The following is a 45,794-nucleotide window of genomic DNA, read 5'->3' as shown; positions in this document are numbered from 1 at the left end:
GGATAGGTGCGCCCGCAGCCCGGCCGCCCGGGCCGAAACCGCCGCCGAAACCCCAAACAAGGGGGCGGAGCTCACAAAGACGAGCGAAATCCCTGCGATCCCGCCCCATCCAAACATCCCCGGTTACTGCGCAACAGGCCCACAAGGGGAGAAGGAAGGACGGTGCCGTTACCGCCCTTCGCGGTACCACATAGAGCCCATCGCCAAAAGCAGCAGGCCGAGTCCGAGGAAGCCACCGAACAGCGGCACGCGCGAGACGGCCTTGAGCACGCTGTCGTCGGTGGTGCGCAGGCCGATCCAGTCATTGCCGGAAGCCGCTCCCGAGGAGCGGACTGGAACGATCGAGGGCAGCGTGACCATGCTGGTGAGATTGCCAAGTGCCGAGGCCGGCGCCAGCCGGCGAACGCTGCCGCCGGTTGCCTCAGCCGGTGGTTTCAGCCGGTTCTCGGTGGAGACCACATCGGTGAATTCCGGGGCGTTGACCGGCCCGACATGGGCCAATGCCGTCAGGTCGCCATTGCCGACCTGGTAGAGACCGATTTCGCTGGTCTCGACGCTGCCGAGGAAGACACCTGGTTCGGATTTCTCGAGCCTGACGATCAGTGCCTTGCCGGATGGCGTGATGACTTGCGCCGGGCCGGGGTCGTCGCTCATCGTCTGGCGGCGGATTTCCAGCACCATGCCGCGGCCGTCGGCGGTCAGCCGCTCTTCCTCGAGTTCGGGCTCCTTCATCAGCCAGTGGGCGATGCGCCGGTAGAGCTGGACGTGGGGGCCACCGCCCTCGAAGCCGCGCGCCCACAGCCAGCCCTGGTCGGACAGAAGCATGCCGACGCGGCCTTCGCCCTTGCGATCGAGCAGCAGCAGCGGCCGGTTGTCGGCGCCCTTCATCACCACCTCGCCCTCGGGGTTCTCGACCCCGATGGTGCGGAACCAGCGGCTCCAGTGCGGCGGCTCGGTCGCGGAGCCGTCGAGCCCGCGCGTTACCGGATGACGCTGGCCGGTATCGGTGAGGCGCGGATAGAAGGCCTTGTCGATGACCTCGCCGGTCGGCATTGCCGGCAGCGCCGATATCAGCGGCGTGCGGGCGATCGAGCTTTCGCCGGCATATTCGGGGCCTGCCGCGATCAGCAGCGCGCCGCCCTTTTCGACATATTCGGAGATATAGTCGTAATAGAGGATCGGCAGTACGTCGCGGTGCTGATAGCGGTCGAAGATGATCAGGTCGAAATCCTTGATCTTCTCAACAAACAGCTCGCGCGTCGGGAAGGCGATCAGCGACAATTCGTTGATCGGCGTGCCGTCCTGCTTTTCCGGCGGGCGCAGGATGGTGAAGTGCACGAGGTCCACCGAAGCGTCGGATTTCAGCAAATTGCGCCAGGTGCGCTCGCCCGCATGCGGTTCACCGGAAACGAGCAGTACCCGCAGATTTTCGCGAATACCGTCGATCAGCGCGATGGCGCGGTTGTTGGTGTCGGTGAGTTCGCCCGGCTCGTGGTTGATGGCGAGTTCGACAATGTTGCGCCCGGCGCTGGGAATGGTCACCTGCAGCGGCATCGCCTGGCCGATGTTGGCGTGCTCGACCGATACCTGCTCGCCATTGACCGATACGCGGACATCGACCGGGCCGGTGTCGTTGTTGGTGGCGATGACGCGATAGGTCATGTCGAGCGGCTTGCCGACGAGGCCGAAGCGCGGCGCATTCTCGAAGCGAATGCGACGGTCCTTTTCATGCTCGTTGCCGGTAATCAGCGCATGCAGCGGGGCATTGAAGTCGGGTGTGCCGGACGGCGCGTCATGCACCTCGCCATCGGTGATCATGATGGCGCCGCCGATGCGCGATGGCGGCACGTCGCGGAAAGCATTTTCGAGCGAGGAAAACAACCGCGTCTCGGTGCGCTCGTCGGCGGCTTCGGACTTGCCGGCTTCGACGACACGGACGTCGAACTGCTTGAAGCGGCCGAGACGCTGCTGAAGCCCGGCTAACGCCGCGTCGGTCTGCTTGGTGCGGTCGCCGATATCCTGGCTCTGGCTGCGGTCGACGACGACGGCGACGATGCTTTTCAGCGGCTCGCGCTCTTCGTCGAGGAACACCGGATTGAGCAGCGCCGCAGCCAGGGCAATCAGGGCTGCCAGGCGGAAAATCGCACCGCGCTGGCGAAACCAAAGGCCGGCCAGCGCCAGCAGCAGCAGCGGCACCAGGACCACTGCGAGCAGCGGCCAGGTGATGAGCGGTTCGAAGGAGAGCGACCAGTTCATAGTCTACTGCCCCAGCCGTTCGAGCAGCACCGGGACGTGCACCTGATCGGACTTGTAGTTGCCGGTCAGCATGTACATCATGATGTTGACGCCGGCGCGCAGCGCATAGATGCGCTGCATCGGATCCGAAGGCACCGTCGGCAATAGCGGGTCGCCATTCTCGTCGACCGCCCAGGCGCCGGCGAAATCATTCGCGGTGATCATGATTGGCGAAACGCCGTCGCCGGTGCGCACCGGGCGGTTCTCGGTGTTGCTGGCTTCGAGCGATGCCTCGACCCAAAGCGGGCTGCCGGCAAAACGGCCAGGAAACTCCGGAAGAATGTAGAAGGATTTGGTCAGCACGTGGTCCGACGGCACCGGTTCCAGCGGTGGCACGTTGAGGTTGCCGAGGATGTCGCGCAGCCGCTCCGTAGCCGGGCTGGTCGAATCCGCACCAATGCCATTGGCGAACTGGTCACGGGTGTCGAACAAGACCGTTCCGCCCTGCTGCATATAGGCGTCGATGCGGGCGATGGCGGCCTCGCTCGGCATCGGGGCCGAGGGATCGATCGGCCAGTAGATCAGCGGGTAGAAGGACAGTTCGTCCTTCGAGATGTCGACGCCGGCGGGTGCTCCGGGTTCGAGCGCGGTTTTTTCGATAAGAAAGCGGGTCAGCCCTTCGAGCCCGGCGCGGCTGATCGAATCGACACCCGGTTCGCCGGTCAGCACGTAGGCGATCCGGGTCTTTGAAATGTCCCCGATCGCCTCTGTATCTCCCGGTTTGGCGTCGTCGGCACGCGCGACGTCCGCGTGGCCAATCAAGGCGCAGAGCGCAATCAGCAGGACGGCTGCCGTCGCCGCAGCGCCGGCACGGCGCGGCCGGCGCGACAACAGGCCGCCCATCCAGAATACGGCAAGCGTGTCGAGCACCATCAGCACCAGGGCGGCCGTGACAAGCGGACCTTTGAGGTTGCGCTGCTCGTCGAAGGCATACTGGATGGTGGTGATCGGCACCGTGATTTCAGGCCGGGCAAGCGGCGTGAATGCGCTGTCGCCGCCGAGCAGATTGTGAGCGAACACTCCTGTCTCGGAGCCGTAGAGGCCGGGCGGGTTTTCCAGCGTCACCGGCAGCGGGCCGGCGCCTGGCACCAACGGCCTGGCATCCGGCGTCGGCGGCACCAGCGTGCCGTCGGCGGCGATCATGCGATAGGGTGCCAGCGACGTGGCGGCTGCCTCGGCGTTGGCGACCGCCGAGCCCTGGTTGCGCGACAATTGCACGATGCGCCGCAGCATCTCGACGAAGCTGCCGGAGATCGGCAGGTTGGACCACGTCGCCTCGGGGGTGACGTGGAACAGTACGAGGGTGCCCTTGTCCTTCTTCATCCCGGTCACCAGCGGCGTGCCGTCGGCAAGCGTGGCCCAGGTGCGCTCGACAATGTCGGGCGTCGGCTCGGCCAGCACCTGCCTAGTAACGGTGACCTCGGTTGGCGGCGCGAGGTCGGCGAAGGGACCGGTTTTCGGGAATTCGGTGACCGGCTGCGGCGCCGTCCATGACAGCGCGCCGCCAAGCGATCGCTCGCCGGTGCGCAGCCGGACCGGCAGCAGATCGTCGTCATTGCCGGCAGCGGCCAGCCGCGAACCGGCAAAACGCACCAGTGTGCCGCCCTTGTCGACCCAGTCGACCAGCCTCTGCCGCGCCTGTTCCGGAATGGTGCCGACATCCGCCATGACGATCATCGCCGGTTTCTGGTCGAGCAGTTGCGGAATGGCGTCGGCGAGATCGACGCTCGACGGCTCGACGAGATCGGCGAAGGGCTGCAGGGCGCGGCGGATGTAGTAGAGCGGCGACAGCAGCGGTTGCGCCTGATCGGCCTCGGACTGCGACAGCAGCCCGACGCGGCGGCGCTTTGAGCTCTCATCGAGCACGCGGACGGCACCGGCCTGGCGCTCGCCATCGAGCGCGATGTAGGCGAAGTCGTTGCGCAGTTCGAACGGCACCGCCATCGTGCCGGTCACGGTGGTTCCGCCCGGGGCAAAGGTAAGCGTCGCGTCGGCAATGCGGCGGCCCTTGTCGTCGAACGCGCCGGCCGTCACCTGTGCAGGTGCCGGGTCGCCCGGTGCGCGGATGGCGGTCAGGGCGAAGCCGTCGACCTGGTTGTCGGCGCCGGTCAGGCCGGTCAGCGACAGCCGGTCGGAGACGGCCCAGACAATACGTGCCGCGTTCTTTGACAACAACGTGTTGAAGGCGGTTTCGTCGCCTTGCGCCGCCAAGCCATCGGCGAGCACTGCGACGCTGGCGCCCGGCAGCGACTCCAGGGCTGACGCGACGCGGGCGTAGACGGCGGGGCGGTCGGTCGGGATCGGCCGCGGCTTTGCCGCGCGCAGCCGGTCGAGCGCGGCAGCGGCATCGAAGGGACCGATCTCGGCATTCGGCTTCTCGGCGGTGAAAGCGATGAGCACCGGCACGCCATTCGAATTGGCATCGGCGATCAGCCGCTCGGCGGTGGCGACCCGCTTGCCCCAGTCGGGGGCACTTGCCCAGTCATTGTCGATCACCAGCGCCAGGGCGGCGCCCTCGGCGGGCAGCTTTTCGCGCGGGTTGAAGACGGGTTCGGCAAGTGCCGCCACGACAAGCGCGGCCATCAGCAGCCTGAGCAGCGTCAGCCACCAAGGGCTCTGCCGCGGCGTTTCTTCGCGCCTCAACACGCGGGCGAGAATCCTGAGCGGCGGAAACACCTCGGTTTGCGGCCTGGGCGGAGTCAGCCGCAGAAGCCACCAGATCACCGGCAGCACCAGCAGGCCCCACAGCACCATCGGCGCCCCGAAGGAGAGCGGCAGCCAACTCATGCGCGGGCCCTCCCGGCAAAGCTGCCCTCGGCGGTCATCGCCATATGGATGCGCACCAGCGCCTCGGAGGCAAGGCGATCGGTATGATTGACGGTAAAGCTCCAGCCAAGCCGTTTGCACCAGGCGGCCAGTTCCTGGCGGCGGGCGGCATAAAGCAGGCGATAGTCCTCGCCCAGCATTTCGGCACGGCCGGCGGTCAGCTTGTCGCCGGTCTCAGGATCGGTGAATTCGGTGCGCCCGGCATAGGGGAAGCTTTCCTCGGCCGGATCGGCGACCTCGATCAGGTGTGCGCGCACGCCGTGGCGGGCGAGCACGTCCAGCCAGGCCATGGTGTCCTCGACCGGGTCGAGGAAATCGCTGACGAGGACGATGTCGCAGAAGCGGCGAATGCCGGACAGGTCGGGCTTTGCCGGCAGGCCGCCGGCGTGCATCAGTTGCGCCGCGATGCGCTCGGCGCCATTGCGGGCGGTGAACGGGTCGGTCAGGCCGGGCCAGGCAATGCGCTCGCCGCTGCGCGACAAAAGCTCGGCCATGGCCAGCGTCAGCACAAGGGCGCGCGATTCCTTGGAAACGCTGGCTCCGGTCGATTTGTAGAGCATGGAAGGCGAGGGGTCGGCCCACAGCCACACCGTGTGGGCGGCCTCCCATTCACGGTCGCGGACATAGGTGTGGTCGTCGCGGGCGGAACGGCGCCAGTCAATGCGCGAGGAATCGCCTTCGACATAGGGCCGGAACTGCCAGAAGTTCTCGCCGATGCCGCGCTTGCGGCGGCCATGCCAGCCGGCAATTACCGTGTTGACGATGCGGCGCGCCTCGACCAGCAGGTCCGGCACCAACGAAGCCCGCAACCGGCCTCTGGCGAGCGCATCGCGCGTCGCTGCCGGTGCCTGCGCTTCACCGATGCGCGCCATCAAATCCCTTTCGCGAGCTTCGCCACGACGTCGCGAACCGTGGTGCCCTCGGCGCGGGCGGCGAAGGTCAGCGCCATGCGGTGCTGCAGCACCGGCTCGGCCAGTGCGCGGACGTCGTCGACCGACGGCGCCAGCCGGCCGTCATAGAGGGCGCGGGCGCGGGTGCACAGCGTCAGCGCCTGACTGGCGCGCGGGCCTGGGCCCCAGGCGACGTGCTTGTCGGTATCGGCGTTGCCCTGGCCGGGACGCGCAGAGCGCACCAGCTTGAGGATCGCCTCGACGACGCTTTCCGGCACCGGCATGCGGCGGATGAGCGTCTGGATGTCCTTCAGCCGCGCCGGCTGCAGCACGTTTTCAGCCTTGGCATCCTCGATACCGGTGGTTTCCAGCAGGATGCGGCGCTCCGCCTCGATCTCGGGGTAGAGGATGTCGACCTGCATCAGGAAGCGGTCGAGCTGTGCCTCGGGCAGCGGATAGGTGCCTTCCTGCTCCAGCGGATTCTGTGTCGCCAGAACATGGAACGGTGACGGCAAATCGTGGCGCACGCCGGCAATGGTGACGTGGTATTCCTGCATCGACTGCAGCAGCGCCGACTGGGTTCGCGGTGAGGCGCGGTTGATCTCGTCGGCCATCAGCAGTTGCGCGAAGATCGGCCCGGAAATGAAGCGGAACGAACGCTTGCCGAATTCATCCTGCTCCATCACCTCTGAGCCGAGAATGTCGGACGGCATCAGGTCGGGCGTGAACTGGATGCGGCGCGAATCGAGGCCGAGCACGATGCCCAGCGTTTCGACCAGCTTGGTCTTGGCTAGGCCGGGCACGCCGACCAGCAGTGCATGGCCGCCGGCCAGCAATGCGACGAGCGTGCGCTCGACGACGCTTTCCTGGCCGAAGATGACCCGGCCGACGCCGTTGCGAACCCTTGAAATGTCGGCCAGCGCTTTCTCGGCCTGCGCCACCATGTCCTTTTCGCTGATCGGGCTTTCCTTGATCATCACGCTCATGCAGCATCGATCCTTCTGGTTGGAAATACCGCTTGGCACAGTGGGTGCCGCAGAATGCCGCGATTCGGCCTCGCAGGGCGCCTGTCTTTGAATTTAAATCACAGACTTAGGCTGACAAGCGGAACAACAGTGACTATTTCGTGACCATGACGGAAGCCGCAGACAATCGTGAAGAGAGCCTGACGGCCGCGACCGAGGCGCGCGGGCTGCAAGCGCTGGTCTCGCGCGCGACACGCGCCGGCAAGGGGCCGGCGCCGGTGGAACGCTGGAATCCGGCGTTTTGCGGCGATCTCGATATGGAAATCAAGCAGGACGGCACCTGGTTCTATCTGGGAACGCCGATCGGCCGGATGCCGCTGGTGCAGCTTTTTTCCTCGGTGCTGCGTAAGGACGAGGACGGCAGGACCTACCTGGTGACGCCGGTGGAAAAGGTTGGCATCCGCGTCGCCGACGCGCCCTTCATTGCCGTCGAGATGGACGTGTCTGGCGCGGGCGACGGGCAAATCATCACCTTTCGCACCAATGTCGGCGACGTGGTCGAGGCTGGGGCGGGACACCCGCTGCGCTTCGTCGATGAGGACGAGACAGGTGGCCTGAAGCCCTATGTGCTGGTGCGCGGGCGGCTGGAGGCGCTGGTGACACGGCCGGTGATGTACGAGCTGGTCGAGCACGGCGAAGAGATCGACATCGGTGGCAAGACGATGTTTGCCGTCCGTTCCAAAGGCGAGGTCTATCCAATCATGCCGGCTGAGAAACTGAGACGGCTGAGCGCATGATGGACCGCCTATGATGGATCAGGTGACGCCGTTGGCGTTTTCCGCTGCCGAGTTTCGCCAGCGCGTCGCGGCGCAGCCGCTGGCGCATGCCGGCGACGATTTTGGCGACCACCGCTTCAATCCGGGCCATCCCAGGCTGAAGCTGGCCAACGCGCTGCGCGATGCCGCCGTTCTGATCCCGGTGGTCGATCATGGCCATGAAGCCACGGTCCTTTTGACCAGGCGGGCGGAAAAGCTGCGCAACCATTCGGGGCAGGTTGCTTTCCCCGGTGGCACCGTCGATCCAACCGATGCGAGCCCGGAAGCGGCGGCGTTGCGCGAGACATTCGAGGAGATCGGTCTCGATAGGGATTACATCGAGATCATCGGCCGTCTGCCGGACTATGTTTCCGGCAGCGGCTATCGCATCGCCCCGGTGCTCGGGATTGTGCGGCCCGGTTTCAGCCTGACGCTGAATTCCGACGAAGTCGATGCTGTCTTCGAGGTGCCGCTGGGTTTTCTGATGGACCCCGCCAACCACACCAGAGACAGTCGCATGTGGAACGACCTCGAATGGTTCTTTTACGAGATGCCCTATGGCGGCCAGCGCATCTGGGGCGTCACTGCGGGCATCATCCGAACGCTCTATGAAAGGCTCTATTCGTGAGCAATCCGGTGTCGATTGCCGGCAAGGCCGGCTGGCTCGGCGAAAGCCACTTGCAGCGCCTGCTCGCCGCGCTCACCGACGGCGGCGAGGAGGCGCGTGTCGCCGGCGGTGCGGTGCGCAACGCGCTCATCGGCCAGCCGGTCGCCGACATCGACATCGCCACCACGACAGTGCCCGAGGAAACCATCCGGCGTGCCGAGGCGGCGGGCTTCAAGACGGTGCCGACCGGCATCAAGCATGGCACCGTCACCGCGGTCGCCCAGGGCAAGGCCTACGAGGTCACCACGCTGCGTGCCGATATCGAAACCGACGGCCGGCGCGCCAAAGTGTCGTTCGGCCGCGACTGGAAAGCCGACGCTGAGCGGCGCGATTTCACCATCAATGCACTCTATGCCGAAGCCGATGGAACGGTCGTCGATCTGGTCGGCGGTATCGCCGATATCGAGGTGCGGCGGCTGCGCTTCATCGGCGATCCGGAAGCGCGTATCCGCGAGGATTATCTGCGCATCCTGCGTTTCTTCCGTTTCTTCGCCTGGTATGGCGACGGCAGGCCGGATGCCGAAGGGTTAAAGGCTTGCGCCCGGCTGAAGCAGGGGCTCGACCAGCTCTCGGTCGAGCGCGTCTGGTGGGAATTGAAGAAATTGCTGTCGGCGCCGGATCCGTCGCGGGCGCTGCTGTGGATGCGCCAAGCCGGCGTTCTGACCGCCGTTTTGCCGGAAAGCGAGAAATGGGGCATCGATGCCATCCACGGGCTGACCAAGACCGAGAAGGACCTGGCCTGGGCGCCGGACCCGCTGCTCAGGCTGGAAGCCGTCGTGCCGCCGGATGCCGCGCGCATGAAGACGCTTGCCGAGAGATTGAGGCTTTCCGTGAGCGAGGCAAGCCGTCTGCGGAATTGGGCGATCACGGCTGCCGTCGATCCGAAAACGACCGAAGGAGAGTTGGCGAAAAGGCTTTATTTTGGCGACCGCCAAGGCTTTGTCGATCGGTTGCGGCTGTTGCTTGCTTCCGCTCGAGCCCGCGCGGTCGAAGACAATGACGCACTACTCGAAGCCGGTGGCTTCTCGCGCCTGCTTGCCTTCGCCGAAAAATGGCAAAACCCTGTTTTTCCGCTCAAGGGCGCCGATCTGACGACACTTGGCGCGTCACCGGGGCCAAAGCTTGGTGCAACGTTGAAGAACCTCGAAAAGGAATGGGTCGAGTCCGGTTTTGCGCTCGATCGCGGCGCGCTGCTCAAGCGCGCCGCAGAGGCACTCGAATCCTGACCGTCACGCTGCGTCGCGGACCTTTTCGATGCGCGAGCGGATCGCCTCGATCATCGTCTCGCGAATCACCGTCTCGCCATGCGTCTCGCGCAGATGATCGACGGCACGGCGCATGACCTCAGCCTCCTCCTCGGCGCGTGTGTGCCACTCGCAGCCGGGTACGAGCGACCCGCAATGGAATTCCTTCATCGGCTTCTCCTCATCTCCTCCTTGGAGCACCGCGCACTGACACGGAAGCTCCAGACCTTTGATTGCGCGATCCGGAAACCGCGTCCGGTATCCGGGCTACACGCTGGCCAGGTTAGCATAACACGATCGAATGGTTTTGGTTGCCTTAGAGTGCCGTGCGTCCAAGCCGACACGCGGTGATCGGGTTGCGAAAAGGCGGAGCATCGCTGCTCCGCCCTCTTACGCTACCCAGGAGTAAGACCTCGTCTTGCTCCAGCGGGCAGGACATCACTTCACGATCTTGACTGCCTCGGCAATTTTATCCTTGCCGTTCATATCCCACGTGACGCGGACCTTTTCGCCGACCTTCAGGCCAGGATCCTTGAAGGTCTGGGGCAACGTAAAGGTGGCTCCGTTATCCAGAACCAGGCTCATCGCCGTTCCATCAAAGCTTTTGATCGTGCCGGTGGTGTGCTTGACCGCAGCGAATGCGGCAGTACCAGAGGCGAGAACGGCAGCGGCGGCTGCAGTCATAATAAGCTTGCGCATGGCATGCTCTCCTGGAAAATGCGGGCACCGCTTGGGAAAGGTGCCCCATTCAATCATGGGCCGTCCGGTCACGTCGGGTCGCGGCTCTCGGGAGTACAGAACCGCCGGCGTTTCCCGGCCCCACGCGACAAATAGCCCAATCTTTACAACGGTATATTAGACGAAAAAGATATTTTTTGGCACGCCTTGCGCCACATTCGCCGTCAAATTTCGGGGATTTGGACCCGATTGCGGCTCACCTCGTGCTCACCGAGATTTTACGGCCATTTCGCTTCTGGCGGCAGACTGGACAGGATCGAGGCGACATTGCCGCCGGTCTTCAGCCCGAATATGGTGCCGCGATCGTGAAGCAAGTTGAATTCGACATAACGGCCGCGGCGGATGAGCTGCTCGTCACGGTCGCCATCGGTCCAGTTGTCATTGAAGTTGGCGCGCACCAGATGCCCGTAGACGACGAGAAAAGATCGCCCGACGTCCTGGACGAAGTTGAAATCGGCGTCCCAGCCGCCTTTGTCCTCCCCCGAATGCAGCCAGTCGAAGAAGATACCGCCGGTACCGCGTGGCTCGTCGCGGTGCGGCAGGTAGAAGTACTCGTCGCACCAGGCTTTGAATTTCACGTAGTCGGCGATCACCGCGTTCTTCTCGCAGGCAAATTGCATCGCTCTGTGGAACGCGATCGTGTCGGGGTCGTCCTGGCTGCGGCGGCGGTCGAGCACCGGTGTCAGGTCGGCGCCGCCGCCGAACCACTGGCGTGAGGTGACGACCATGCGCGTGTTCATATGCACGGCCGGCACGTTGGGGTTCCACGGATGGGCGATCAGCGAAATGCCGCTCGCCCAGAAGGACGGGTCCTCTTCGGCGCCCGGCATCTGCGTCCTGAATTCGGGGGAGAACTCGCCATGAACGGTCGAGGTGTGGACGCCGACCTTCTCGAAGACGCGGCCATGCATCATCGACATGATGCCGCCGCCGCCCTTGCCGGCATCGCGTTGCCACGGCGTCTTTTCGAAGCGACCGGGCGACCAGCTGGCCTGCGGCCCCCGCAGGTCCTGCTCGATCTGCTCGAAGCTGGCGCAGATGCGCTCGCGCAACGTCTCGAACCACAGCCGTGCCTTCGTCTTCTTCTGTTCGATGTCGGCTGGCAGCCCAGCCGGTATCTCGGGTCGTTGCAAATCCTGTCTCCGGTTGCGGGGCGTACCCCGACAAATGACTCGTCTTTTCCGGCCGCGATCCCTAATCTCTTAGGTGCAAGGGTCAAGTGTGAATTGAGTTCTTTCGTGCGCACCCCGGCAAGACCGCCGCTGGATGGCCTGAAGAAGAGGCTCGACCGTTCGCGCGCCGAGAACGCGCGCATGCCGCGCGACGGCTTCCTGCGCGAGACCTTCGTGCTGCCGCGCTCCGACGCTCGTCTCAAGGCGAAGGAATGGTTCGAGCGCTTTCCTAAGCAGGCCTATTGGACCGAGATCGAGAGCTGGTTCGAGCGGCCGGGCGACGTCATCGAATTCACAATCAGGCGGCTGCCGGCGGCGGATTAACGCTCGATCAGCAAGCGTCTCGCGCCCGGCCCTCGGATGCTCAGCCGGTCGCCCTTATTCCGCAGCGGACATTTGTCGATCGACATGCAGCCGCAGCCGATACAGTCGGTCAACCCGTCGCGCAGCTTCTTGAGCTGACTAATCTTCTGATCGAGCTCGTCGCGCCAAGCCGTCGAAAGCAGGTTCCAATCCTCGCGGGTCGGCGTTCGTCCTTCGGGCAGCGATCGAAGGGCTGTACCGATCTCGGCCAGCGAAATGCCGACCTCCTGCGCTACCTTGATGATCGCCACACGTCGCAGCACGTCGCGGCCGTAACGCCGTTGGTTGCCTGATGTGCGGTGGCTGCGGATCAGCCCGCGCGCTTCGTAGAAATGCAGCGCCGACACCGCCACGCCACTGCGCGTCGCCACTTGGCCGACCGTCAATTCCGTTGCCGCAGCCATCTCCGATTTTCCGCTTGACCTCAAGTTAAGTTGAGCTTGTAGCGAAGAAGCCTCGAAGATGCAAACGGCAGGGGATGGCGATGGGCGTCTGGATTAGAATGACCGGAGAGGACGCAGTGTTGCGTGAGGACGATGCCTTGGTCGCTGCGGCCGGCGATCGCGTACACGTCCTAGCGAAGCTGCCGGATCGCCTCGCCCGCCACCATCGCAACGGAAAGCGCGACGTTGATGCTGCGCGCTCCGGGCTGCATCGGGATGGTCAGGCACGCATCCACCGCCTCGTGGACGGCATCCGGCACGCCTGCGGATTCGCGGCCGAACAGGAGAATGTCGTCGCCGGTAAAGGCGAAATCCGTGTAGGCGGCAGCTGCTTTGGTCGACAGCAGCACGAGCCGCCGCTTGGCAAGCTTGCGCCAGTCCTCGAAGGCGTGCCAGTCGACATGCCGGGTGAGCGCCGCCATTTCGAGGTAGTCCATGCCGGCCCGTTTCAGCGCCCGGTCACCGAGCGGGAAGCCCGCCGGTTCGATGATGTCGACGCCGAGACCGAGGCAAGCGGCGAAGCGCAGGATTGTCCCGGTGTTGCCGGCGATATCAGGCTGGTAGAGCGCGATGCGGAGACGGTCGTTCATTTCCGCGTCTTTCTAATAAGTGGCAGATCAGCCACAGAGCTCTCGCGGTTTTGGAAATTCCTGGACTGGCGGGTGGTCATTTTCTGCGAAGTCGGTTATACGGCCAGCATTGTCAACCCGAACCGATGGAGGGGTAATTCATGATGGCCATGCACATCCACCACCTCTCTCGTGGGCTTACCAGCCCGACGGCGGTTTCGGTACGACGATTCTCCTGACCTTCTAGACTTCTGATCGCACCGATTCCCGCCGAAACCTTTTCGGCCTTTGAAGGAATCCTGCGATGTTTTTCAAGCTGTGCAAGGGGCTGAACGCCCCGCCTGAACACAATTCGACCGATGTCACCTTTGCCGCACCGCGCATGCCCGCGGCCTGGGTCGACTCACCCTTCTATCTGCATCTTCAAGTGGAGGACGGACCGATGTTCGATCCCTGTAGAATACCCGGCTCAAGAAGCCTGCACGAGCGCAAGATTGCGACCTGGGCACTTTTGATCGGCGAGACCCACTCGTCGGCGGTTCACGCCGAGACCCGCCGGCGTCCGCATCGCGGCATGCTGCCGGACATCGATTTCTCGCGCGCCGTTCCGGACTATAGCCGGCCGTCGTTGGTGCGCCGGATCATCAGGCTGATCCGGCCTGGTGCAAAAACCGGCGCGAAAATCCGGATTGTCAAAACGTCGTCAGCATTGTCAAGCGAGACTGTCGGCGAAAGGCCCGCGACAACCTATATAGCGCGAAGCAGGGCCGGCGAGGCGGACGATACCGTATCGCCGGTTCTTGACGCCATGCGGTCTGGGCACCTCGTCCGTTCGCGTGCCGCGTGAGCGGGAAATTGTGAGCATCACTATGTTTAGCTGGTTTGAAAAAAGGCTCGATCCGTTCCCTGCCAAGGAGCCGGTCGAGCCGCCGCGGACACTGATCGCCTTCTGCGTGCATTACACGCGCGGCGCATGGCCCTACATCGCTCTCGATGCGGTACTGGTGACGGCCATCGCCCTTGCCGAGGTGTGGATGTTCGGCTTCATGGGCCGGATCGTCGACTGGCTGTCCGGACAGAATCGCGAGACGTTCCTGCAGACCGAAGGCTTGAAGCTGGCCGGCATGGCCTTCATCGTGGTTTTCGCGCTGCCGGCAACCGTCTGGTTCCATTCGCTGCTCAACCAGCAGACGCTGATGGGTAATTATCCGATGCGTATCCGCTGGCAGGTGCATCGGTACCTGCTCAAGCAGTCGATGAGCTTCTATCAGGACGAGTTTGCCGGGCGCATCGCGACCAAGCTGATGCAGACAGCGCTCGCCGTGCGCGAGTGCGTCATCAAGCTCATCGATGTGCTCAATTATATCGTCGTCTATTTTCTCGGCATGCTGTTCATTGTTGGCTCGGCAGACTGGCGGCTGGCTGCGCCGCTTGCCGTCTGGCTTGCCGGCTATGTCCTGCTGTTGCGCTATTTCATCCCGCGGCTGGGCAAGGTCGGCGAGGAGCAGGCCAATGCGCGCTCGACCATGACTGGCCGTGTCGTCGACAGCTATTCCAATATTCAGACGGTCAAGCTGTTCTCGCATGCGCGGCGCGAGGCATCCTTCGCCAAGGACGGTATGGCCGGCTTTCTCGACACCGTTTACCGATCGATGCGGTTGGTGACGCAACTCTACGGCCTGCTCTATGTCCTGAATTCGCTGCTGTTGTTTTCGGTCGCCTCAATCTCGCTATGGCTGTGGCTCGGCCAAGCCGTGACGATCGGCGCTGTCGCCCTGGTCATCGGCCTCGTGCTGCGGCTCTGGGGCATGTCGCAATGGATCATGTGGGAGATGTCCACGCTGTTCGAGAATATCGGCACGGTGCAGGACGGCATCGCCTCGATCTCGCTGCCGCGCCTCGTCGAAGACCGGCCTGGCGCCAAGGATATTGCCGTGACCAAGGGCGAGATCCGTTTTGAGGACATCCGCTTCCACTACGGCAAGCAGAAGGGTGTGATCGAAAGCTTGTCGCTGACGGTGAAGCCGGGCGAGAAGGTCGGCATCGTCGGTCGATCGGGTGCCGGCAAGTCGACGCTGGTCAATCTTCTGTTGCGCTTCTACGACCTCGAAAGCGGCAAGGTCCTGATCGACGGCCAGGACATTGCGGCAGTGACGCAGGACTCGCTGCGGGCCCTGATCGGCATGGTCACGCAGGACACCTCGCTGCTGCATCGCTCGGTACGCGAGAACATCCTCTATGGCCGGCCGGAGGCCAGCAACGAGATGCTGCTCGAGGCGGCGCGGCGCGCCGAGGCGCTGGATTTCATTGCCGGCTTGTCGGATTCGAACGGCCGCAAGGGTTTCGACGCGCATGTCGGCGATCGCGGCGTCAAATTGTCCGGCGGCCAGCGGCAACGCATCGCCATAGCCCGTGTCATGCTGAAGGACGCGCCGATCCTCATTCTCGACGAGGCGACCTCCGCCCTCGATTCCGAGGCCGAGGCGGCCATCCAGGAGAATCTCTACAAACTGATGCAAGGCAAGACCGTCATCGCCATTGCGCACCGGCTGTCGACGATCGCGGCCATGGACCGGCTCGTGGTCATGGACAAGGGCCGAGTCATCGAGGAAGGTTCGCATGAGGAACTCGTTGCCAAAGGCGGGCTCTACGCCCAGCTCTGGCAACGTCAGTCGGGCGGATTCCTGCTCGACGACGCGCCTTCTGCCAACGATGCGGCCGCCAACGATGCAATCGCCAAGGGTGAAGCCGCCGAATGATGACTGCCATCTACCGCTGGTTCGAGAACTGGGTCTATCCATTCCGGGAGCCAGCGGACCTTCGGCCACCTGCTGGCGTCAGGGGTTTCCTCTGGCATTATGTCGGGCAGGCGAAGATCGCCTTCTTCGCCATGCTGGTGATCGGCGGCATCGCGCCGCTGGTCGAAGCCGGACTGTTCTATTTCGTCGGGCGGCTGGTCGACATCCTCGACCAGCTTCCCGGCGAACGCAGCTGGCACGCGCTGTGGACTGCCGCCGGCCCGGAGCTTGTCTTCATGATCGCGGTGGTGCTGGTCATCCGCACCATTGTCGTCGGTCTGTCGGCGCTGGTCGACGAGCAGACGATCACGCCGGGTTTCTATAATCTGGTGCGCTGGCAGGCGCATCGCCAGGTATCGCGCCAATCCTACGCTTTCTTTCAGAACGACTTTGCCGGGCGTATCGCGACCAAGGTCTGGCAGGCGGGACAGGCGACCGGCGATCTGATGGAAAGCTTCATCGAGGTCGTCTGGTTCATGGTCGTCTATACGGTGACGACGCTGGCGCTGGTCGCCGGGCTCGATCTCCGGCTGGCGGTGCTGGTGGTGATCTGGATTACCGCCTTCGGCTTGCTGGCCAGGCGCTATTTGCCGGCAATCCGCAAACATGCCGAAGCGACCGCCGAAGCCGGCTCGATGATCACCGGCCGCCTTGTCGATTCCTATTCGAACGTGCAGACGCTGAAACTGTTCTCGGCCGATGGCGACGACCACTACATCAGGAACGGCTTCGACATCTATCTCGACGCGCTGCGCCCGTTCACCCGCCGGCTGACAGGCGTGCGCATGGCGCTGACGATGCTGTCGGGCATCATGATAACGGCGATCGCCTGCTTTGCCGTTTACCTCTGGGTCGAGGGTTCGATCACAGTCGGCGCCGTGGCTTTCACGCTGTCTTTGGTGCTGCGGCTGAACATGCTGCTCGGCCGGCTGATGATGCAGCTCAACGGCATCTTGCGGAATCTCGGCGTGCTGGAAAATTCCAAGGCGCTGATCTCGCAGCCGCTCGGCCTGACCGATGCGCCGGACGCGAAAGAGCTTGTCGTCGGCGGCGGGCGCATCGACGTCAGCAATGTCGAGTTCCACTACGGCAAGGGGTCCGGCGTGCTCAACGGCATCGACGTCGTCGTGCGGCCGGGCGAAAAGGTCGGCCTGGTCGGCCCGTCCGGCGCCGGCAAGACGACCTTGGTCAATCTGATCCTGCGCCTCTACGACCTCGAGAGCGGCAAGATCACCATTGACGGGCAGGACGTCTCCAGGGTCACGCAGAATTCGCTGCGCGCCAATATCGGCGTCGTCAGCCAGGATACGGCACTTTTCCACCGCTCGCTGCGCGACAACATCAAGCTCGGCATGCCGGAAGCGACCGACGCCGAGGTGGTCGCGGCAGCGAAGAAGGCCGAGGCGCACGAGTTCATCCTCGGTCTGCGCGACAATCGCGATCGTATCGGCTACGAGGCCTATGTCGGCGAGCGCGGCGTCAAGCTCTCCGGCGGCCAGCGCCAGCGCGTGGCGATCGCCCGCGTCTTCCTCAAGGATGCACCGATCCTGGTGCTCGATGAAGCGACCTCGGCGCTCGATTCCGACATCGAGGCGGCGATCCAGGAAAATCTGGCAAGGCTGATGGAAGGCAAGACGGTCATCGCCATCGCGCATCGGCTGTCGACCATTGCGGCACTCGACCGGCTTGTGGTGCTCGACGAGGGCCGCATCGTCGAGCAAGGCACGCATGACGAGCTGGTCGGGCTCGACGGGCTCTATGCCAGGCTGTGGAAGCGGCAGTCCGGCGGCTTCCTGTTCAACGAGGAGAGCGCGCTGGCCGAGACCCGGCCGGCGGAGTAGTTTCTAAAAACCGGAGTAGACCATGGCGGTGAGAATGCCATCGAATTTCGGACGGTCCGGCGCGCAGGAGAGCGCGTTGGACCTGCTTGGCCATGAAATCCTCGGCGAGAAGGCGGCCGCGCTCGGCCGCGCCGGCCGGCGCGTCGAGGAAACATTGACGAGGCTGCGCGAGAATTGCGACAGTGTCGACCGTGCCCGGCTGCTCAGGGATGCAGCCGAAGCGGTGCACGGGTATTTCATCCAGCGCGAACTTTGCGGCCTGCGCAAGCACGACACGGTGATCCGGGAATACAACATTCCCAAGGCCGTTCTGGCCAGGCTCGGCGCCAGCGGATGATCCGAACCGGAACTGGTTCGGGAAGCGTTATTCCAGCCACTCGGTGATGAAGCCGCCGTTCTCGTGTATGTCGGTGGTTTCCAGCGGGCCTGGCCCGAGATTGGTGAATTTGTGCGGCGTGTTCGGCGGTACGATCAGGATCTGGCCGGCTGTGGCCTCGATCTGCCGGTCGCCGACGGTGAACAGACCGGTCCCGGTTCGGATGATGAAAATCTCGCAATAGGGATGGCTGTGCAGCCTCGGGCCGCCGCCGGTCTCCGGCAGGTAGTTAAAGATCAGGCAACTGCTGGAACCGTAAGGCCCGCATTGCAACTCGCCTTGCCAGTGGTCGGGCAACTGGTCGGGCGCTTTGGCCCATTTGTCGCGGTCGATGACATGCGCCATGGGGCGAGGATAAACCGGGCGAGCGTCCGCTGTCGAGGTGAACGCAGCCGTTTGGTTTTGCTGCTGTTTTCCAATCGTTCCGCTGGGCAAATTACGCCCCCGCGACAATCTGCCCTTGTGCCTTCGCCCGTCTGGACAAAAACAGGCTTCACGCATAAACCCAAGTCCCAAATGCCGGAGGAATTCGCTAGCCTGTTCGCCATGCGCTGTCGGGCCGGCGCGATTGAGCGGGGAACAAGCTCGGCCGCCGGCACGGAAGAGGCGAAAGGATCAGGCACCCGTGAGCGCAACCGACACCCAGGATCCCAACCGTCGTGATTTTCTCTACGTCGCCACCGGCATGGCCGCAGTGGTCGGCGCGGGCGCCGTTGCTTGGCCGTTCATCGACCAGATGCGTCCGGATGCCTCGACGCTGGCGCTTGCCTCGGTCGAGGTCGACGTTTCGTCGCTGACGCCAGGAATGTCGCTCGTCGTGAAGTGGCGCGGCAAGCCGGTGGTCGTGCGCAACCGCACCGAAAAAGAGATGAAGGACGCCGAGGCGGTCAATCTCGCCGAGCTCAAGGATCCAATCGCCCGCAATGCCAACCTGCCGGCCGACGCGCCGGCGACCGACGCCAATCGAACCACGCCGGGCAAGGAAGCCTGGATGGTGATGGTCCAGGTCTGCACTCATCTCGGCTGCATCCCGCTCGGCCAGGAAGGCGATTTCGGCGGCTGGTTCTGCCCATGCCACGGTTCGCAATACGACACCGCCGGCCGCATCCGGAAGGGGCCGGCGCCGGAGAACATGGCGGTACCGGTGTTCCAATTCGTTTCCGACACCAAGATCCGTATCGGCTGAGGCAGGGGATATTTCCATGAGCGAGGGACACTCGACCTATACGCCCAAGACCGGTATCGGACGCTGGTTCGATTCGCGCATGCCGCTGCCGCGGCTGGTCTATGACAGCTTCATCGCCTATCCGGTGCCGCGCAACCTGAACTATGCCTGGACCTTCGGCGGCATCCTTGCGCTTATGCTGGCGGCGCAGATCCTGACCGGTATTGTGCTGGCCATGCACTATGCAGCCGACAGCACTCTCGCCTTCGATTCGGTCGAGAAGATCATGCGCGACGTGAATTCGGGCTGGCTGCTGCGCTATCTTCATTCCAACGGCGCGTCGTTCTTCTTCGTCGCCGTCTACATCCATATCTTCCGTGGCCTCTACTACGGCTCCTACAAGGCGCCGCGTGAGCTGCTGTGGATCCTCGGCTGCATCATCTACCTGCTGATGATGGCGACCGGGTTCATGGGCTATGTGCTGCCCTGGGGCCAGATGAGCTTCTGGGGCGCCACCGTCATCACCGGCTTCTTCACCGCCATTCCGCTGGTCGGCGACTGGATCCAGCAGCTTTTGCTCGGCGGCTTCGCGGTCGACAATCCGACGCTGAACCGCTTCTTTGCGCTGCACTACCTTTTGCCGTTCATGATTGCCGGCGTCGTCGTGCTGCACATCTGGGCGCTTCACGTCGTCGGCCAGAACAATCCGACCGGCATCGAGGTCAAATCGAAGACCGACACGCTCGCCTTCACGCCTTACGCGACCATAAAGGACGGGTTCGGCATGATCGTGTTCCTGTTCGTCTTCGCCTATTTCGTGTTCTACCTGCCGAATTATCTCGGCCATCCCGACAATTACACCGTGGCCAACCCGCTGAAGACGCCGGCCCACATCGTGCCGGAATGGTATTTCCTGCCGTTCTACGCGATCCTGCGCGCCATTACCTTCAATATCGGGCCCATCAACTCCAAGCTCGGGGGCGTGCTCTGCATGTTCGGCGCGATTGTCATGCTGTTCCTGGTGCCGTGGCTCGACACCTCGAAGGTGCGCTCGGCAGTCTACCGACCCTGGTACAAGCTGTTCTTCTGGCTGTTCGTGGCCGACGCCATCCTGCTCGGCTGGCTGGGCTCGCAGCCGGCCGAGGGCAGCTATGTATTCATGGCGCAGATGGCGACGCTGTTCTACTTCGCCTTCTTCCTGGTAGCTCTGCCGGTGCTCGGGCTGATCGAAAAGCCGCGACGGCTGCCGAATTCGATCACCGAGGCGGTGCTCGAGAAGAACAAGGGCGGCGGCGGACATCCTGCTGGCGCCATGACCGCCCCGGAAACCAAGGGCTGAGCATGATCCCGAAAAGTGGAAACCGGTACTCGGACAAGGTCATGCTCGAGACGATGACAGCGCGTCAGAGAATCTCAAGGGGAATTGGCATGAAAAAGATTCTCTCCTCGCTGGCGCTGCTTGGCCTTGTGGCCGCGGGCATGGGTGCCGCAAGCACTGGAGCCAGCGCCCAGGAAGAGGCGCACAATGAGGCGGCGCCGACGCATTTCCCGATACACGAACCGAAGGAAATGGACTGGAGCTTCGCCGGGCCATTCGGCACCTACGACAAGGCCCAGCTGCAGCGCGGACTGAAGGTCTACAAGGAAGTCTGCTCGGCCTGCCATTCGATGAATTTGGTGGCGTTCCGTACGCTGGAAGGCCTTGGCTATTCGGATGCGCAGATCAAGACGCTGGCGGCCGAATATACGATCCATGACGGCCCGAACGATGCCGGCGACATGTTCGACCGCCCCGGCAAGCCGTCCGACCATTTCCCGGCGCCATTCCCCAATGTCGAAGCGGCAGCGGCGGCAAATGGCGGCGCAGCACCGCCCGACATGTCGCTGCTGGCCAAGGCGCGCGGGGTCGAGCGCGGCTTCCCGCGCTTCGTGTTCGACATCTTTACGCAATATGCGCAAGGCGGCCCCGACTACATCCACTCACTGCTGACCGGCTACGACCAGCAGCCGCCGGCGGGCATGGTCATACCGGAAGGCACGCACTACAATCCGTACTTCCTGTCCGGCGTGTCGCTGAAGATGCCGAAGCCGCTCTCCGACGGCCAGGTTACCTATGATGACGGCGCGCCGCAGACGGTCGACCAGTACTCGCGCGACGTGTCGGCGTTCCTGATGTGGGCGGCCGAGCCGCACCTCGAGGACCGCAAGAAGACCGGCTTTCGCGTGCTGGTCTTCCTGCTGCTGTTCGGTGCGCTGGTCTACCTGACCAAGCGCAAGGTGTGGGCCGGCGTGGCGCACTGAGCCCTGCGATATACGAGAATGCGAGGGCGTCGAAAGGCGCCCTTTTCATTGCAGGCATGTCGATTCATCGCAGCCGACGCTGAGCAAGGCCCTTTGCCGGACAATTTTCCGTCAGGCATCACATGGCGGTAGCCGGACTTGGCGGCGCCGGGTTACGATTGGCCCATTCCTTTCACGCCTTCAGCCGAATCTGAATAGCCCGGAGAGCCGCTCGATGAAATCCTCGCTCGAAGAGACGCTGCTTGCCGCGATCCGCACCATTCCGGATTATCCCAAGCCGGGCATCCTGTTTCGCGACATCACCACGCTGCTCGGCAATGCGCGGGCCTTCCGCCGCGCCATCGACGAACTGGTGCATCCCTATGCCGGCCTGAAGATCGACAAGATCGCCGGCATCGAGGCGCGCGGCTTCATCCTCGGCGGCGCTATCGCCCACCAGCTCTCGGCCGGCTTCGTGCCGATCCGTAAAAAAGGCAAGCTGCCTTACGAGACGGTGCGCGTCGCCTACAGCCTGGAATACGGGCTGGACGAGATGGAGATGCACAAGGACGGCGTTTCTCCAGGCGAAAAGGTAATCCTCGTCGACGATTTGATCGCCACCGGCGGCACGGCCGAGGCGGCCGTCAAGCTATTGCGGCAGATCGGCGCCGATATCCTCGCCGCCTGCTTCGTCATCGACCTGCCGGACCTTGGCGGCCGAGAGAGGTTAGAGGCGCTCGGCGTACCGGTGAGGACGCTGATCGGGTTTGAGGGGCATTGAGCGTTTCTTCCTTCTTTCCTGTGGGAGAGGGAAAGAACTCCGCTCACTCCACCTTCACCAGCACGGCACTTTCGAATTCGATGACCTTGTCGCCGATCGAATCGAAGGCCTCTGAGCGAAGCGTCAGCAGCCGCCAGCCCGGTCGCGAGGCGATGGGGCGATGGGCCAGCGCGGTGCGGGTGAAAGTCACGGTTTCCCCGGCATAGACAGGTTTGGGCCATTTGAGGTTCTTGAAGCCGGGCGAGGGACCGAATTCCGGCACCGGCCCGGGGCCGGGCCAGCGGGCGACCTCTGCCTCCATGCCAGCCTGGAGGTTCAATTTCATCCAGGTGGCGGCGGTGTGCCAGCCCGAGGCGCAGAGCCCGCCGAACATGCTGTTCTTCGCCGCCTCTTCGTCGATATGGAATATCTGCGGGTCGTATTTGCGGGCGAACGCCTTGATCGCCTCCGGTTCGAATCGATGTGAACCGAGCGTGACGGTGATACCGATGCAGAAGAATTCGTCGAGGCTCACGCACTGCCCTCGCGGGTGAGGAACATGACGGTGTTTTCGAGCTCGAAAACACCTTCGCCGCGCTGGTTGAACAACTCGCTGCGCATGGTCACCAGGCCAAGGCGGGGCTTCGATCTGGACAGTCGCTTGGCAAGGACGGTGGTGCTGCCGCTCAACAGGTCACCGGCCAGGACCGGCCGTTTCCATTTGACCTGGTCGACGCCTGGCGCGCCCTGGGAGGTCGAGTCGAGCAGGAAGGCATCGCACAGCATGCGCATGAACATGGCGCAGGTGTGCCAGCCCGAAGCCGCCAGCCCGCCGAGGATGCTGGCCTTGCCCGCGGCCTCGTCGAGATGCATCGGCTGGGCATCGAACTCGTCGGCGAATTCTATGATTTCAGCGGCGCTTACCAGCTTGGTGCCGAGGTCGAGCGAAGCGCCCTCGACAAAATCCTCATAAGCCCAGGTCTTTGTGGTCATGGTCTGGAAATCCTGTTCAGGATTGTACAATCGCTACGCGTCGGGTCCCGGATGCAGGCAGGGCGGCATTTGGTCAAGCAATTTCTGGTGCGCCAGCCTGCTGTGCCCAAGCCGTAGCGCGCATTGACGACCCTATAGCCAGCCGCGACGGCGGAAATACCAGAAGGGCAGGATTGCCGAAAGCACCATCATGCCGATGGCGAAGGGATAGCCAAAGTGCCATTTGAGCTCAGGGATGATGTCGAAATTCATGCCGTAGGTTGAAGCGACAAGCGTCGGCGGCAGGAAGATGACAGCGGCGACGGAGAAGATCTTGATGATGGCGTTCTGCTCGATCGAGATCATGCCCAGCGTCGCGTCGAGCAGGAAGCTGATCTTCTGCGACAGGAAGGTGGCGTGGTCGGCAAGCGACAGCACGTCGCGCGACAACGTTTTGATGCGGGCGCGGGTATCCTTGCTCATCTTGGTCTGAGTGGAGGCATGGGCGAGGAAGCCGGCAAGGCGCTGCAGCGAGATCAGGCTGTCGCGGACCGAGGAGGCGAGGTCCTCCTTGCGGCCAATGCCTTTCAACAGTTCCTGGAAGTCACGGTTGCGCTTGGAAACCTTGGTCGAGCGTGCCTCGAATATATCGCGCGAGATCGCCTCGACGTCGCGGCCGGCGCGCTCCAGAATGTCGGCGAGGCGGTCGACGATCGCCTCCAGCAAGCCAATCAGGATGGTGTCGCCGCTGGTGCAGCCGGTCGCCACCTTCTCGGCGCGCAGCGGAAAGGTCTTGAACGCCTTCGGCTCGTGGTAACGCACGGTGATCAGCCTGCTGCCGGCGAGCACGAAGGTGACCGGAGACATCAAGGGATCATCCAGTTCGGTCTGAGCCGGCAGAATGGCGGTCATGAAGTAGGCGCCGTCCTCGACGTAGAGACGGCTCGAGATCTCGATCTCCTCCATCTCTTCCCGGGTCGGAACGGCAATGCCGAGCCAGGTCTCGATCGTGGTCTCTTCTTCCTTTGTCGGGCTGAGAAGGTCGACCCAGACGACAGCATCGCTGTTTTGCAGGAGATCGTCGACAGGGCGCAGGCGATCATTGTCGACGATGAAGGCCTTGATCATCGCCGGTCTCCCTTGCTGTTGCTAAAGAGGGTTTCGTTCGGAAGGGGCGCGTCAGTCAGATCGCACTGATATGGCCATGTGAGGCTCGAGACCAGCGCAGAGGCCCCTTAGACCGGGCGTGACGTGCCGTCAAGCAGCGGCAGACGCCGCCGCGATGCCTGTTATGAAGTTGTGATCGAGCAACAGCCATTGTGGAGGCCGGGCGCGTCTCGCCGGGTCAGGTGTTGAACTTGAACAGCATGATGTCGCCGTCCTGGACGACATACTCCTTGCCTTCGTCGCGCGCCTTGCCGGCCTCCTTGGCCGCCACTTCGCCGCCCAGCCTGACGAAGTCGTCATAGGCGATGGTCTGGGCGCGGATGAAGCCGCGCTCGAAATCGGTGTGGATGACGCCTGCCGCTTGCGGCGCCTTGGCACCCTTGTGCACGGTCCAGGCGCGCGTCTCCTTGGGGCCGACGGTGAAATAGGTGATGAGCTGCAAAAGCTCGTAGCCGGCGCGGATCACCTTGTTCAGGCCGGGTTCGTCCAGGCCGAGCGTTGCCAGGAATTCCATTTCCTCTTCGTCCGAGAGCTGGGCGACTTCGGCCTCGATCGCCGCTGAAATCACGACAGTGCGGGCACCTTGCGCGGCGGCCATCTTCTCTACCGCCCTGGTATGCGCGTTGCCGGTGGCGGCGTCGGCTTCCGCGACGTTGCAGACGTAAAGCACCGGGTGTGAGGTCAAGAGATTCAGCCCCTGCAGGATGCGCAGATCCTCACCCGAGATGCCGTTGAGCAGGATGCGGGCGGGCTTGCCGGCCTGCAGCAGTTCGAGCGCCGCTTCCATCATCGGAAGTACGGTCGCTGCTTCCTTGTCTTTGCCGGCGGCACGCTTGCGGATCTGCACGATGCGGCGCTCGAGGCTGTCGAGATCGGCAAGCATCAATTCGGTCTCGACGGTCTCGGCATCGGCGACAGGATCGATGCGGCCCTCGACATGGGTAATGTCGTCATCCTCGAAGCAGCGCAACACATGGACGATGGCGTCGACCTCACGGATGTTGGCGAGGAATTGGTTGCCAAGCCCTTCGCCTTTCGAGGCGCCACGCACCAGGCCGGCAATGTCGACGAACGAGATGCGGGTCGGGATGATCTCCTTCGACTTGCCGATCGCGGCGATCTTCTGCAGGCGCGGGTCGGGCACCGCCACCTCGCCGGTGTTCGGTTCGATGGTGCAGAACGGATAATTGGCGGCCTGTGCCGCCGCCGTTCTGGTCAACGCATTGAAGAGCGTCGACTTGCCGACATTGGGCAAGCCAACGATGCCGCATTTGAAACCCATTTTTGTCTGGTCCTATCGGGAAATCGAATTTGATCAGGGCTATGGGCGAAAGCGCCGATGATCGTCAAGCCCTGAGCACTCATGCCCGCGGCGCTGACGGCGCCATGGCTCAGTCCTTGCCGCCAAAAAGCTTCTTCAGCATGGCCGCCATCGGGCCGGTTTCGGGCAGCTTGGCCGCCGGCTGCTGCGGCCGCGCCTGGCGGACGTGGCTTTGTGCCTTTGGCGCCTTGGGCGGCGGGCGGTCGTCGTCGCCCGTCGGCGTGAGCTTGTCGCGCAGGGCCAGCGTCACGCGGTTCATGAAGGAATTGTCGTCGCCCTCGGCAAGCAATCCGGCACCGTCGGCGATTGCGTCGAGCAGCACGTCCAGCCATTCGCGGTCGGCCTTGGCGAAATCGCCGAGCACATGGCCATGCACCATTTCCTTGACGCCGGGGTGGCCGACGCCGATGCGCACACGGCGAAAATCCTTGCCGACGTGCTGGTCGAGCGAGCGGATACCGTTGTGGCCGCCGGAACCGCCACCGACCTTGACACGCACCTTGCCGGCAGCAAGGTCGATCTCGTCATAAAAGACAGTCAGCGCCGAAGGGCCGAGCTTATAGAAGCGCAAGGCTTCGCCGACCGACTGGCCGGACAGGTTCATGAAGGTCTGCGGCTTGATCAGGATCACCTTTTCGGCGGCAAGCGTGCCTTCGGCGATCAGACCCTGGAATTTCTTCGACCAGGGTGAAAAGGAATGGCGGCGGGCGATCGCGTCCGCCGCCATGAAGCCGACATTGTGCCGGTTGCTGGCGTATTTCGCGCCCGGATTGCCGAGGCCTGCAAAGACAAGCATCGTCGCCTCCGGGCGGGAAGGAGTTACTTCTCTTCGGCGGCAGGAGCCGCTTCGGGCGCAGCCGCTTCAGTCGTCTCTTCTACCGCCTCCGGCTTCATCGCCGAGGAACCGGCAATGGTCGCGATGGTGAAGTCGCGGTCGAAGATCACCGGCTTGACGCCGGCCGGCAAGGTGACGGCCGAAATGTGGATCGAATCTCCGATATCGGTGCCGGTGAGATCGATGGTGATGAAATCCGGGATCGCATTCGCCGGGCAGTGGAACTCGACCTCGTGGCGCACGATGTTGAGCACGCCGCCGCGCTTGATGCCGGGCGACTTGTCTTCATTGATGAAGTGCACGGGCACGTCGACATTGACTTCGGTGTCCTTGCCGATGCGCAGGAAATCGACATGGACCGGAAAATCCTTGACCGGGTCGAGCTGAAAATCCTTGGGCAGAACCTGGATCTTGTTGCCGTCGACGTCGATCGTGGCGACCGTGGTCAGAAACCCGCCGCCATGGATCTTGTAGTAGATGTCCTTATAGGTCAGCGCAATCGCCAGGGGAGGCTGCTTGTCGCCGTAAATCACTGCAGGCACTTTACCGTTGCGGCGAACTGCACGGGCGGACCCCTTACCGACCTGTTCGCGCGCTTCGGCCTTGAGCTCGTAAGTATCGTGGCTCATGGCATTTCCTTTCGCGTTGTTTTGGAGCGTTCGCGGCCAGCGTGGCTGGGCCGTAAACGTCGAAAGCCGCCGGGCCTGCATATCCGAAAGCGGCAGCCGCATAAGCAAGCGGACCTTTGTTCGGGATCACAAGGGAAGGCAGCCTTCCGCCGCGTTGCCTCCAAGGGTGTCTACGCGGGTGGCGGCTCTATAGCCGAAGGCGGGAAAGGGTGCAAGTCATGGCAGGCAAGGTCATGGCAGGCAGGTCTACAAGGGTTTCCCATGGCATGGCGATCACCCATGCCGGTGTCATCAGCGCCGACCTGCTGGCCTTCTTCAGGCCTTTAAGAACGTGACAAAAAACTGCCTTCTGGCGAGTGTCTTTTTTTGTCACGTCGTGCCGATGTCAGGCGATGCTCAAGCCGCCATCGATCAGCATTTCCGCTCCGACCATGAACGGGCATTCGTCCGAAGCAAGAAAAACCACTGCACTGGCAATTTCCTCGGCGGTTCCGAAACGACGGGCAGGCACCAGGCCGACCACAGCTTTCGCGCGCGCCTTCGCCGCTTCGGGGGCCAGCCCAAGTTTGTCGTTTAGCGGCGTGTCGATCGGACCCGGGCTGATCACATTGGCGCGAATACCCCGTTCTATCAGTTCGCCCGAGAGCGTCCGGGCGAGCGAAATCATGCCGGCCTTGGCCAGCGCATAGACGTGCGTTCCAGCCATTCCCATATGTGCGTTGACCGAGCCGCTGAGGATGATCGACGACGGGTTCGAAAACAGCGGAACGAGCGCCTTGACCAGGAAGTAGGGCCCCTTGAGGTCGACATCGATGCTCCTGTCAAACGCGGCCTCGGTCCAGTCGCCAAGCGGGCGCAGGTCGGCGATACCGGCATTGAGGAAGAGAATGTCGAGCTTGCCGAAGGTTTCCTCGATCCGCCGCGCTATGTCGTTCTGGGCAGCGGCATCTCCGGCGTCAGCGGCAATGACAAGTACGTCACTGCCGAGGGTGGTGCGCGCCTCCTCGAGACGGCTCGCATTGGTTCCGGTGATAGCGACGCGCGCACCTTCCTCGATGAAACGTTGTGCCGTCACTAGGCCGATGCCGCTGGTGCCGCCGGTAATCAATGCGGCCTTGCCTTTTAGTCTGGACATAAGCGAATTGCCTTTCCTGGCGCGGAGCGCTGCGCAGCATCAGGGGTAAGCCCGGTATGTTCAACTTGGAAGCGTTGCTGACCACAATTTTGCCTTCAGGGGTGACCCTCTCTAACAGGCTTTTCACCCGGCGTATGGTGAAAGAATCATCAAGGGCGCGGCAACTGCCACGCCCTCCTATCAATTCCGAAAGATGAACTGATGTTTAGCTGGCCGCCGCCTCCAGCTTCCTCGCTGCCTTCATGTTAGGCAGGAGGACCGTCAGTAGCCCGAGCAGCGGCAAATACGAGCAGACCTGGAAGACGAAATCGATGCCTTTCAGGTCGGCGACGACGCCAAGCACGGCGGCGGCGATGCCGCCCATGCCGAAGGCGAAGCCGAAGAAGATGCCGGCGATCATGCCGACGCGGCCGGGCACCAGTTCCTGGGCGAAGACGACGATGTTCGAGAAGGCCGAGGACAGGATCAGGCCGATCAGCACGGTGAGAACCATCGTCCACTCGAAATTGGCGTAGGGCAGGGCCAGCGTGAAGGGCAGCACGCCGACGATCGAGAACCAGATCATCGCCTTCTGCCCGTAGCGGTCGCCGAACGGGCCGCCGAGCAGGATGCCCAGGGCAGAGGCGCCGAGGAACAGGAACAGCATGACTTGCGACATCTGCACCGAAACACCGAACTTATGAATGGAATAGAAGGTGTAGTAGCTGGCAAGGCTGGAAATATAGGCGTTCTTGGTCAGTACCAGCAGCGTCAGCACCAGCAGCGCTCCCATCACCTTGCGGCGCGGGAAGGGCGAGACGAAGCTTGCCGCCTTGCGGGCGCCCTGCGCGGCACGCAGCCGGCTGTACCAGCCGCCGACCTGCCACAGCACGATGATGCCGATCAGCGAGCCGCCGGCGAACCAGGCGATGCTGGTCTGGCCGAAGGGCACGACGATGAAGGCTGCCAGCAGCGGCCCCATAGCCTGGCCGAAATTGCCGCCGACCTGGAACAGCGACTGCGCAAGACCGAACCGGCCGCCGGAGGCGAAGCGGGCGATGCGCGAGGATTCCGGATGGAAGATCGCCGAGCCGATACCGATCAGCGAGGCGCCGATGAGGAGCAGGAAATAGTGTCCGGCGTAGGCCAGCACGACCAGTCCGATCAACGAGGAGGCCATGCCGTAGGGCAGCGAATAAGGCATCGGCCGCTTGTCGGTGATCATGCCGATCACCGGCTGCAGCAAGGATGCCGTCACCTGGAAAGTGAAAGTCAAGAGGCCGATCTGCCAGAAATCGAGACCGTAATTGGCCTTCAGCAGCGGATAGATCGCCGACAGCAGCGACTGCATGATGTCGTTGATGCAATGACAGAAGCTCACCGCCAGGATGACGGTGAAGGCCGTCGCCTGAGCTGAGATGTGGCCGGCCGCTGCCGGCTCGCCCTCGGCGATTGCTGTGGTATCTGTCAAGGCATGCTCCGTGGTCTTTTTGGCGGGCACTTGCGCACGCGGTCTTATGGGGCCGCCTGCCTTATACGTCGCTTGTCACGCGACTTCTTTCGTGGTTTGGTCCAATAGTTTCGCAAGTGGGCCATAGCTGATGCCGCATGGCAAGGAAATGTTCAAGGCGGGCGACGCTGATCTCGGGCTGCTGCATGAGCGTCGCTGGCAATGGCTGGAGCAGGCCGTAGGGCCGGCAGTGGCGCTGCCGACCGAATATCCGGACGGCTACCATGTGCCACGGCACCATCACAGCCGCAGCCAGTTGCTGCACGCGCTGGTCGGGGTCGTGCTGGTAACGACGCGGCATGGGCGCTGGATGGTGCCTCCGGACCACGCGATGTGGATCCCCGCCGGCACCGAACATTCCGTCGAGATGCTGGGCGACGTCAGCATGCGGTCCGTCTATGTGATGCCGGAGGCCATTCCCGGCCTACCGGACGGGTTGCGTGTCGTGGGCATCACCGACCTGATGCACAGCCTGATCGTGGAATCGGAAAAGCTGCCGCAGGGCGCCGAGCTGGAGGGCCGGGGCGGACTGATCATGAAGCTCCTGCTGCACGAAATCCCGAACCTGCCGGAACGGCCGCTCGGCCTGCCGTTCCCGTCCGATGCAAGGCTGGCGACGCTGTGCCGGCGCTTCGTCTCGGCACCGTCACCGCATGCGACGATCGACCAATGGGCCGCTATCGTTGGCATGAGTCGCCGCTCTTTCACCCGCGCGTTCCACCGCCAGACGGGATTGTCGCTGTCGACCTGGCGTCAGCAGGCCTGCCTGTTCGCGGCGCTGCCACGGCTGGCCGACGGCGAGCCGATCACAAGGGTGGCGCTCGATCTCGGCTATGACAGCGTGCCGGCGTTCATCACCATGTTCAAGCGCATGCTGGGAGCCTCGCCACGCGGTTACATGGGCGGCGCCCGTGATGCTGGCGAAGGTGCGGCGAACAAGCGGTCCGGCTCGGCCTGAGTCGCAGCCAGCCCTGAAGGCGTCGCGTTCGACCCGCCTCATGCGATGCGCTTTAGGTTCTTGTTTTTATGCATGTCGTTATCGGAAAACCGCTGCACAGTTTTGCGCGACACGCATTAATCGAACAGGCTCGACACCGATTCCTCGGTCGCCGTGCGTGAGATCGCCTCGCCCATCAGTTCGGCGATGGAGATGACGCGGATATTGGCGGCGTCGAGCACTGCCTGGGTCGGCTGGATGGAATCGGTGATGACCAGTTCCTGCAGTTTCGAGGCGCCGATGCGGGCGATGGCGCCGCCGGACAAAACGCCATGAGTAGTATAAGCGGTGACGCTGGTGGCGCCGTCGGCAAGCAGCGCATCGGCTGCATTGCACAGTGTTCCGCCCGAATCGATGATGTCGTCGATCAACAGGCAATCCTTGCCGCGCACGTCACCGATGACGTTCATGACTTCCGATTCGCCGGGGCGCTCGCGGCGCTTGTCGACGATGGCGAGCTGGGCATCGATGCGCTTGGCGAGGGCGCGGGCGCGGACCACGCCGCCGACATCCGGCGAAACCACCATGACATTGGCAAGCTGCTTGTATTTCGCCTTTACGTCGCGGGCCATGACCGGCACGGAAAACAGATTGTCGGTCGGGATGTCGAAGAAGCCTTGAATCTGGCCGGCATGGAGATCCAGGGTCAGCACCCTGTCGACGCCCGCCCTCGTGATCATGTTGGCGACCAGTTTGGCCGAGATGGGTGTGCGGCCCGAGGCGCGGCGATCCTGCCTGGCATAGCCGAAATAAGGAATAACCGCAGTGATGCGCTTGGCCGAAGAGCGCATGAAGGCGTCGATCATGATGAGCAGTTCCATCAGATGATCGTTGGTCGGGAACGAGGTGGACTGCAGGATGAAGACGTCCTCGCCGCGCACATTCTCCTGGATCTCGACGAAGATTTCCTGGTCGGCGAAGCGCCTGACGCTGGCCTTGCCCAGCGGAATGTTGAGGTAGCGGGCGACTGATTCGGCCAGCACCCTGTTGGAATTGCCCGCGAAGAGCTTCATGCACCGTTCCTGGCGAAGGATTGAGAGACTCCGATAGCACTCCAGCCTCTTAGTCGGGCTTTTAGCGGCCCGCGCCGGTATTGCAAGCGTCGTGAATGGGAATCCGCCGGCTAATCTCAATAAACGCTTACGGCTTGACGATGCGGCGATAGGTCCACTGCGATGCCGACGGAATCGGGGATAGCTCTATCTTTCAGTCTGAGCATGGTCTTTTCCGAAAACCGGATTCCACTTTTCGGAAATCATGCTCCAGGTCAGCCGGCGCCGCCGCCAAGCCAGGTGGCGAACTGGTCGATTGTCTGGTCGGCAATTGCCTGCATGGTCGCCGGCGCCACCGCCGCCCAGCCTTCACCGCCGCCGACGGAGGGTGCCTTCTGCTGGCCATTGATGCGATGCAGCCGGTTGCCGGCCGGGTCATAGATGTCCCAGACGTAGATGACGGTGGTGTCCTTGCCTTCCGTCATGGTCGAGAAATAGCCCTTGAGCACATGCGTTGGGGTCTGGTCGGTGCTGCCGGCCAAGGTGATGCCGCGCTGCCTGGCGCGTGTCTGAAGCTCGGCGGTCAGCGGTGTCGCGGCTTCTACCGAGGCGCCGACGATCGGCGCCACCTGCAGCCGGGTCCGCGCAATGGCAGCCGCGCTTTTGGCGGGCGGCACGGCTACTGCAGCCGAAGGCTGCGCTGTATCTGCAGTTTGCGCGGTGCCGGCAGGCCGAGCTGGAGTTGCGGGGGGCGTTGCGGCACTTCCGGCTCCGGAGAGCGATTGCGTCGATTGCGGGGCAATGGCCGACGGTTCGAGAACGTCCTTCGCATTGGTGCAGGCCGCCAGCGCCAGCGCCACGAGCAATGACACGGTCGTCACATGCGATCGTCTCATTAGCCTGAAAACTCCTTGGCGATGAACGCCCCTCACACTCTTTGCATTATGGATTCACTGCACGATCAAGTCGAGATCATGGCGGGACAGCGGCTTCGGCTGGGATTCGGTCGTCAGATAGGTGCGGCCAAGCGTCATCGCGGTTTCGGTTTCGGAGTCCATGATGATCATATGGGCGAACAGCGTCATGTTCGGCGCAATCGGTTCGGGATTACCCTGATAGAACATCGGCATATCCATCCAGGACGGGGTGAAGCGGGCGCCGAGCGAATAGCCGCAGGCATTAAGCCGGTGCTTGGTCAAATTGTGGGCTTCGAGGGTGCGGGCATGGGCGTCGAACACGTCGCCGAACGTATTACCGGGCGTCATCGCCTTCTCGACTGCGAGTAGCGCGGCGCGGGCGGCATCGAACAATTCCTGGTGGCGTTTCGATACCTTGCCGGTCAACACCGTGCGCATCATTGCCGCATGGTAGTGGTGGAAGACACCGGCCCATTCGAGCGTCAGCTGGTCGTTCTTGGTGAGCTTGCGGCGGCCGGCTTTGTAGCGGCAAAGCAGGGCGTCGACGCCGGAGCCGATGATGAACTCGTTGGCCGGATAATCGCCGCCGCCGGCAAAGATGGCACCTTGCATGGCGGCGAGGATCAGCGCCTCATCGCCGCCCTGCTTGATCAGCGGCAGTGCTGCGTCCAGCGCGTCGTCGGCCAGATTTGCGGCTTTTTCCGCCTTGGCGATTTCTGCCGGGCTCTTGAACAGCCGTAGCCGGCTGACAATGCCGGAGGCATCCGCGATCTGCCCGAAGGTCTGCAACTGCTCGTCGAGGCGCCGGCCATTATAGGCGGTCAGGCCGTGGGTGTCGTATTCGACGCCGATGCGGGCACCGAGCAGGTCGAGTTCGTTGAGCAGGTTGCGCAGGTCTACCGCCGGATTGGCGCCGTTGCGGTCCGTCCACAAAACGATGTTGTCGATGATCGAGGTGTGGCGCGCCTGGCGCAAGTCGGCCGAACGCGTCAGCAGCACCATCGAGCCGTCGGCCTTGACCACCAGGCACTGGAAAAAGCAGAAGCCGAAGGTATCGTAGCCGGTTAGCCAATACATGCTTTCCTGGGCAAACAGCAGGACGGCGTCGAGCTTCTTTTCGGCGATCTCGATCATTAGTCGATCGCGCCGCGCGTCGAATTCCGAGCGTTCGAAATGCAGCGCCATCAGTCAGCCTCCAAAACGATTGCCGAAACCTGCCGCCCGTAGTCGGGCTCGTTGCGATGCGTGCTGCGCCGATAGGAGTAGAAAAGCTCTTCCTCGGCATAGGTGCAGCGGCCAAGTCCTTCGGCGTTGACGCCAGCCTTGGTCAGCCGGTCGACCGTGTAGCGGTTGAGATCGAACATCGCGTGTCCGGCATTTGCTGAAGGCGCGAAATAGCGAGCATTGCCGGTATCGGCGTCGACGAAACGGGCGACGAATTCCGGTCCGACTTCGTAATTCCGTAGGCCGATCGAAGGACCGAGCACTGCGACGATGCAGTCGCGCCGGGCGCCGAGGCTTTCCATTGCCGCGATGGTGTTTTCCAGCACTCCGGTGAAAGCGCCTTTCCAGCCGGCATGGGCGGCGCCGATAATGCGCGCCTCGGCGTCGGCGAAGAGGACCGGTCCGCAGTCGGCGGTCGAGGCACCGACGGCAATGCCCGGCCGGTCGGTGACAATGGCGTCGGCCTTGGGCCGCTCGCCGGCAAAAGGCTCCCTGGCAATGACGACGTCCGGCGAATGAACCTGGTGAGCGGTCAGCAGATGGTTTGCGGGCACGCCCATCCATTCGGCGACCCGGCGGCGATTTTCGCGCACCAGCGTCTGGTCATCGTTCGAACCGGCCCCGATGTTGAGGCCCCGGTAGATGCCGCTGGAAATGCCGCCGACTCGCGTGAAGTAGCCGTGGCGGATGCCTTGCGCCGTTTCCAGCAAGGGCGACCGAACGGGATCCGGTTTGGTCTGATTCAGCATGGCGGCTTTGTTGTCCGTATGGGCGATTTCGTCAAGCGAGTTGAAGGGGCGCAGTTGAAGGCTGGGCGGTTGAAGGCTGGCGAAGTTGATGTCGGGCGCTAGTCGGAGACGGGAGAGTGAGAGAGGCGGCAGCGAAAAGTCAATCCGTGCTTGGAAACGGCGGAACGGCAATGCCGGCAGGGAGGACGGCAAGCACCTTGAAGAGTTCGCCCATGGCCTGCGGGCCGGCGAGGCGCTCGACGTCGGCCGCGATCTTTTCGCGAGCTGCCTCATCGGCGTTGGCGCCGAGCCGGCCAGCCCGTTCGAGAAGCCCCATCTTGAGCAGGAATTCACCTTGCGTTGAGAGGTGGGCATCGAGGCCGTGTGCCCGAACGGTTGCCGCGAGGGGAGCGAAATCGACATGGGCTGTGAGATCGGCCTGCCCCGGATTGGCCAGCACGTCCTCATGACCGTGCTTGCGCAAGGCCTGCAAGGTGTCGCCGATCCCGGGCTGGAGATGACCGTAGTCGAGAAACAGGCCGGCTCCGCCAAATCCGGCAAGTCGCCCGGCGATGGCCGCCATCAGGGCGGCGCGGGCTGGCGCCACCTCGACGATGGCACCTTGCGTCGCATTCTCGGCACCCTCCGGCAGCAGCATCGGGTCAAGCGAGCCGGCGCCGACGAAAAAGCGCAGCCGGTTCGCGTCGTCGAGACCGATCATCCGTTCGCTCCAGCCGGCTCCAGCGCGGACGAACTGGCGGATGGGCACGGCGTCAAACAGCTCGTTACCAACAATCAGAAGCGGCCCCTGCGGCAGCGTGTCGACGGCCTCATGCCAGGCGATGGTGGCCGACGTCCCGGCAAGCGTCCGTTTCTGGACCTCGGTCAACCGCGGACTGGCCTCGATCAAGGCGAACGATGCGCTGGCGGTAAGCGTCGGATCGAGCCGCGAAAGCGTGCGCAGCATATCTCTCATCAGCGTGCCGCGGCCGGGGCCGATTTCGGCGATGGCGACCGGCGTCGGCCGGTCGATCGCCAGCCACGCCTGGTAGAGCCAGATGGCGACCAGCTCGCCAAACATCTGGCTGATCTCCGGCGCGGTGACGAAGTCGCCGGCGGCGCCAAACGGCTCGCGTGTCGTATAATAGCCGTCCTGCGGATCGAACAGGCAGAGCGCCATGTATTCGCTGATGGGGATCGGTCCTACCGCACCGATCAGCTCGGCGATGCGGGTCTTCAGCCGCGTCATGCCGGCTGCGGTTTTGTCACCGGCTTGGCTGTAGCCATCGCCCAGATGCCGGCCAGCACCATCGGCAGTGACAGCACCATTCCCATGGTCAGCCAGCTCGTGCCAAGGAGGTAGCCAAGCTGCTGGTCGGGCTCGCGGAAGAATTCGACGAAGATGCGCGAGGCGCCATAGCCGGCGATGAAGGCGCCGCCGACGAAGCGCGGCGTCTTCAGCTTGAGCCTGGAATGGGTGAGGAAGCGCAGGACCAGGAACAGCACCAAGCCTTCGAGCAGCGCCTCATAGATCTGGCTCGGATGGCGTGCAAATGGGCCGCCATTGGGGAATTCGAATGCCCATGGCACGTCGGTCGGCCGGCCCCATAGTTCGGAATTGATGAAGTTTGCCAGGCGAACGAGGCCAAGCCCTACCGGCACGCCGGCGGCAACCACGTCGAACAGCGACCATGTGCGGATGCCGCGAGACCAGGAAAACAGCGTCATGGCGAGAATGACGCCGAGTAGGCCGCCATGAAACGACATGCCGCCCTGCCAGACGGCGACGATATCGAGCGGATTGGCAATGTAGCGCGACAGGTCGTAGAACAGCACGTAGCCGGTGCGTCCGCCGAGCACCACACCGATGGCTGCCCAGACGATGAAGTCGTCGAGGTCGATGGGCTTCATCGGCAGGATGCCGTCGGGCCAAAGTTTGGGGTTGGTGACGAGGCGTTTGGCATACCACCAGGCGAACAGAATGCCGACGATATAGCCGACGCCGTACCAATGCACCGCCAGTGGTCCGATCCGGACGATGACCGGGTCGATGTTGGGAAAGGGCAGGGCGGCCAGCGGCAGCAAATATTCGCTCAACAGGGTCTCCGGGTTCCAATCAGGTTCGGGCGCGGACCATGCGGCAGGCTTTTGGCGCGGTCAAGGCAAGCATATGCTTGCATTCCAAATGGTGCGCCACTACGTCAATTCAACCAAGCGAGGATTTGCCATGGCGACTGGACCGAACCGCATTCTCGATGAATTCGCCAAGCTGATGACCGATGCAGCCGGTGCCGCGCAGGGCGTGCGGCGCGAGGTGGAGACCGCCTTCAGGGGCCGGGCCGAGCGCATACTCAACTCCATGGACGTGGTGCAGCGCGAGGAATTCGACGCTGCTCGCGACATGGCGGCGAAGGCCAGGGAAGAAAACATCCGGCTCGCCGCTCGCATCGAGGCGCTCGAGGCCAGGCTTGCCGAATTGACCGGTCAAGCAGCGCCTGTGGCTGCGGCAAAGCCGCGTGCAAAAAAATAATCAGAAATAAATCGTTAAACTTTTCCACAAAGCCGGATCGTAAAAAGCGCTTTGTCGTGAATCGCTTACCGGTACTGCGTGAATATTTGTGACATCGCCTTTCCACATGCGAATGACGCAGTGCGAAAAATTTGGCTGGTCACGCGACTCCCGATCAATAGACTGAATTTGTTGCATGATTCGGAGCAGGGTCATGCGCCGGGCGGTGGGGTCCGGTCCGGGGTCTTTGCGTTGACGAAGTCCTGGCCGTCCGAGTTCTAGGCAGAATTGTTCGAGTGTGCCTCTCCCGCGGAGCGTGTGGTGGCGCTCCCAGAACGACAGGAAGCATTTCATGGAACTTCTCGAACTCGAATTCTCCCGCGAAATCCATCCGGTGGATGTTATCGAGCAGGTGGCGCACAACAACGACTGGTCCTTCGAACGGGCCGGCGACGACGAGATCTCGATTTCGGTTGCCGGGAGCTGGACCGACTACCACGTTTCATTCTCCTGGATGGAGGACTACGAGGCGCTGCACCTGGCCTGCGCCTTCGACATCAAAGTCCCGGAGGCGCGCGCGCTCGAGGTGATGCGGCTGCTTTCGCTGATCAACGAGCAGATGCTGTTTGGCCATTTCGATCTCTGGGAGCAGGAAGGCGCCATCATGTTCCGCCAGTCGCTGCTGCTGGCCGGTGGGGTCGAGCCGTCAAGCCAGCAGGTCGAGGTGCTGCTGTCGTCGGCGCTGGAAGCCTGCGAATGCTATTTCCAGGCGTTCCAGTTCGTCGTCTGGTCGGGGACTTCGGCCAAGGATGCGTTGGCCGGCGTGCTGTTCGAAACCTACGGAAACGCCTGACCGTCGATGAGTTCGAGCAACACGCGAAAACCCGAGATCAGCTTTGCCGATTTCGACCGTATCGACATCCGCGCCGGCACGATCGTAGAGGCCGAGCCTTTTCCCGAGGCGCGCAAGCCGGCGATTAAGTTGAAAATCGATTTTGGTCCCGAGATCGGGGTGAAGAAATCCTCGGCCCAGATCACAAAATACTATACGCCCGAAACCCTGATCGGCCGGCAGGTGTTCGCTGTAGTCAATTTCCCGCCGCGCCAGATCGGGCCATTCATGTCGGAAGTGCTGACGCTAGGCTTTCCCGATGAAGAGGGCGCCGTCGTGCTTGGCGCGATCGAGCGCAAGGTGCCGGACGGAGGCAGGTTGTTCTAGCTGCGCTGTTGCTCACGCAGCCAGTTTACGCGTGGTGCCCAGCGCCTCTTCAACCGTTTCCATGAACATTTCCGCGCAGGCCTTCCAGCTGTAGCGCATCGCGCGTTGCCGCGCCTCGGCGCGGTCGACGTGAAGGGCGGCGAGCGCTGCTTGCCGCAGGTCGTCCGATACCGCGCCGCCGATGCCGTCTCCGACGATGTCGATCGGTCCGGTGACGGGATAGGCTGCGACCGGCGTGCCACTGGCCAGCGCCTCGATGATGACGTTGCCGAATGTGTCGGTGCGGCTGGGGAAGACGAAGGCATCGGCCGAGGCGTAGATCTCGGCCAGCTCGTCATTCGGACGATGGCCGAGGAAATGGGCATCGGGATATCTGGCCTTCAGCTTCGCTAGTTCCGGCCCTTCGCCTACGACCACCTTGCTGCCCGGCAGGTCGAGGTCGAGAAAGGCCGGCAGGTTCTTTTCGATCGCGACGCGGCCGACGCAGAGGAAGATCGGTCCGGGAAATCCCAGGTCCTTTCTTTTATCCGGCCGAAAATGATCGGTGTCGACGCCGCGCGTCCACGGCCGGAGCTTGGTGAAGCCGCGCGCCGCAAGATCGTCGGCAAGCGACTGGGTGGCGACCAGCGTTCCCTGTCCTGAATTATGGAAATCGCGCAGCCAGCGATAGGCCCATGCTTCAGGCACCGGTAGGCGTGCGCTCAGATATTCCGGAAAACGTGTGTGATAGCTGGTCGTGAACGGGCGGCCGGCGTTGCGGCAGTAGCGCCGGGCCATAATGCCGAGCGGTCCTTCGGTGACGATATGAACGTGGTCCACCTTGCGCGCCTCGATCAGCCGCGCCACGCGGTGCGGCGTCGTCAGCGCCAGCCTGATATCGGGATAGGTCGGCAGAGGCAGGGTGCGAAAGATGTTGGGCGTCAGGAAATCCGTCTCGACATCGAAGGATTTCAGGGTCTCCGAGAGGCGCTCCAGCGTGTGGACGACGCCGTTGACTTGCGGGCGCCAGGCGTCGGTGACCATCAGGATGCGCATGGCGGTCCCTTGGCGGCAAGCTTGATTGGCTTGCCGCGATGCCTGAGCGGCGACCACGCCGCAGCTCTGGCGTCGCACCGGCGCACCCGGGCAGGCGCGGGGTCGAAATGAGGCCGCAGGGCCGAATCAATCAGGATCGCGCGCTTCATTGGCGCTCTTCACCATGGTTTCATGACGGGCGAATGAAGGCCGGGTCTTGCTGCCGTCAAGCCGGAACCTTGATCACCGCCCGCAAGCCGCCGAGCGGGCTGCGTTCGAGGACGATGTCGCCGCCATGACTGCGGGCAATGTCGCGTGCGATGGAGAGGCCAAGGCCGGTGCCGCTGGCGTCGAGGTTGCGGGCCTCGTCGAGCCGCACGAACGGCTTGAATACATCCTCCCGCTTTTCGGGCGGAATGCCCGGACCGTCGTCGTCGATGGTGACGAGCAGCGAACCGCGTCCATGATTGGCGTTGATCTCCACCGTCTTGGCATAGCGGAATGCATTGCCGACGACATTGGAGAGCAGCCGGGCAAAGGCATTGGGGCGCACGTGGACGTGCGGATCGCCGGTAAGTACGGTCGACAGCTTGCGCTTGCGGAGCGCGGCTTCCTCGCGAAGCTTGTCGAAGAAGGCTTCGAGGTCGAACCGGCCGGCATCTTCCGATGCTTCGCCGCGTGCAAAGGCAAGGTAACCTTCCAGCATCGACTGCATGTCGTCGATGTCCTGGTCGAGTGCCTGGGTGTCGGCCGCCTTGGTCCCGGCCAGTGCCAATTGCAGCTTGAAGCGGGTGAGGATGGTCCTCAGATCGTGGCTGACGCCGCTCAGCATGGCGGTGCGCTGCTCGAGCTGGCGTTCGATGCGTTCGCGCATCTGGATGAAGGCAAAGCCGGCGCGGCGGACTTCCTCGGCGCCGCGCGGGCGAAAATCGCGCGGCATCGGCCGGCCTTTGCCAAAGCTCTCGGCCGCCTCGGCCAGCGTCAGAATCGGCCGGATCTGGTTGCGCAGGAAGGGAATGGCGATCATCAGCAGCACCAGCGAGGTGCCGACCATCCAGATCAGGAAAATATGGGTGTTCGACGCATAGGCCTGGCTGCGGCGCACGAAGACCCGCAGCACCTTGTTCTCAAGCTGGACGCGGACCTCGACGATATTGGAATTGCCGACCGTATCGATCCAGAACGGACGGTTGATCTGGCGGGTGATCTCGGACGAAAGGATCTCGTCGAGGATCGAGAAGAACGGCTTTGGCCCGGGTGGCGGCAGCGGGTCGGGGGGGAGGAGGTCGACCTTCAGCTGCATGCGATCCTGGGCGATGCGGATGACGTTCGCGTAGTCGGCGTCATGCGGATAGGTCTCTATCAGGTCGATGATGGCGGCGATGTCGCGCACCGTGGCCTGTGACAGGCGTTGCGTCACGGTCTGCCAATGGCGCTCCATGAAGACAAAGGCGACGACCGACTGCAGCATGATCATTGGCGCTATGACGATGATCAGCGAGCGGGCATAGAGCCGCTTCGGCATGTAAAGCGACACCAGGCGCCAGAAACGGTTCCAGGCGCGCGGCACGGCCTTCAGCGCCCGCGTCGCGCGGGCGCCGAAGCCGCCATCTCCCGGCCGTTCGAGTTGCGTGGTCGCCATTCGTCTTTTCGCTCACCGGGACCCGGCAAAGGGCCGCTGTCGGCGGCATTCTATTCCACGCTGAGCCGATACCCAATACCGCGCACGGTCTGCAGCCAGACCGGATTGGACGGATCGCGTTCGATCTTGCGGCGCAGCCGGTTGATCTGGACGTCGATCGTGCGCTCGCCGACCTCGGATTCGTCGCCGACAAGCTCATGCCGCGGTATCGTCTCGCCGGCACGGGCAGCGAAGATCGCCAGGATTTCCTGCTCGCGGTCGGTCAGCTTGAGCGCCTCTCCGCCGCGCTTCAGCTCACGCCTGGCGATCTGGAACGTATAGGGACCGAAGACCAGCTGTTCGACCTTGGGCGTCGTCGCGGGGCCGCCGCGGCGCAGGATATTGTTGATACGCAGGATCAGCTCACGCGGGTCGAACGGTTTAGGCAGATAGTCGTCGGCGCCGGCCTCGAGCCCGGTGATCCGGCTGTCGGTTTCGGACAGTGCGGTGAGCATCAGGATCGGTACGTTTTTCTCCGCCCGCAGCGCCTTGGTGAGATCGACGCCGCTTTCACCCGGCATCATGACATCGAGCACGATCAGATCGAAGTCGAGGCCGGCGAGCTTTCGGCGCGCCTCGCCGGAATTTCCGGCGACGGTGACGCGAAAGCCGTTTTCGGTCAGATACTGTTTCAGAAGATTGCGGATACGGGTGTCGTCGTCGACCACCAGCAGATGCGGCGCGTCGTCTTCCGGTGCTGTCGGATGATCAACCCTCTCAATGGTCTCCATGGCTTTTCCCTGACATCTTTGCGGGCACAATGTCGATCTGCGCCCTTAGTTCCGGATTGACCATCGCTTCAAGGAACCGTTCGATAACGGCGCGTTCGGTGGCTCCGGAATCTTCCAATGCAGCATGGATGCGGCGCGACTGTGGCCGCGCCAGCGCCAGCGCCAGCGCACGGCCCTTGGCCGTCGGATAAAGCTCGCGCTGGCGGCGGTCGCGAGGGCCCTGCAATTGCACGATATGGTCGGTGTCAATCAGTTGCTTGAGCACGCGCGCCAGGCTCTGCTTGGTGATCTTGAGCACGTCGAGGAGCTCGGCGACCGTCAGGCCGGGCCGGCGATTGACGAAATGCAACACCCGATGATGGGCGCGGCCAAAACCGTAATCGGCCAGGATCTGGTCCGGATCGGAGGTAAAGTCGCGATAGGCGAAGAAGAACAACTCGATGATGGCGAAATCGATGCCGTCCTCGTCGGTGATCGCCGTCCTGATCGGCTCTGCGGCTGCGTGGCTCGTCATCTTTTCTCCGTGTGAAGCAGGAAATTATGTCAGCACTATTGACGTATTTTCCGCGCGATGGTAATTTTTGGCAAGCTTTTCGGCGGATTGCGAACGAAAAGGCAAGCGAAGCCGTTTTTTCCGGAACTTCCTGAGTTTGCCAGACCTTAAATATCCGCCTACGCTTTGAGACAATGGCCGTCCGCAGCGGCCGAGGCGAAACACGCAACGACACTGTGCGGGCTGCCGCCCGCGGGAGGTTACCATGGCATCCGTTCCCTTCGACCAACTGGACGGCTTTATCTGGATGAACGGCGAATTCGTCAAATGGGCCGACGCCAAGATCCACGTCTTGACCCACGGGCTGCACTACGCCAGCGCGGTATTCGAGGGCGAGCGCGCTTATGGGGGCGAAATTTTCAAGCTGACCGACCACACCGAACGCCTGCATGAATCGGCGCGCCTGCTTGGCTTCAAGATACCCTACTCGGTCGCCGAGATCGACGACGCCTGCCGTACGCTGTTGAAGAAGCAAGGTTTCCAGGACGCCTATGTCCGGCCGATCGCGTGGCGCGGCAGCGAACAGATGGGCGTTTCCGCACAGAACAGTCGGATCAACTGCGCCATCGCCATCTGGCAGTGGCCGAGCTATTTCGACCCGGCGCAGAAGCTCAAGGGCATCCGCCTCGACATGGCCGAATGGCGCCGCCCCGACCCGCGCACCGCACCGTCGAAATCGAAGGCGGCCGGCCTCTATATGATCTGCACCATGTCCAAGCATGCCGCCGAGGCCAAGGGCTATGCCGACGCTATGATGCTCGACTGGCGGGGCCAGGTGGCGGAAGCGACAGGCGCCAACATCTTCTTCGTCAAGGACGGCAAGATCTATACGCCCAAGCCCGATTGCTTCCTCGACGGCATCACCCGCCGCACGGTCATCGGCCTTGCCAAGGACCGCGGTTTGGAGGTGATCGAGCGCGCCATCATGCCGGAAGAGCTTGAAGGCTTCCAGCAGTGCTTCCTCACCGGGACGGCAGCCGAGGTGACGCCGGTTTCGGAGATCGGTCCATACCGATTCGAGGTCGGCGAAATCGCCAAGACGCTGATGAATGACTATTCTGCGGCCGTTCAGCCGAAGCACGCAATCGCAGCAGAATAACGAAAGTCACAGCTTTTTTAACTAGTAAGGGCGGTTTTCGGGCCGCCCTTTTTATTTAAGCGCTTCTGCATTTGACTTTCACACAATTCGGCGTCTCATGATGGGGTCGGCCCGGGAGGCTGGCAGCTATGGAGGGACTGGAAATATGGATATGAACACGCTTCTTCCGATCATTATTCAGGTGATTACGGGTATCATCGGTGGTCAGGCGGTTGGCGCGGCTATCAAGACGGCGGCGATGGGGCAGCTTACCAAAATCCTTGGCGGCGCTGTTGGCGGCGTCGGCGGTGCGGCCATCCTCAACAGTCTGCTGGGTGGTGCGGTCGATCCGACAGCCGCGGCCACGGCGGCAGGGGCAGGCAGCGCGTTGAACATTTCAAATATCGTTGGCGGTGCCGGCGGCGGCGCCATCCTGACCGGCATCATCGGTGCGGTCATGAACGCGATGAAGAAATAAGCTTTGACGTTTCAGGGTTTAAATGGGCGGCTTCGGCCGCCCATTTCGTTTTCCGTTTTCCGTTTTCCGTTTTCCGTTTTTCCGTTTGCCGTTTGCCGTTTGCCGTTTGTGGAGCGGTGGACGCCGTTCGCGTGTGTCTCTACATCAGGGTAAGGTTAGGGCTTTCCTGACGCGTTCGAGGGGGCGCGCAGCGCTCCGACCGCGTGAAAGGACGAATATGGGTCAGCTCAACGCCGGCATCGTGCCGGTCACGCCGTTCCAGCAGAACTGCACCATTCTCTTCGACATGGACGACAGGCAAGGCGTTGTCGTCGATCCGGGCGGCGACATCGACAAGGTGCTGGCGGCGCTCGAGGACAATGCAATCACTGCCGGCGCGATCTGGATCACGCATGGCCATATCGACCATGCCGGCGGGGCCATGGAGCTGAAGGAGGCGCTCGGTATCGAGATCATCGGCCCGCATGCCGCCGACCGGCCGCTGCTCGCCAATCTCGAGAACCAGGCGAAGCGCTACGGCATCACCGATCCCGTGCGCAACTGTGTCCCCGACCGGTTCCTTGCCGAAGGCGAGACCGTTTCGTTCGGCTCACACGTGTTCGAGGTGCTCCATTGTCCGGGCCACGCACCGGGCCACGTCGTCTACTATGACCGGGCGGCGAAGTTCGCGCATGTCGGCGACGTGCTGTTCCGCGGTTCGGTCGGCCGCACCGACCTGCCGGGCGGCGACCACGCCGCGCTGATCGCCTCGATCAAGGAGAAGCTTTTGCCGTTGGGCGACGACATCGGCTTCATCTGCGGCCACGGTCCCGGCGGCCGTTTTGGGGAGGAGCGGCGGAGCAATCCGTTCCTGATCTGAAGCCGCTTGCCGGAAACAAAAAAGCGCGGCCTGTGCGACCGCGCTTTTTTCCGGCAGGAAACTGCCTCCGTTAATTGGCGGTGCAGAAATGCTGTTCGCCGTCATAGCCTGTGAACGTGCCGGTACGCGCGTTGAAGCTCCGGTAGCGGTCCGAGCAGTATTCGTACCAGCCGCGGGTCCAGGGCTCCGCATAGCTTTCGGCATAGGCCACTCGCGGCTGCACGTAATAACGGCGCACCGGGGCAGGCCGGTAGTATTCATCATCATAGGCCGGGTCGTAATAGCGGGGCTGCGGGCTGGCGAGCGCACCGCCGATCAGGGCACCGGCCGCAAGGCCGAGCACGCCTGCCGCAACGGCGTCGCCGTTGCCGTGGTGCCGGCGGTGATGGTGCCATTCATCGGCACTGGCCGCGGGCAAGGTCGCAAGCGTGGTCGCAACGACCGCGGCGGACAGGATGGCAGTCTTGAAAATTCGGTTCATGTCGGTCTCCTTCGTGCCGGCCCGGGTCGTTTTCGGGGGATGCGGTCCGGCTTTAACGAAGATTAATATGGGACCGTGGCTGAACGGGGGCTGAACGAAATTTGGCCAGGCGGGTTCATCCAACCGGGCGATTCAAGCGTGCGGCAAACACCGCAGGCCAGACCGGCCCACGTCCATTCTGTTCAGGGCCGGTTCAGCCGATCGACAGGTTGACGGCTTTCGGACCCTTGCCGCGCTTGTCCGGCTCGGTGTCGAATGTCACTTTCTGCCCATCCTCAAGACCGGGAAGACCCGACGCCTGCACGGCCGAAATATGGACGAAGACATCCTTTGCCCCGTCGTCCGGCGTGATGAAGCCGAAGCCCTTGGCGTGATTGAAGAATTTGACGGTGCCGGTCTGCGGCATGGGAAGCTCCTTTGATCCCACAAGTCCAGTCTCGGGCCGGCAAATGCCCGGACGGAAATTTGTCCTTTATTTTAGTGCCATCGGCAAGAGAAAGTTTTGCGGTGCCGGCAAGCATCCCAGAACACAAAAGGCGCGACGAAAACCGCCGCGCCTTTATAAAATTCACGTCACA

At 63.0% G+C, this 45,794-nt stretch carries 50 protein-coding genes; 19 read left to right on the top strand and 31 right to left on the bottom strand.

Annotated features, from left to right (window positions below):
* Positions 1 to 168: 168 nt before the first annotated feature.
* From NKH50_RS12840 to NKH50_RS12825, 4 genes are read right to left on the bottom strand one after another with little or no spacing between them, the layout of a single operon-like run.
* Complete coding sequence (locus tag NKH50_RS12840; RefSeq protein ID WP_352508158.1) at positions 169 to 2,256, bottom strand: hypothetical protein; 2,088 nt, start codon at positions 2,254 to 2,256, stop codon at positions 169 to 171.
* Between the two features lie 3 nt (positions 2,257 to 2,259).
* A complete protein-coding gene (locus NKH50_RS12835) occupies positions 2,260 to 5,082 on the bottom strand; it encodes a DUF4159 domain-containing protein (RefSeq protein WP_352879092.1) in 2,823 nt (940 codons plus the stop codon).
* A complete protein-coding gene (locus NKH50_RS12830) occupies positions 5,079 to 5,993 on the bottom strand; it encodes a DUF58 domain-containing protein (protein ID WP_352508154.1) in 915 nt (304 codons plus the stop codon). Before NKH50_RS12830 ends, NKH50_RS12835 begins: the two co-directional genes overlap by 4 nt.
* Positions 5,993 to 6,997, bottom strand: coding sequence for an AAA family ATPase (locus NKH50_RS12825; RefSeq protein WP_254819166.1), 1,005 nt, complete (start codon positions 6,995 to 6,997; stop codon positions 5,993 to 5,995). The genes NKH50_RS12830 and NKH50_RS12825 overlap by 1 nt, the downstream gene beginning before the upstream one ends.
* 146 nt (positions 6,998 to 7,143) lie before the next feature.
* Here NKH50_RS12825 and NKH50_RS12820 point away from each other — a divergent pair, with 146 nt between their 5' ends.
* Genes NKH50_RS12820 through NKH50_RS12810 form a run of 3 tightly spaced genes read left to right on the top strand, consistent with a single transcriptional unit; the run spans position 7,144 to position 9,684 of the window.
* A complete protein-coding gene (locus tag NKH50_RS12820; RefSeq protein WP_352879089.1) occupies positions 7,144 to 7,773 on the top strand; it encodes a DUF1285 domain-containing protein in 630 nt (209 codons plus the stop codon).
* Between the two features lie 13 nt (positions 7,774 to 7,786).
* On the top strand, positions 7,787 to 8,419 hold the full coding sequence (locus tag NKH50_RS12815) for a CoA pyrophosphatase (protein ID WP_352478099.1): 633 nt from the start codon (positions 7,787 to 7,789) through the stop codon (positions 8,417 to 8,419).
* Positions 8,416 to 9,684, top strand: a complete 1,269-nt coding sequence (locus NKH50_RS12810) for a CCA tRNA nucleotidyltransferase (RefSeq protein WP_352879086.1) — start codon at positions 8,416 to 8,418, stop codon at positions 9,682 to 9,684. Before NKH50_RS12815 ends, NKH50_RS12810 begins: the two co-directional genes overlap by 4 nt.
* Before the next feature lie 3 nt (positions 9,685 to 9,687).
* On the opposite strand, the gene NKH50_RS12805 is transcribed toward NKH50_RS12810, so the two are convergent.
* The 3 genes from NKH50_RS12805 to hemF all read right to left on the bottom strand — a co-directional run bounded on the left by NKH50_RS12805 (position 9,688) and on the right by hemF (position 11,573).
* Positions 9,688 to 9,873, bottom strand: coding sequence for a DUF1059 domain-containing protein (locus NKH50_RS12805; RefSeq protein ID WP_352879083.1), 186 nt, complete (start codon positions 9,871 to 9,873; stop codon positions 9,688 to 9,690).
* A 267-nt stretch (positions 9,874 to 10,140) separates the two neighbouring features.
* Complete coding sequence (locus NKH50_RS12800) at positions 10,141 to 10,401, bottom strand: DUF1344 domain-containing protein (protein WP_352879080.1); 261 nt, start codon at positions 10,399 to 10,401, stop codon at positions 10,141 to 10,143.
* A 257-nt stretch (positions 10,402 to 10,658) separates the two neighbouring features.
* Positions 10,659 to 11,573, bottom strand: coding sequence for an oxygen-dependent coproporphyrinogen oxidase (gene hemF, locus NKH50_RS12795; protein WP_352704084.1), 915 nt, complete (start codon positions 11,571 to 11,573; stop codon positions 10,659 to 10,661).
* Between the two features lie 105 nt (positions 11,574 to 11,678).
* Between hemF and NKH50_RS12790 the strand changes: the two genes are divergently transcribed.
* Positions 11,679 to 11,936, top strand: coding sequence for a hypothetical protein (locus tag NKH50_RS12790; RefSeq protein WP_023679487.1), 258 nt, complete (start codon positions 11,679 to 11,681; stop codon positions 11,934 to 11,936).
* Here the strand turns inward: NKH50_RS12790 and soxR are convergent.
* Together soxR and NKH50_RS12780 are read right to left on the bottom strand one after the other, a co-directional pair.
* The gene (gene soxR, locus NKH50_RS12785; RefSeq protein WP_352477990.1) at positions 11,933 to 12,379 is read right to left on the bottom strand and encodes a redox-sensitive transcriptional activator SoxR; all 447 of its coding nucleotides are present in this window, start codon (positions 12,377 to 12,379) and stop codon (positions 11,933 to 11,935) included. The two genes, NKH50_RS12790 and soxR, sit on opposite strands and share 4 nt — an antisense overlap.
* A 170-nt stretch (positions 12,380 to 12,549) precedes the next feature.
* Positions 12,550 to 13,008 carry a tRNA (cytidine(34)-2'-O)-methyltransferase gene (locus NKH50_RS12780; protein ID WP_352879075.1) on the bottom strand — a complete coding sequence of 153 codons (459 nt, stop codon included), beginning with the start codon at positions 13,006 to 13,008 and terminating at the stop codon, positions 12,550 to 12,552.
* A 283-nt stretch (positions 13,009 to 13,291) separates the two neighbouring features.
* Here NKH50_RS12780 and NKH50_RS12775 point away from each other — a divergent pair, with 283 nt between their 5' ends.
* Genes NKH50_RS12775 through NKH50_RS12760 form a run of 4 tightly spaced genes read left to right on the top strand, consistent with a single transcriptional unit; the run spans position 13,292 to position 17,963 of the window.
* Positions 13,292 to 13,834 carry a hypothetical protein gene (locus NKH50_RS12775; protein WP_352704090.1) on the top strand — a complete coding sequence of 181 codons (543 nt, stop codon included), beginning with the start codon at positions 13,292 to 13,294 and terminating at the stop codon, positions 13,832 to 13,834.
* Between the two features lie 22 nt (positions 13,835 to 13,856).
* Positions 13,857 to 15,746: an ABC transporter ATP-binding protein gene (locus tag NKH50_RS12770; protein WP_352879071.1), complete on the top strand. Its 1,890-nt coding sequence runs from the start codon at positions 13,857 to 13,859 to the stop codon at positions 15,744 to 15,746.
* A complete protein-coding gene (locus NKH50_RS12765; protein WP_352704094.1) occupies positions 15,743 to 17,626 on the top strand; it encodes an ABC transporter ATP-binding protein in 1,884 nt (627 codons plus the stop codon). The genes NKH50_RS12770 and NKH50_RS12765 overlap by 4 nt, the downstream gene beginning before the upstream one ends.
* 22 nt (positions 17,627 to 17,648) lie before the next feature.
* Entirely contained in the window at positions 17,649 to 17,963 is a 315-nt protein-coding gene (locus NKH50_RS12760) for a DUF6665 family protein (RefSeq protein ID WP_352687895.1), read from the top strand.
* 27 nt (positions 17,964 to 17,990) lie between these two features.
* Here NKH50_RS12760 and NKH50_RS12755 read toward each other — a convergent pair whose 3' ends face one another.
* Positions 17,991 to 18,347 (bottom strand): cupin domain-containing protein, encoded by a 357-nt coding sequence (locus tag NKH50_RS12755; RefSeq protein WP_352687893.1) that lies wholly within the window; start codon positions 18,345 to 18,347, stop codon positions 17,991 to 17,993.
* Positions 18,348 to 18,627: 280 nt separating this feature from the next.
* On the opposite strand from NKH50_RS12755, the gene petA reads away from it, so the two are divergent.
* The 4 genes from petA (at position 18,628) to NKH50_RS12735 (ending at position 22,228) form a co-directional block, all read left to right on the top strand.
* A complete protein-coding gene (gene petA / locus NKH50_RS12750; RefSeq protein WP_352541007.1) occupies positions 18,628 to 19,188 on the top strand; it encodes a ubiquinol-cytochrome c reductase iron-sulfur subunit in 561 nt (186 codons plus the stop codon).
* Positions 19,189 to 19,204: 16 nt separating this feature from the next.
* Positions 19,205 to 20,506: a cytochrome b gene (locus tag NKH50_RS12745; RefSeq protein ID WP_352879066.1), complete on the top strand. Its 1,302-nt coding sequence runs from the start codon at positions 19,205 to 19,207 to the stop codon at positions 20,504 to 20,506.
* Positions 20,507 to 20,595: 89 nt separating this feature from the next.
* A complete protein-coding gene (locus tag NKH50_RS12740) occupies positions 20,596 to 21,468 on the top strand; it encodes a cytochrome c1 (RefSeq protein ID WP_352477976.1) in 873 nt (290 codons plus the stop codon).
* 214 nt (positions 21,469 to 21,682) lie between these two features.
* A complete protein-coding gene (locus NKH50_RS12735; RefSeq protein WP_254819181.1) occupies positions 21,683 to 22,228 on the top strand; it encodes an adenine phosphoribosyltransferase in 546 nt (181 codons plus the stop codon).
* Between the two features lie 43 nt (positions 22,229 to 22,271).
* Here NKH50_RS12735 and NKH50_RS12730 read toward each other — a convergent pair whose 3' ends face one another.
* The 8 genes from NKH50_RS12730 to NKH50_RS12695 all read right to left on the bottom strand — a co-directional run bounded on the left by NKH50_RS12730 (position 22,272) and on the right by NKH50_RS12695 (position 29,716).
* Positions 22,272 to 22,742, bottom strand: a complete 471-nt coding sequence (locus NKH50_RS12730) for a MaoC family dehydratase (RefSeq protein ID WP_352508138.1) — start codon at positions 22,740 to 22,742, stop codon at positions 22,272 to 22,274.
* Positions 22,739 to 23,200, bottom strand: a complete 462-nt coding sequence (locus tag NKH50_RS12725) for a MaoC family dehydratase (RefSeq protein ID WP_352477973.1) — start codon at positions 23,198 to 23,200, stop codon at positions 22,739 to 22,741. Before NKH50_RS12725 ends, NKH50_RS12730 begins: the two co-directional genes overlap by 4 nt.
* A gap of 132 nt (positions 23,201 to 23,332) precedes the next feature.
* Positions 23,333 to 24,307: a magnesium/cobalt transporter CorA gene (gene corA / locus NKH50_RS12720; protein WP_352879062.1), complete on the bottom strand. Its 975-nt coding sequence runs from the start codon at positions 24,305 to 24,307 to the stop codon at positions 23,333 to 23,335.
* Positions 24,308 to 24,524: 217 nt separating this feature from the next.
* The gene (gene ychF, locus NKH50_RS12715; protein WP_352822068.1) at positions 24,525 to 25,628 is read right to left on the bottom strand and encodes a redox-regulated ATPase YchF; all 1,104 of its coding nucleotides are present in this window, start codon (positions 25,626 to 25,628) and stop codon (positions 24,525 to 24,527) included.
* A 109-nt stretch (positions 25,629 to 25,737) separates the two neighbouring features.
* The gene (gene pth, locus NKH50_RS12710) at positions 25,738 to 26,463 is read right to left on the bottom strand and encodes an aminoacyl-tRNA hydrolase (RefSeq protein ID WP_352687881.1); all 726 of its coding nucleotides are present in this window, start codon (positions 26,461 to 26,463) and stop codon (positions 25,738 to 25,740) included.
* Positions 26,464 to 26,486: 23 nt separating this feature from the next.
* Positions 26,487 to 27,131 (bottom strand): 50S ribosomal protein L25/general stress protein Ctc, encoded by a 645-nt coding sequence (locus NKH50_RS12705; RefSeq protein WP_352646586.1) that lies wholly within the window; start codon positions 27,129 to 27,131, stop codon positions 26,487 to 26,489.
* 385 nt (positions 27,132 to 27,516) lie between these two features.
* Positions 27,517 to 28,266, bottom strand: a complete 750-nt coding sequence (locus NKH50_RS12700; RefSeq protein ID WP_352879057.1) for an SDR family oxidoreductase — start codon at positions 28,264 to 28,266, stop codon at positions 27,517 to 27,519.
* A 205-nt stretch (positions 28,267 to 28,471) separates the two neighbouring features.
* A complete protein-coding gene (locus NKH50_RS12695; protein WP_352508132.1) occupies positions 28,472 to 29,716 on the bottom strand; it encodes an MFS transporter in 1,245 nt (414 codons plus the stop codon).
* Positions 29,717 to 29,846: 130 nt separating this feature from the next.
* Between NKH50_RS12695 and NKH50_RS12690 the strand changes: the two genes are divergently transcribed.
* A complete protein-coding gene (locus NKH50_RS12690) occupies positions 29,847 to 30,713 on the top strand; it encodes an AraC family transcriptional regulator (protein ID WP_352879054.1) in 867 nt (288 codons plus the stop codon).
* A gap of 116 nt (positions 30,714 to 30,829) precedes the next feature.
* Here NKH50_RS12690 and NKH50_RS12685 read toward each other — a convergent pair whose 3' ends face one another.
* The 6 genes from NKH50_RS12685 to lgt all read right to left on the bottom strand — a co-directional run bounded on the left by NKH50_RS12685 (position 30,830) and on the right by lgt (position 36,710).
* Positions 30,830 to 31,765: a ribose-phosphate pyrophosphokinase gene (locus NKH50_RS12685; protein ID WP_254819191.1), complete on the bottom strand. Its 936-nt coding sequence runs from the start codon at positions 31,763 to 31,765 to the stop codon at positions 30,830 to 30,832.
* A 254-nt stretch (positions 31,766 to 32,019) separates the two neighbouring features.
* The gene (locus NKH50_RS12680) at positions 32,020 to 32,640 is read right to left on the bottom strand and encodes a hypothetical protein (protein WP_352508129.1); all 621 of its coding nucleotides are present in this window, start codon (positions 32,638 to 32,640) and stop codon (positions 32,020 to 32,022) included.
* A 54-nt stretch (positions 32,641 to 32,694) separates the two neighbouring features.
* Positions 32,695 to 33,846 (bottom strand): M24 family metallopeptidase, encoded by a 1,152-nt coding sequence (locus tag NKH50_RS12675; RefSeq protein ID WP_023678425.1) that lies wholly within the window; start codon positions 33,844 to 33,846, stop codon positions 32,695 to 32,697.
* Entirely contained in the window at positions 33,846 to 34,634 is a 789-nt protein-coding gene (gene pgeF / locus NKH50_RS12670; protein ID WP_352879051.1) for a peptidoglycan editing factor PgeF, read from the bottom strand. Before pgeF ends, NKH50_RS12675 begins: the two co-directional genes overlap by 1 nt.
* 139 nt (positions 34,635 to 34,773) lie before the next feature.
* Positions 34,774 to 35,862 carry a class I SAM-dependent methyltransferase gene (locus NKH50_RS12665; RefSeq protein ID WP_352508126.1) on the bottom strand — a complete coding sequence of 363 codons (1,089 nt, stop codon included), beginning with the start codon at positions 35,860 to 35,862 and terminating at the stop codon, positions 34,774 to 34,776.
* A complete protein-coding gene (lgt, locus tag NKH50_RS12660; RefSeq protein ID WP_352879047.1) occupies positions 35,859 to 36,710 on the bottom strand; it encodes a prolipoprotein diacylglyceryl transferase in 852 nt (283 codons plus the stop codon). The genes NKH50_RS12665 and lgt overlap by 4 nt, the downstream gene beginning before the upstream one ends.
* A gap of 130 nt (positions 36,711 to 36,840) precedes the next feature.
* Here lgt and NKH50_RS12655 point away from each other — a divergent pair, with 130 nt between their 5' ends.
* Positions 36,841 to 37,143, top strand: a complete 303-nt coding sequence (locus NKH50_RS12655) for an accessory factor UbiK family protein (RefSeq protein ID WP_352879044.1) — start codon at positions 36,841 to 36,843, stop codon at positions 37,141 to 37,143.
* On the opposite strand, the gene NKH50_RS12650 is transcribed toward NKH50_RS12655, so the two are convergent.
* Positions 37,144 to 37,338 (bottom strand): hypothetical protein, encoded by a 195-nt coding sequence (locus tag NKH50_RS12650; RefSeq protein WP_352879041.1) that lies wholly within the window; start codon positions 37,336 to 37,338, stop codon positions 37,144 to 37,146.
* A 136-nt stretch (positions 37,339 to 37,474) separates the two neighbouring features.
* Here NKH50_RS12650 and NKH50_RS12645 point away from each other — a divergent pair, with 136 nt between their 5' ends.
* Entirely contained in the window at positions 37,475 to 37,975 is a 501-nt protein-coding gene (locus tag NKH50_RS12645) for a type III secretion system chaperone family protein (protein ID WP_023678420.1), read from the top strand.
* Between the two features lie 6 nt (positions 37,976 to 37,981).
* Entirely contained in the window at positions 37,982 to 38,341 is a 360-nt protein-coding gene (locus tag NKH50_RS12640; protein ID WP_352477950.1) for a tRNA-binding protein, read from the top strand.
* A 12-nt stretch (positions 38,342 to 38,353) separates the two neighbouring features.
* Here the strand turns inward: NKH50_RS12640 and NKH50_RS12635 are convergent, their stop codons facing one another.
* The 4 genes from NKH50_RS12635 to NKH50_RS12620 form a co-directional block, all read right to left on the bottom strand.
* Positions 38,354 to 39,376: a glycosyltransferase family 4 protein gene (locus NKH50_RS12635; protein WP_352508123.1), complete on the bottom strand. Its 1,023-nt coding sequence runs from the start codon at positions 39,374 to 39,376 to the stop codon at positions 38,354 to 38,356.
* A 205-nt stretch (positions 39,377 to 39,581) separates the two neighbouring features.
* Positions 39,582 to 40,997, bottom strand: coding sequence for an ATP-binding protein (locus NKH50_RS12630; RefSeq protein ID WP_352508121.1), 1,416 nt, complete (start codon positions 40,995 to 40,997; stop codon positions 39,582 to 39,584).
* Between the two features lie 50 nt (positions 40,998 to 41,047).
* On the bottom strand, positions 41,048 to 41,767 hold the full coding sequence (locus NKH50_RS12625; protein ID WP_023678415.1) for a response regulator: 720 nt from the start codon (positions 41,765 to 41,767) through the stop codon (positions 41,048 to 41,050).
* On the bottom strand, positions 41,754 to 42,281 hold the full coding sequence (locus NKH50_RS12620) for a MarR family winged helix-turn-helix transcriptional regulator (RefSeq protein ID WP_023719182.1): 528 nt from the start codon (positions 42,279 to 42,281) through the stop codon (positions 41,754 to 41,756). The genes NKH50_RS12625 and NKH50_RS12620 overlap by 14 nt, the downstream gene beginning before the upstream one ends.
* A 244-nt stretch (positions 42,282 to 42,525) precedes the next feature.
* Between NKH50_RS12620 and NKH50_RS12615 the strand changes: the two genes are divergently transcribed.
* From NKH50_RS12615 to NKH50_RS12605, 3 genes are all read left to right on the top strand, one after another.
* On the top strand, positions 42,526 to 43,419 hold the full coding sequence (locus tag NKH50_RS12615; RefSeq protein ID WP_352879037.1) for a branched-chain amino acid aminotransferase: 894 nt from the start codon (positions 42,526 to 42,528) through the stop codon (positions 43,417 to 43,419).
* Positions 43,420 to 43,564: 145 nt separating this feature from the next.
* The gene (locus NKH50_RS12610; protein WP_254819202.1) at positions 43,565 to 43,876 is read left to right on the top strand and encodes a hypothetical protein; all 312 of its coding nucleotides are present in this window, start codon (positions 43,565 to 43,567) and stop codon (positions 43,874 to 43,876) included.
* A 217-nt stretch (positions 43,877 to 44,093) separates the two neighbouring features.
* Positions 44,094 to 44,735 (top strand): MBL fold metallo-hydrolase, encoded by a 642-nt coding sequence (locus NKH50_RS12605; protein WP_352687869.1) that lies wholly within the window; start codon positions 44,094 to 44,096, stop codon positions 44,733 to 44,735.
* A 70-nt stretch (positions 44,736 to 44,805) separates the two neighbouring features.
* Here the strand turns inward: NKH50_RS12605 and NKH50_RS12600 are convergent, their stop codons facing one another.
* Together NKH50_RS12600 and NKH50_RS12595 are read right to left on the bottom strand one after the other, a co-directional pair.
* Positions 44,806 to 45,216: a BA14K family protein gene (locus NKH50_RS12600; RefSeq protein ID WP_352879034.1), complete on the bottom strand. Its 411-nt coding sequence runs from the start codon at positions 45,214 to 45,216 to the stop codon at positions 44,806 to 44,808.
* A gap of 193 nt (positions 45,217 to 45,409) precedes the next feature.
* Positions 45,410 to 45,622 carry a cold-shock protein gene (locus tag NKH50_RS12595; RefSeq protein WP_006202521.1) on the bottom strand — a complete coding sequence of 71 codons (213 nt, stop codon included), beginning with the start codon at positions 45,620 to 45,622 and terminating at the stop codon, positions 45,410 to 45,412.
* Positions 45,623 to 45,794: the final 172 nt, after the last annotated feature.

Source organism: Mesorhizobium sp. M1027, from assembly GCF_040318745.1.
Classification (GTDB): domain Bacteria; phylum Pseudomonadota; class Alphaproteobacteria; order Rhizobiales; family Rhizobiaceae; genus Mesorhizobium.
This window is presented reverse-complemented; position numbering and strand designations above follow the sequence as displayed.

Excerpts from the sequence above, each read along its gene's own strand:
- NKH50_RS12680 (WP_352508129.1), bottom strand. The coding sequence starts at position 32,640 with ATGAGACGATCGCATGTGACGACCGTGTCATTGCTCGTGGCGCTGGCG.
- soxR (WP_352477990.1), bottom strand. The coding sequence starts at position 12,379 with ATGGCTGCGGCAACGGAATTGACGGTCGGCCAAGTGGCGACGCGCAGT.
- NKH50_RS12620 (WP_023719182.1), bottom strand. The coding sequence starts at position 42,281 with ATGACGAGCCACGCAGCCGCAGAGCCGATCAGGACGGCGATCACCGAC.
- NKH50_RS12825 (WP_254819166.1), bottom strand. The coding sequence starts at position 6,997 with ATGAGCGTGATGATCAAGGAAAGCCCGATCAGCGAAAAGGACATGGTG.
- corA (WP_352879062.1), bottom strand. The coding sequence starts at position 24,307 with ATGATCAAGGCCTTCATCGTCGACAATGATCGCCTGCGCCCTGTCGAC.
- NKH50_RS12625 (WP_023678415.1), bottom strand. The coding sequence starts at position 41,767 with ATGGAGACCATTGAGAGGGTTGATCATCCGACAGCACCGGAAGACGAC.
- NKH50_RS12655 (WP_352879044.1), top strand. The coding sequence starts at position 36,841 with ATGGCGACTGGACCGAACCGCATTCTCGATGAATTCGCCAAGCTGATG.
- NKH50_RS12805 (WP_352879083.1), bottom strand. The coding sequence starts at position 9,873 with ATGAAGGAATTCCATTGCGGGTCGCTCGTACCCGGCTGCGAGTGGCAC.
- NKH50_RS12760 (WP_352687895.1), top strand. The coding sequence starts at position 17,649 with ATGGCGGTGAGAATGCCATCGAATTTCGGACGGTCCGGCGCGCAGGAG.
- NKH50_RS12690 (WP_352879054.1), top strand. The coding sequence starts at position 29,847 with ATGCCGCATGGCAAGGAAATGTTCAAGGCGGGCGACGCTGATCTCGGG.
- NKH50_RS12740 (WP_352477976.1), top strand. The coding sequence starts at position 20,596 with ATGAAAAAGATTCTCTCCTCGCTGGCGCTGCTTGGCCTTGTGGCCGCG.
- NKH50_RS12840 (WP_352508158.1), bottom strand. The coding sequence starts at position 2,256 with ATGAACTGGTCGCTCTCCTTCGAACCGCTCATCACCTGGCCGCTGCTC.
- NKH50_RS12635 (WP_352508123.1), bottom strand. The coding sequence starts at position 39,376 with ATGCGCATCCTGATGGTCACCGACGCCTGGCGCCCGCAAGTCAACGGC.
- NKH50_RS12650 (WP_352879041.1), bottom strand. The coding sequence starts at position 37,338 with ATGACCCTGCTCCGAATCATGCAACAAATTCAGTCTATTGATCGGGAG.
- NKH50_RS12775 (WP_352704090.1), top strand. The coding sequence starts at position 13,292 with ATGTTTTTCAAGCTGTGCAAGGGGCTGAACGCCCCGCCTGAACACAAT.
- NKH50_RS12780 (WP_352879075.1), bottom strand. The coding sequence starts at position 13,008 with ATGAACGACCGTCTCCGCATCGCGCTCTACCAGCCTGATATCGCCGGC.
- NKH50_RS12605 (WP_352687869.1), top strand. The coding sequence starts at position 44,094 with ATGGGTCAGCTCAACGCCGGCATCGTGCCGGTCACGCCGTTCCAGCAG.
- NKH50_RS12700 (WP_352879057.1), bottom strand. The coding sequence starts at position 28,266 with ATGTCCAGACTAAAAGGCAAGGCCGCATTGATTACCGGCGGCACCAGC.
- pth (WP_352687881.1), bottom strand. The coding sequence starts at position 26,463 with ATGCTTGTCTTTGCAGGCCTCGGCAATCCGGGCGCGAAATACGCCAGC.
- NKH50_RS12675 (WP_023678425.1), bottom strand. The coding sequence starts at position 33,846 with ATGGCGCTGCATTTCGAACGCTCGGAATTCGACGCGCGGCGCGATCGA.
- NKH50_RS12815 (WP_352478099.1), top strand. The coding sequence starts at position 7,787 with ATGGATCAGGTGACGCCGTTGGCGTTTTCCGCTGCCGAGTTTCGCCAG.
- NKH50_RS12610 (WP_254819202.1), top strand. The coding sequence starts at position 43,565 with ATGGATATGAACACGCTTCTTCCGATCATTATTCAGGTGATTACGGGT.
- NKH50_RS12770 (WP_352879071.1), top strand. The coding sequence starts at position 13,857 with ATGTTTAGCTGGTTTGAAAAAAGGCTCGATCCGTTCCCTGCCAAGGAG.
- NKH50_RS12765 (WP_352704094.1), top strand. The coding sequence starts at position 15,743 with ATGATGACTGCCATCTACCGCTGGTTCGAGAACTGGGTCTATCCATTC.
- NKH50_RS12835 (WP_352879092.1), bottom strand. The coding sequence starts at position 5,082 with ATGAGTTGGCTGCCGCTCTCCTTCGGGGCGCCGATGGTGCTGTGGGGC.
- NKH50_RS12755 (WP_352687893.1), bottom strand. The coding sequence starts at position 18,347 with ATGGCGCATGTCATCGACCGCGACAAATGGGCCAAAGCGCCCGACCAG.
- NKH50_RS12745 (WP_352879066.1), top strand. The coding sequence starts at position 19,205 with ATGAGCGAGGGACACTCGACCTATACGCCCAAGACCGGTATCGGACGC.
- NKH50_RS12600 (WP_352879034.1), bottom strand. The coding sequence starts at position 45,216 with ATGAACCGAATTTTCAAGACTGCCATCCTGTCCGCCGCGGTCGTTGCG.
- ychF (WP_352822068.1), bottom strand. The coding sequence starts at position 25,628 with ATGGGTTTCAAATGCGGCATCGTTGGCTTGCCCAATGTCGGCAAGTCG.
- NKH50_RS12630 (WP_352508121.1), bottom strand. The coding sequence starts at position 40,997 with ATGGCGACCACGCAACTCGAACGGCCGGGAGATGGCGGCTTCGGCGCC.
- NKH50_RS12830 (WP_352508154.1), bottom strand. The coding sequence starts at position 5,993 with ATGGCGCGCATCGGTGAAGCGCAGGCACCGGCAGCGACGCGCGATGCG.
- pgeF (WP_352879051.1), bottom strand. The coding sequence starts at position 34,634 with ATGCTGAATCAGACCAAACCGGATCCCGTTCGGTCGCCCTTGCTGGAA.
- NKH50_RS12800 (WP_352879080.1), bottom strand. The coding sequence starts at position 10,401 with ATGCGCAAGCTTATTATGACTGCAGCCGCCGCTGCCGTTCTCGCCTCT.
- NKH50_RS12640 (WP_352477950.1), top strand. The coding sequence starts at position 37,982 with ATGAGTTCGAGCAACACGCGAAAACCCGAGATCAGCTTTGCCGATTTC.
- NKH50_RS12645 (WP_023678420.1), top strand. The coding sequence starts at position 37,475 with ATGGAACTTCTCGAACTCGAATTCTCCCGCGAAATCCATCCGGTGGAT.
- NKH50_RS12595 (WP_006202521.1), bottom strand. The coding sequence starts at position 45,622 with ATGCCGCAGACCGGCACCGTCAAATTCTTCAATCACGCCAAGGGCTTC.
- NKH50_RS12705 (WP_352646586.1), bottom strand. The coding sequence starts at position 27,131 with ATGAGCCACGATACTTACGAGCTCAAGGCCGAAGCGCGCGAACAGGTC.
- NKH50_RS12615 (WP_352879037.1), top strand. The coding sequence starts at position 42,526 with ATGGCATCCGTTCCCTTCGACCAACTGGACGGCTTTATCTGGATGAAC.
- NKH50_RS12735 (WP_254819181.1), top strand. The coding sequence starts at position 21,683 with ATGAAATCCTCGCTCGAAGAGACGCTGCTTGCCGCGATCCGCACCATT.
- NKH50_RS12820 (WP_352879089.1), top strand. The coding sequence starts at position 7,144 with ATGACGGAAGCCGCAGACAATCGTGAAGAGAGCCTGACGGCCGCGACC.
- NKH50_RS12725 (WP_352477973.1), bottom strand. The coding sequence starts at position 23,200 with ATGACCACAAAGACCTGGGCTTATGAGGATTTTGTCGAGGGCGCTTCG.
- NKH50_RS12685 (WP_254819191.1), bottom strand. The coding sequence starts at position 31,765 with ATGAAGCTCTTCGCGGGCAATTCCAACAGGGTGCTGGCCGAATCAGTC.
- NKH50_RS12665 (WP_352508126.1), bottom strand. The coding sequence starts at position 35,862 with ATGACGCGGCTGAAGACCCGCATCGCCGAGCTGATCGGTGCGGTAGGA.